The organism is uncultured Roseibium sp. (assembly GCF_947499295.1).
In the GTDB taxonomy this organism is placed as follows: Bacteria; Pseudomonadota; Alphaproteobacteria; order Rhizobiales; family Stappiaceae; genus Roseibium.
On record NZ_CANMNP010000012.1, the window covers coordinates 112,662 to 170,332 of the forward strand.

At 55.8% G+C, this 57,671-nt stretch carries 53 protein-coding genes, 1 tRNA gene and 1 pseudogene (2 of these 55 cut by a window edge); 19 read left to right on the forward strand and 36 right to left on the reverse strand.

Translation table 11 applies throughout. The features are described from left to right. From Q0835_RS18500 to Q0835_RS18515, 4 genes are all read left to right on the forward strand, one after another. Positions 1-1,929 carry the 3' portion of an esterase-like activity of phytase family protein gene (locus Q0835_RS18500; RefSeq protein ID WP_298963669.1) on the forward strand. It extends 285 nt beyond the left edge of the window, so the window shows 1,929 of its 2,214 coding nt (coding positions 286-2,214); its start codon lies off the left edge, out of view; it ends in the stop codon at positions 1,927-1,929. Between the two features lie 198 nt (positions 1,930-2,127). Next, positions 2,128-4,023, forward strand: a complete 1,896-nt coding sequence (locus Q0835_RS18505) for a methyl-accepting chemotaxis protein (RefSeq protein ID WP_298963671.1) — start codon at positions 2,128-2,130, stop codon at positions 4,021-4,023. 486 nt (positions 4,024-4,509) lie between these two features. Further along, positions 4,510-4,956 carry a MarR family transcriptional regulator gene (locus Q0835_RS18510; RefSeq protein WP_298963733.1) on the forward strand — a complete coding sequence of 149 codons (447 nt, stop codon included), beginning with the start codon at positions 4,510-4,512 and terminating at the stop codon, positions 4,954-4,956. After that, entirely contained in the window at positions 4,953-5,387 is a 435-nt protein-coding gene (locus Q0835_RS18515; protein WP_298963673.1) for a YqaA family protein, read from the forward strand. Before Q0835_RS18510 ends, Q0835_RS18515 begins: the two co-directional genes overlap by 4 nt. A gap of 33 nt (positions 5,388-5,420) precedes the next feature. Here the strand turns inward: Q0835_RS18515 and Q0835_RS18520 are convergent, their stop codons facing one another. The 15 genes from Q0835_RS18520 to tsaD all read right to left on the reverse strand — a co-directional run bounded on the left by Q0835_RS18520 (position 5,421) and on the right by tsaD (position 18,059). After that, the gene (locus Q0835_RS18520) at positions 5,421-6,872 is read right to left on the reverse strand and encodes a GntP family permease (protein ID WP_366142359.1); all 1,452 of its coding nucleotides are present in this window, start codon (positions 6,870-6,872) and stop codon (positions 5,421-5,423) included. Further along, entirely contained in the window at positions 6,869-7,945 is a 1,077-nt protein-coding gene (locus tag Q0835_RS18525; protein ID WP_298963674.1) for a patatin-like phospholipase family protein, read from the reverse strand. Before Q0835_RS18525 ends, Q0835_RS18520 begins: the two co-directional genes overlap by 4 nt. A gap of 186 nt (positions 7,946-8,131) precedes the next feature. Then, positions 8,132-8,521 carry a VOC family protein gene (locus Q0835_RS18530; RefSeq protein WP_298817213.1) on the reverse strand — a complete coding sequence of 130 codons (390 nt, stop codon included), beginning with the start codon at positions 8,519-8,521 and terminating at the stop codon, positions 8,132-8,134. Positions 8,522-8,532: 11 nt separating this feature from the next. Beyond that, the gene (locus Q0835_RS18535; RefSeq protein WP_298817211.1) at positions 8,533-8,985 is read right to left on the reverse strand and encodes a hypothetical protein; all 453 of its coding nucleotides are present in this window, start codon (positions 8,983-8,985) and stop codon (positions 8,533-8,535) included. A gap of 43 nt (positions 8,986-9,028) precedes the next feature. Further along, positions 9,029-10,141 (reverse strand): 3-isopropylmalate dehydrogenase, encoded by a 1,113-nt coding sequence (leuB, locus tag Q0835_RS18540; protein ID WP_298963676.1) that lies wholly within the window; start codon positions 10,139-10,141, stop codon positions 9,029-9,031. A 189-nt stretch (positions 10,142-10,330) separates the two neighbouring features. Then, the gene (locus tag Q0835_RS18545; protein ID WP_298963678.1) at positions 10,331-11,107 is read right to left on the reverse strand and encodes a sulfite exporter TauE/SafE family protein; all 777 of its coding nucleotides are present in this window, start codon (positions 11,105-11,107) and stop codon (positions 10,331-10,333) included. A 1-nt stretch (position 11,108) separates the two neighbouring features. Beyond that, positions 11,109-11,903 carry an ATP-binding protein gene (locus Q0835_RS18550; RefSeq protein WP_298817207.1) on the reverse strand — a complete coding sequence of 265 codons (795 nt, stop codon included), beginning with the start codon at positions 11,901-11,903 and terminating at the stop codon, positions 11,109-11,111. 57 nt (positions 11,904-11,960) lie between these two features. Further along, on the reverse strand, positions 11,961-13,133 hold the full coding sequence (locus tag Q0835_RS18555; RefSeq protein ID WP_298817205.1) for a M20 aminoacylase family protein: 1,173 nt from the start codon (positions 13,131-13,133) through the stop codon (positions 11,961-11,963). Between the two features lie 145 nt (positions 13,134-13,278). Continuing rightward, entirely contained in the window at positions 13,279-13,938 is a 660-nt protein-coding gene (locus Q0835_RS18560; RefSeq protein ID WP_298963679.1) for a methyltransferase, read from the reverse strand. 1 nt (position 13,939) lies between these two features. Continuing rightward, positions 13,940-14,365: an EVE domain-containing protein gene (locus Q0835_RS18565; protein ID WP_298963680.1), complete on the reverse strand. Its 426-nt coding sequence runs from the start codon at positions 14,363-14,365 to the stop codon at positions 13,940-13,942. Further along, entirely contained in the window at positions 14,366-14,656 is a 291-nt protein-coding gene (locus Q0835_RS18570) for a YciI family protein (protein WP_152499673.1), read from the reverse strand. A gap of 161 nt (positions 14,657-14,817) precedes the next feature. Next, complete coding sequence (locus tag Q0835_RS18575; protein WP_298817198.1) at positions 14,818-15,825, reverse strand: NAD(P)H-dependent glycerol-3-phosphate dehydrogenase; 1,008 nt, start codon at positions 15,823-15,825, stop codon at positions 14,818-14,820. Then, positions 15,812-16,288, reverse strand: a complete 477-nt coding sequence (locus Q0835_RS18580) for an NUDIX domain-containing protein (RefSeq protein WP_298817196.1) — start codon at positions 16,286-16,288, stop codon at positions 15,812-15,814. The genes Q0835_RS18575 and Q0835_RS18580 overlap by 14 nt, the downstream gene beginning before the upstream one ends. Positions 16,289-16,316: 28 nt before the next feature. Beyond that, positions 16,317-16,820: an NUDIX domain-containing protein gene (locus Q0835_RS18585; protein WP_298963681.1), complete on the reverse strand. Its 504-nt coding sequence runs from the start codon at positions 16,818-16,820 to the stop codon at positions 16,317-16,319. A 132-nt stretch (positions 16,821-16,952) separates the two neighbouring features. Beyond that, the gene (gene tsaD / locus Q0835_RS18590) at positions 16,953-18,059 is read right to left on the reverse strand and encodes a tRNA (adenosine(37)-N6)-threonylcarbamoyltransferase complex transferase subunit TsaD (protein ID WP_298963682.1); all 1,107 of its coding nucleotides are present in this window, start codon (positions 18,057-18,059) and stop codon (positions 16,953-16,955) included. Positions 18,060-18,154: 95 nt separating this feature from the next. Here tsaD and hemC point away from each other — a divergent pair, with 95 nt between their 5' ends. Together hemC and Q0835_RS18600 are read left to right on the forward strand one after the other, a co-directional pair. Continuing rightward, positions 18,155-19,081 carry a hydroxymethylbilane synthase gene (hemC, locus tag Q0835_RS18595; protein WP_298963683.1) on the forward strand — a complete coding sequence of 309 codons (927 nt, stop codon included), beginning with the start codon at positions 18,155-18,157 and terminating at the stop codon, positions 19,079-19,081. Between the two features lie 19 nt (positions 19,082-19,100). Further along, on the forward strand, positions 19,101-19,805 hold the full coding sequence (locus Q0835_RS18600) for a uroporphyrinogen-III synthase (protein ID WP_298963685.1): 705 nt from the start codon (positions 19,101-19,103) through the stop codon (positions 19,803-19,805). Positions 19,806-20,293: 488 nt separating this feature from the next. Here the strand turns inward: Q0835_RS18600 and Q0835_RS18605 are convergent, their stop codons facing one another. Beyond that, positions 20,294-20,542 carry a hypothetical protein gene (locus Q0835_RS18605; protein WP_298963687.1) on the reverse strand — a complete coding sequence of 83 codons (249 nt, stop codon included), beginning with the start codon at positions 20,540-20,542 and terminating at the stop codon, positions 20,294-20,296. A 13-nt stretch (positions 20,543-20,555) separates the two neighbouring features. Here Q0835_RS18605 and Q0835_RS18610 point away from each other — a divergent pair, with 13 nt between their 5' ends. The 6 genes from Q0835_RS18610 to Q0835_RS18635 all read left to right on the forward strand — a co-directional run bounded on the left by Q0835_RS18610 (position 20,556) and on the right by Q0835_RS18635 (position 27,260). Further along, positions 20,556-21,875 (forward strand): hypothetical protein, encoded by a 1,320-nt coding sequence (locus Q0835_RS18610; protein WP_298963688.1) that lies wholly within the window; start codon positions 20,556-20,558, stop codon positions 21,873-21,875. A gap of 72 nt (positions 21,876-21,947) precedes the next feature. After that, complete coding sequence (locus tag Q0835_RS18615) at positions 21,948-23,879, forward strand: heme biosynthesis HemY N-terminal domain-containing protein (RefSeq protein WP_298963690.1); 1,932 nt, start codon at positions 21,948-21,950, stop codon at positions 23,877-23,879. Positions 23,880-24,086: 207 nt separating this feature from the next. Further along, positions 24,087-24,162: transfer RNA gene (locus Q0835_RS18620), tRNA-Thr, on the forward strand. Between the two features lie 177 nt (positions 24,163-24,339). Then, positions 24,340-25,146 (forward strand): transporter substrate-binding domain-containing protein, encoded by an 807-nt coding sequence (locus tag Q0835_RS18625; protein ID WP_298963691.1) that lies wholly within the window; start codon positions 24,340-24,342, stop codon positions 25,144-25,146. 284 nt (positions 25,147-25,430) lie between these two features. Further along, a complete protein-coding gene (locus Q0835_RS18630) occupies positions 25,431-26,240 on the forward strand; it encodes a response regulator (RefSeq protein WP_298817178.1) in 810 nt (269 codons plus the stop codon). 285 nt (positions 26,241-26,525) lie between these two features. Beyond that, on the forward strand, positions 26,526-27,260 hold the full coding sequence (locus tag Q0835_RS18635) for a hypothetical protein (RefSeq protein ID WP_298817176.1): 735 nt from the start codon (positions 26,526-26,528) through the stop codon (positions 27,258-27,260). 10 nt (positions 27,261-27,270) lie between these two features. On the opposite strand, the gene Q0835_RS18640 is transcribed toward Q0835_RS18635, so the two are convergent. The 9 genes and pseudogenes from Q0835_RS18640 to Q0835_RS18680 form a co-directional block, all read right to left on the reverse strand. Then, complete coding sequence (locus Q0835_RS18640) at positions 27,271-28,059, reverse strand: crotonase/enoyl-CoA hydratase family protein (protein WP_298963692.1); 789 nt, start codon at positions 28,057-28,059, stop codon at positions 27,271-27,273. Next, complete coding sequence (locus tag Q0835_RS18645) at positions 28,056-28,916, reverse strand: hydroxymethylglutaryl-CoA lyase (protein WP_298817172.1); 861 nt, start codon at positions 28,914-28,916, stop codon at positions 28,056-28,058. The genes Q0835_RS18640 and Q0835_RS18645 overlap by 4 nt, the downstream gene beginning before the upstream one ends. A 95-nt stretch (positions 28,917-29,011) precedes the next feature. After that, a complete protein-coding gene (locus Q0835_RS18650; RefSeq protein ID WP_298963693.1) occupies positions 29,012-30,643 on the reverse strand; it encodes an acyl-CoA synthetase in 1,632 nt (543 codons plus the stop codon). Next, entirely contained in the window at positions 30,630-32,624 is a 1,995-nt protein-coding gene (locus Q0835_RS18655) for an acetyl/propionyl/methylcrotonyl-CoA carboxylase subunit alpha (RefSeq protein ID WP_298963695.1), read from the reverse strand. Before Q0835_RS18655 ends, Q0835_RS18650 begins: the two co-directional genes overlap by 14 nt. Further along, complete coding sequence (locus tag Q0835_RS18660; RefSeq protein WP_298963734.1) at positions 32,624-33,151, reverse strand: O-acetyl-ADP-ribose deacetylase; 528 nt, start codon at positions 33,149-33,151, stop codon at positions 32,624-32,626. The genes Q0835_RS18655 and Q0835_RS18660 overlap by 1 nt, the downstream gene beginning before the upstream one ends. Before the next feature lie 33 nt (positions 33,152-33,184). Further along, positions 33,185-33,574, reverse strand: a pseudogene (locus tag Q0835_RS18665) (ASCH domain-containing protein); the annotation flags it as partial. Continuing rightward, positions 33,575-34,408, reverse strand: coding sequence for an alpha/beta hydrolase (locus Q0835_RS18670; RefSeq protein ID WP_298963697.1), 834 nt, complete (start codon positions 34,406-34,408; stop codon positions 33,575-33,577). Between the two features lie 9 nt (positions 34,409-34,417). Next, complete coding sequence (locus tag Q0835_RS18675) at positions 34,418-36,025, reverse strand: carboxyl transferase domain-containing protein (protein ID WP_298963699.1); 1,608 nt, start codon at positions 36,023-36,025, stop codon at positions 34,418-34,420. 1 nt (position 36,026) lies between these two features. Then, positions 36,027-36,668: a TetR/AcrR family transcriptional regulator gene (locus Q0835_RS18680; protein ID WP_298817162.1), complete on the reverse strand. Its 642-nt coding sequence runs from the start codon at positions 36,666-36,668 to the stop codon at positions 36,027-36,029. 177 nt (positions 36,669-36,845) lie between these two features. Between Q0835_RS18680 and ppk2 the strand changes: the two genes are divergently transcribed. Further along, a complete protein-coding gene (ppk2, locus tag Q0835_RS18685) occupies positions 36,846-37,754 on the forward strand; it encodes a polyphosphate kinase 2 (RefSeq protein ID WP_298817160.1) in 909 nt (302 codons plus the stop codon). 198 nt (positions 37,755-37,952) lie between these two features. After that, complete coding sequence (locus Q0835_RS18690) at positions 37,953-38,960, forward strand: Gfo/Idh/MocA family oxidoreductase (protein ID WP_298963702.1); 1,008 nt, start codon at positions 37,953-37,955, stop codon at positions 38,958-38,960. A gap of 6 nt (positions 38,961-38,966) precedes the next feature. Here Q0835_RS18690 and Q0835_RS18695 read toward each other — a convergent pair whose 3' ends face one another. Then, positions 38,967-39,803, reverse strand: a complete 837-nt coding sequence (locus Q0835_RS18695) for an MBL fold metallo-hydrolase (protein ID WP_298963704.1) — start codon at positions 39,801-39,803, stop codon at positions 38,967-38,969. Positions 39,804-39,899: 96 nt separating this feature from the next. Between Q0835_RS18695 and Q0835_RS18700 the strand changes: the two genes are divergently transcribed. After that, a complete protein-coding gene (locus Q0835_RS18700) occupies positions 39,900-40,799 on the forward strand; it encodes a helix-turn-helix domain-containing protein (RefSeq protein ID WP_298963706.1) in 900 nt (299 codons plus the stop codon). Between the two features lie 37 nt (positions 40,800-40,836). Here the strand turns inward: Q0835_RS18700 and Q0835_RS18705 are convergent, their stop codons facing one another. Then, a complete protein-coding gene (locus tag Q0835_RS18705) occupies positions 40,837-41,574 on the reverse strand; it encodes a class I SAM-dependent methyltransferase (RefSeq protein WP_298817152.1) in 738 nt (245 codons plus the stop codon). Positions 41,575-41,702: 128 nt separating this feature from the next. Further along, positions 41,703-42,242, reverse strand: a complete 540-nt coding sequence (gene infC, locus Q0835_RS18710) for a translation initiation factor IF-3 (RefSeq protein ID WP_298817623.1) — start codon at positions 42,240-42,242, stop codon at positions 41,703-41,705. A gap of 326 nt (positions 42,243-42,568) precedes the next feature. Between infC and Q0835_RS18715 the strand changes: the two genes are divergently transcribed. Then, a complete protein-coding gene (locus tag Q0835_RS18715; RefSeq protein ID WP_298817150.1) occupies positions 42,569-43,051 on the forward strand; it encodes a translation initiation factor IF-3 in 483 nt (160 codons plus the stop codon). Between the two features lie 39 nt (positions 43,052-43,090). Here the strand turns inward: Q0835_RS18715 and Q0835_RS18720 are convergent, their stop codons facing one another. The 4 genes from Q0835_RS18720 to Q0835_RS18735 form a co-directional block, all read right to left on the reverse strand. Next, positions 43,091-43,465, reverse strand: a complete 375-nt coding sequence (locus Q0835_RS18720) for a YkvA family protein (protein WP_298817147.1) — start codon at positions 43,463-43,465, stop codon at positions 43,091-43,093. A 266-nt stretch (positions 43,466-43,731) separates the two neighbouring features. Next, positions 43,732-44,892 carry a glycerate kinase gene (locus tag Q0835_RS18725; protein ID WP_298963707.1) on the reverse strand — a complete coding sequence of 387 codons (1,161 nt, stop codon included), beginning with the start codon at positions 44,890-44,892 and terminating at the stop codon, positions 43,732-43,734. Between the two features lie 152 nt (positions 44,893-45,044). Then, positions 45,045-46,916, reverse strand: coding sequence for an SLC13 family permease (locus Q0835_RS18730; RefSeq protein ID WP_298963708.1), 1,872 nt, complete (start codon positions 46,914-46,916; stop codon positions 45,045-45,047). 151 nt (positions 46,917-47,067) lie between these two features. Then, positions 47,068-48,756: an acyl-CoA dehydrogenase family protein gene (locus Q0835_RS18735; protein WP_298963710.1), complete on the reverse strand. Its 1,689-nt coding sequence runs from the start codon at positions 48,754-48,756 to the stop codon at positions 47,068-47,070. A 164-nt stretch (positions 48,757-48,920) separates the two neighbouring features. On the opposite strand from Q0835_RS18735, the gene Q0835_RS18740 reads away from it, so the two are divergent. Beyond that, positions 48,921-49,808: a YihY/virulence factor BrkB family protein gene (locus Q0835_RS18740; protein WP_152499701.1), complete on the forward strand. Its 888-nt coding sequence runs from the start codon at positions 48,921-48,923 to the stop codon at positions 49,806-49,808. A gap of 15 nt (positions 49,809-49,823) precedes the next feature. Here the strand turns inward: Q0835_RS18740 and Q0835_RS18745 are convergent, their stop codons facing one another. Continuing rightward, entirely contained in the window at positions 49,824-50,699 is an 876-nt protein-coding gene (locus Q0835_RS18745) for a DMT family transporter (RefSeq protein WP_298817126.1), read from the reverse strand. A 138-nt stretch (positions 50,700-50,837) separates the two neighbouring features. Between Q0835_RS18745 and Q0835_RS18750 the strand changes: the two genes are divergently transcribed. Beyond that, positions 50,838-52,844, forward strand: a complete 2,007-nt coding sequence (locus tag Q0835_RS18750; RefSeq protein ID WP_298963711.1) for a methyl-accepting chemotaxis protein — start codon at positions 50,838-50,840, stop codon at positions 52,842-52,844. A gap of 136 nt (positions 52,845-52,980) precedes the next feature. After that, complete coding sequence (locus tag Q0835_RS18755; protein WP_298963712.1) at positions 52,981-54,165, forward strand: FAD-dependent oxidoreductase; 1,185 nt, start codon at positions 52,981-52,983, stop codon at positions 54,163-54,165. 23 nt (positions 54,166-54,188) lie between these two features. Here the strand turns inward: Q0835_RS18755 and Q0835_RS18760 are convergent, their stop codons facing one another. The 3 genes from Q0835_RS18760 to Q0835_RS18770 form a co-directional block, all read right to left on the reverse strand. Then, positions 54,189-54,983 (reverse strand): alpha/beta fold hydrolase, encoded by a 795-nt coding sequence (locus Q0835_RS18760; RefSeq protein ID WP_298963713.1) that lies wholly within the window; start codon positions 54,981-54,983, stop codon positions 54,189-54,191. Between the two features lie 64 nt (positions 54,984-55,047). After that, a complete protein-coding gene (locus tag Q0835_RS18765; protein WP_298963714.1) occupies positions 55,048-56,229 on the reverse strand; it encodes an adenylate/guanylate cyclase domain-containing protein in 1,182 nt (393 codons plus the stop codon). Positions 56,230-56,296: 67 nt separating this feature from the next. Further along, on the reverse strand, positions 56,297-57,671 hold the 3' portion of the coding sequence (locus tag Q0835_RS18770; protein WP_298963715.1) for a glycosyltransferase family 39 protein. It continues 149 nt past the right edge of the window; 1,375 of the gene's 1,524 nt are visible here — the last part of the coding sequence; its start codon lies beyond the right edge, outside the window — the gene reads right to left on this strand; the stop codon is at positions 56,297-56,299.

Below are 57,671 nucleotides of genomic sequence, written 5' to 3' on the forward strand. Positions count from 1 at the left end.
CTGGAGGGTGAGCCAACGTCCGTCGCCATGGGTGACGGCACTGCCTATGCAGGTGTGAACACAAGTGAAGATTTCATCAATGCGTCAGGGCATCTTGCCGTGATCGCGCTCGACGGCATGGGCATTACCGCAAAATGCGATGCCAAGGGCCAACCGGACAGCGTTGCAATTTCACCGGATGGAAAGTTCGTTGCGGTTGCGATCGAAAACGAACGCGACGAAGACCTGAATGATGGTGTCATCCCTCAAATGCCTGCGGGTCATCTGGCAATCTTCGACCTTGACGAAACCGGTGCGCCAACGAACTGCGATGCGGTTCGGATCGTGGACCTGACGGGCCTTGCTGAAGTTGCTCCGACAGACCCGGAGCCGGAATTCGTGTCGATTAATGCAGACAATCAGGCCGTCGTCACGTTGCAGGAAAACAATCATCTGGCGGTGGTCGATCTGGCATCCGGCAAGGTTCTTGCGCACTTTTCTGCCGGTGCTGCTTCGGCAGAAAACATTCCCGTTGCAAAAGCCCTCATGAGCGATGCTTCCGGTAATAATGAAAATGTCGCCCGCGAACCGGACGCGGTCGCCTGGATTGACACAGAGCGTTTCGTTACTGCCAATGAGGGCGATTACGAAGGCGGTTCCCGCGGCTTCACCATTTGGAACACCAAGGGAGAAGTCCTGTTCGACAGCGGCAATCAGATGGAACATCTGGGCATGGCACATGGCCATTATCCGGCGAAACGTGCCCACAAGAAGGGCACTGAGCCGGAAGGTGTTGCAGTCGGTGTCTTCGGCGGTGAAACCCTGATTTTCGTAAACTCCGAACGCGGCAATTTTGTCGCCGTATATAAAGATACCGGCGGGGAGCCTGAGTTCGTCCAGCTGCTGCCGACGCATGTTGGTCCGGAAGGTCTTCTGGCAATCCCGAACCGTGATTTATTTGCGGTTGCCAACGAAGTTGATGAAGACGGTGTGCGGTCGCACATCTCGCTCTATCAGTTTGGCGCAGATGCGCCATCCTACCCATCCATCGTTTCCGCCAGAGATCCTGAAAAAGGAGCTCCGATCGGCTGGGGCGCACTCTCTGCTCTGGCGGCTGATCCGCAGGATGCCAACACGCTTTACGCGGTTAGCGACAGCTTTTATGACGATGCCCGCATCTACACGCTGGATATCGCAACCCAACCGGCACAGATTGTCTCCTACGTTACGGTGACGGGCTTCGTTCAGTCGCGGCTTGATCTGGAAGGTATTTCGGTTTCGAAAGACGGCGGGTTTTGGCTTGCCTCTGAGGGGCATCCTGAAAAAGACCGCCAGCACCTTTTGTTGAAAGTCAGTGCCAACGGTGCTGTTGAAGAAGAGATCACGTTGCCGCAGTCGCTGGTCGAGCAGGCCAAGCGCTTTTCTTTTGAAGGCGTTGCCGAGTTCGAGATGGACGGTCAAACGCTTGTCGCAGTTGCCGTTCAGCGGGAGTGGAACGACGACCCGGAAGGACATTCCAAGATTGCGATCTACAATCCTTCTGACAAGTCCTGGGGGTTTGTCCACTATCCGCTGGACGCGCCAAGAAGCGCTGCAGGCGGCTGGGTCGGCCTGTCAGAGATTGTCTCCCTGGAGGACGGCAAATTCGCCATTCTGGAACGTGACAACAAGGGCGGGGAGGATGCCGCCATCAAGCAGATCACAACGGTGTCTCTTGAAGGTGTTACGCCTGCCAAACATGGAGAAGAATTGCCGGTCCTGAAGAAGCAGTTCGCGGTTGACCTACTTCCGGCAATGTCGTCAAGCAAGGGGTGGATTTTGGACAAGCCCGAAGGCCTGACGATTACGGCCGATGGCCGCCTCATTCTGGTGACGGACAATGACGGCGTCGATGATGCACCGGGTGAAACACAGCTGATCGACCTGGGTCCGGCGAGCCGACTCAACTGATTGAGCCTTAAGGTCTCCCAAGACCGACCTGAGGACCCGGCGGTATTCTGACCGCCGGGTTCTTGCTTTTTAATGGCCGCCTGATCGGCTCCGCGGCCAGCAAGTCCAAAATGGAAAAATTGAGCCTGTTTCGAATTCATTGGTAATTTCGAGCTAATTTTCTTGTCATCTAGTTCCAGATGATTCGCGAGACTTCCGATGACAATCAGAAAAAGACTTTTTGTGCTGGTAATCGTTTTGACAGTGCCAATCGTCTTTTGTGCAGCCTGGATCATACTTTCCGCCTATTCGGACCTTGAACGGGACAAGGTAAAGCTGGCCAGTTTGCCGGCCCTTGAGACGGTCTGGCAGGCCGGGATCAGGCAAGGAGCCACAGAACTCCCGAGCGATGTTCTTGCCAGCTATCCGGCATGTGCGCCTGAAAAGGTGGCAGGTTCAGCTGCAAAAGCACTTTCCAATGCGCACAAAGTCATAGACTGCGTCGGTGACGAAGCGGATCTTGCCGCAAACACGGTTCAGACCACGAACTTGCTGGCCGAACTCGTGTCAGGACAATTGTCCGATCTGGTTGTGCGCACGGCTGCAGTTGTACGCAACAGCGAGAATGTTGCGAAAAAAACCGAACTCAGCCATCTGGACTCCATGTCCGTTCTGGTCGGGGCCGGTCAATTCAAGGTGCTCGCGGATCAGATCAGTGCCATTTCCAAGACAGGCCCCGGTGCGGTTGAAGAAGGCAAGGAAACTGCCTTCAGCAAGGCGGCGCAAGCCTACCGCCAGGCAAACGGCAAATTCCAGGGAGCGCTTGCAAAAGTCGCATCCAAGGTCGGGCAGGGCGCTGACGGTACGACGCTTGATCTGCAGCCGGTTCGGGACAGATATACAGCCTTCCTGAGTGCGATTGACGGTCTGCACAAGGTGAGCCATAGCCAACTTTCCGCGCAGCTCCAGTCCACGGTGAGCGACCTTTGGATGCGGATGTGGGGGGTTGCCGGTGCGCTTTGCCTGGTGTTTGTGGTTGCGTTCGGAACATCCTGGTACTTCGGCAGATCAATCCTTCAGTGCATCGAGTCTCTCAACAGTTCCATTCGAAACCTGGCCGATTCAGATGGTGTGGAGAGTGAATTGCCGTTCTCCTACGGCCATACGGAGATTTCAGATATCGCCCGCGCAGTAGGCTACTACCGGGACAAGACCATTGAATTGACCAAAGAGCGTCAGCGGCAGGAAGGTCAGGCTGCAGCGGACCGTCAGCAGCGTATCGACGAATTGATAGCTGCCTTCAAGACGCGTATGGCCGCGTTGCTGAAAGATGTCGATGAAGCCCTTGGGGATATGCAGAGCACGTCCGGCGCGCTAAAGGGCGTTGCGCAGAATGCTGATCAAAAGGCGCGGGACACTGCAGCGGCCTCTTCCGGCGCATCTGAAAATGTCGACGCGGTGGCAAGTGCTGCAGAAGAGCTTGCCAACGAAATCACTGCCATCAGTCAAAAAGCGCATGATGTGACGGAAATTGCGCAGACGGCGAACGAAAATGCGTCAGCGGCGAATTCTGAGATTGAGAGCCTTTCGGAAATCTCCAACGCTATTGGCGACATCGTTTCGATCATCAATGCGATTGCCGACCAGACCAACTTGCTTGCGCTCAATGCAACGATCGAAGCCGCGCGGGCGGGAGAGGCTGGAAAAGGGTTTGAAGTTGTCGCGGGCGAAGTCAAAACGCTGGCCGGTCAAACGGCATCCGCGACGGACCAGATCACCGAGCAGGTGTCGCTTGTCCAGCAAAGGACGGTCCGCGTTGTAGATGCGATCCAGAAGATTATCTCCGATATCGGTGACGTTACCAACCATACGACCCAGATCGCAGCGGATCTGGAAACGCGGCGGCAATCCACCGACGACATCAAAGGAAATGTTCTTCAAGCTGCAGAGCAGACACGATCCGTGGTTGAGGACATGGCCGGTGTCGAGGCTATCGCCGAACAATCAAGCGACGCCGCCGCCGATATGGGGCGCCGGACAGGTGATGTCGTCAAGCGAACCGAAGAATTGCGCGAGGAAGTGCATGCTTTCCTGGCGGAGGTTGCTGCTGCTTGATGCAAATCGACTGAGGTCCGATAGCAAGCCGTTGCGGCGGCAGTCAGTCCACGGGTCTTCTATTGCGTCTTGATCAAAAGGCCGCCTAGAGAGGCCGTGACTACTGAGCTTGCCTACCCGCAGTCAGAACGTGCAAGGCCAACAGGCCGGCATTACCGGCAGCGGCGGCGTGATGCAGGTCCTTTGGCTTCAGGTAAATCGATTGGTGGAGCCGCGTTGAAACGTAATTGGGCTGACTCTTCAGAAATTCTTGAGCTTTTTCCCAAAAAGCGATCGCCTGATTGAGCCTTTCGCCTGGAACCTCAAACACATTGATCAGCGTTACAGCAGTTTCAGGATCTGCGTCTGGATTGAAATAAACCCGTCGCGACCGCTAGCATCGTGAGATTGAGCGTTTTGCGTGAAAGGTGAACGGCCATTGGTTTCTCTATTATATAGTAAGCTATGTTTATTTACATAGTGTGCAATGTACCGTATATGCGTGGGATGGGCTTTGAAAAGGAAACGTCTGCGGGATATCTCGCCAATCATATGGCCCGGTTGTTCGCAGCCGGACTCCAACGCCGTATCAAACCTCTTGGATTGGCGCCGGGCCAGTTTCCGGCCTTGCTAGCGCTTTGGTCAAGAGAGGGAAGGACACAGAAGGAACTGGTGAGCCTTCTGGATATCGAACAGGCGACCCTTGCCAACACTCTTGCGCGGATGGAACGGGACGGGCTGATCCAGAGGAGACCGAGCGAAGATGATGGTCGTGTGCAGAAAATTTTTCTGACAGAGGCGGCCAAGGTTCTTGAGGCACCTGCCATAGAGGCCGCGTTGGCGACCAACAAGGCCGCGTTGTCAGGTTTGTCCGGCGAGGAGCAGATCCAGTTTTTGAAACTGATGCGCCGGGCGATTGCTGGATTGCAAAAGGCTGAAGACGCGCCTTCATGAGTGCTAGCCTGCTTGGCCTTTTTGGCGTTTCATTTCTTGCAGCAACCCTGCTGCCCGCACAGTCCGAGCTTGGCCTTGCCGGGTTGATTGCACTTGGTCAGGACCCTGTGCCTCTTCTTGTTTTCGCAGCAAGTCTCGGCAATACGCTGGGGTCCGTCGTCAACTGGTGGCTGGGAAGAGGCATATTGCATTTTTCGAATGCCAAATGGTTTCCTGTGAAGGCAGACAGTCTGAGCCGGGCAACCACGTGGTATCATCGTTATGGGCGATGGAGCCTGCTCCTGAGCTGGGCGCCAATCGTCGGCGACCCGCTGACCCTGGCCGCCGGAGTTCTGAAAGAACCGTTCTGGAGTTTCTTCATCCTGGTCGCGATTGCCAAGACAGCGCGCTACATCATCGTCGCCTTTTTGACCCTGCAAGCACTCTCATAATGCTCGCCCGCGCGAGAACAAAAAAGTGGCGGGTCAAAAGCCGCCGAACAAGCTAGCGAGAACAATAATCGCAACAAGCGCGACAAACGGAACGATGACTGCTGTGACGAAAATATCGAGATAGCTGTCCTTGTGAGTCAGTTTTGCAATTCCGAGCACCGTGATCACAGCACCATTGTGCGGCAAGGCATCCAAGGCGCCGGATGCAACGGAGGTCACCCGGTGCATGGCTTCAAGTGAGGTCCCAGTCGCATTGGCCATGGCGACGAATGTGCTGCCCAGAGCATCCAGGGCAATGCTCATGCCGCCCGACGCCGAACCCGTCAGTGCGGACAGCGCAGTTACAGACATGGCGACCGAAACCAGTGGATTGCCATCGCTCAGCGACATCAGGCCGTCCGTGACCTCGCCAAAGGCAGGCAGAGCGGCAATCACGCCGCCAAATCCAACAAGGCTTGCCGTATTGAAGATCGGCAGAACTGCAGCATCTGCGCCCTTGTTCAAGGTCTCTCGAATGTCTGGAAATCGGCGCAAATTGGAGAGTATCAGGAAGAGTATCGAGGCGGTGAGCGCAACCACGATAGCCCAAACGCCGCGAACCGCCTCGATCGAAGTTGCTCCGAAAAGCGGTTCGGCGAGATATGCGGTTTCCAGTCGGGGGACCACAAATTCAACGAACAGGAAATTGACCAGTACAACGATCACGATTGGGGCTATTGCCAAAAGGAAGGGCGGAAGGGTCTGGGTGTCTTGCGTTGCTTCGATTTCGTTGACGTCAAAGCCTTCATTTTGCGCTTGAGCCCGCATGACCGTGTCGGGTTCGGGCAAGCCGTCATCGTGATTTCCATAACCTTCGCCGGCGGCCAAAGCTGCACCGGCCCTGCGATTGAGCCAAAGCATGCCGAGCCCGAACATGATGACGGCCGCGATGATACCAAGGCCCGGGGCGGCGAAAGCCGTCGTACCAAAATATGGCATCGGGATCGCATTTTGAATGGCAGGCGTTCCGGGCAGGGCCGACATGGTGAACGTGAAGGCACCAAGTGCGATCGCACCGGGAATGAGGCGTTTTGGGACAGCCGCATCGCGGAACAACGCGGATGCGATCGGAAAAATGGCAAAGGCCACCACGAACAAGGAAACGCCGCCATAGGTCAGTACCGCACAGCAGATAACCACCGCGAGCATCGCGTTGCCTATTCCCAGTTTTCCGATGACCCAACGGGCGATCGATTCGGCGGCTCCGCTGTCATCCATGAGTTTGCCGAAAATGGCGCCGAGGAAAAACAAGGGGAAGAACGCCAGGATAAAGTCGGCCGTGTTGATCATAAAAATCTGGGTGAAGGCGGCAAGCGGTGACAGTCCTCCGGACAACACAACCGCAAAGACAGCCATCACCGGAGCCAGCAGCAGAAGCGTGATGCCCCTGAAGGCGAAATACATCAGCAAGCCGAGAGGCAGGAGAATACCGAGCAGCTCAATCATGACTTCTGGAAGTTCCTCTCAGTGCCAGGTTCGAGGTGAGCCGGCTGAAGGCTCTCTTCAAAGAGATCGCGCGGCCGCCAGGTGGTTTCCTTCCCTACCTTTTCGCCGTTCTGGGCGAGCCAGGTGTCTGCCGTCCGATGGCCGAGTTCATGCAGCTTCTCCAGAAAAACCCGTTCAGCATTCAGCTTGCTGGAAGCGCCGTAGTTGCACAGTTCACTTTCCGAGCCGATCATGTGCAGGTGGGCATCACGATATGCCGCCCGGTCCAGGCCTTCATGGTGGATGACCTCCCACAGGAAGCCAACTGAGCGCAATTCCTTGACCAGACTGCCGTTGAACGTGATCTCGTTGAGCCGATTTTCGATTTCAGCGGGTGTTGTTGGGACGCCGGGCCTTTCGAAGGGATTTATCTGCACCAGAATGACATCCCGCGCCTCGGTTTCGTCGATCAGCGGAAAGAGCGGCGGGTTGCCCATGTAACCACCGTCCCAATAAGCTTCGCCGTCAATCTCGACCGCCTTGAACAGGGTCGGCAGGCAAGCCGAGGCCATGACCGCATCGCAGGAAATGTCAGGTTGCCGGAAAATTTTGGGGCGTCCCGTCCGGACATTTGTGGCGCACAAGAACAGTCTTGTAGCTGAGGGCTGATTGATCACGTCAAAATCAAAACACTCAGCAACAACGTCCCGCAATGGATTGATGTCCATCGGATTGAATTGATAGGGCGAAAGCACCCTGCCAAAGATCTGCGATGCGAAATAGGACGGGGAATAGTCCAGCGTCCAACGGCCAAGGAGCTTGTCCATGACGCTTCGGCGGATCGGGCTGTAGCGGGATGTTTCGCTGACAGCGTTCCAGTAGTCCTGGAGTAGTTGTTGCGCGCGTTTCGGACCACCCTCGCACAGTCCCTGGGTCAGCGCGATCGCATTCATTGCACCTGCGCTTGTTCCGGATACGCCCTCAATCTGAAGCCAGTCTTCGTCAAGCAGGCGATCCAGCACCCCCCAGGTGAAAGCACCGTGCGACCCACCACCTTGCAAAGCTACATCGACTTTTACGGGTTTGCGTTTCACGAGAGGCACACGCCTCCTTGTTTGCCTGGTCTAACTATCCGCCAAGTTCGATTAGTAGCAAGTTTGCCCGGTGTCGTCTGCTTCTTAACGCCAATCAAGTTAAACTGCGATTGTGTGACGCATCATCGAGAAGTGAAGCAGGCGAGTGCTGAAACGTTCGCGCCCGCCTGGGTGCGGGCGCCACTATCAAAAACTCTCGATAAGGTCCCATTTGTTGCCGAACAGGTCTTCAAAAACGGCGACCTTTCCGTAAGGTTCCGTTCTGGGCTCTTCCAAAAAGATGACGCCAGCCGCCAGCATCGCCGCGTGGTCCCGGTCAAAGTCGTCGGTGTTCAAAAATAGAAACACCCTGCCGCCTGTCTGATTGCCGATGGCCTTTTGCTGATCTGGACCATCGGGCTCCGCCAGAAGTATCCGGGTTTCAGAACTCCCTTTGGGTGCAACCAGTACCCAGCGCTTTGTCTCCGTAAGTTTGGTGTCCTCTATGAGTTCAAAGCCAAGTTTTTCAGTGTAGTAGGAGATCGCCTGATCATAATTCGGGACCAAAAGCGCGAGCGTTCCGATACGTTGCTTCATTGCGTTCGACCCTATTGCGCTTTCCGGTAGACTGACACGTTCTTGAAACTTGCGACATCAACAAGGTGCACGGTCTGGGTGATGGTCAGCGTGTTGCCGTCGTCGGAGAGCTGCCGCTCGGCCTTCATGATTGTCAGTCCGCCGCGCCTGGCTTCGGAAACGAGAGTGCGGTCACCTTCGAAGACGAGGCGCATTGCGTCGACGAGCCCGCTTTTGCCGAGTTTTACTTCCGGACCGTCGGGCATCGCCTCGAAGGTATCGTTGGTGACCTCGCCTTCGGCTGAAACCTGATTCATGGTGAAACAGGCCATTCCGAAATTGTCGTCGATTTTCAGCGTTGCGCTCTTGGGCGGATCGCCCTGTTCGAAATCGCTTTCCTCGGTATCTAGGATCCAGGAGCCTAGAAAGGGTGCAAGTTTATCTTCGATCATCTGACCAACATGGGTAAAAGGAAAAACCGCCACCGGCATAGCCGCTGGCGGTTCCGCGTGCAAATTGTAAAGCCTATCAGGCGCTCAGCGCAGACAGTTCCGCAACGATGGCATCGCCCATTTCGGAGGTCGAAACCGTTGCCTGACCTTCGCCTGCAATGTCCTTCGTCCGCAAGCCTTTGTCGAGTGCAACAGCGATTGCCTTGTCCAGTTTGTCGGCTGCTTCCACTTCCTCAAAGGAATACCGCAGCGCCATGCCAAAGCTTGCGATCATTGCAATCGGGTTGGCAGCGCCTGTACCGGCGATGTCCGGAGCGGATCCGTGGACGGGTTCATAAAGTGCCTTGCGTTTGCCGGTCGCTTCGTCAGGTGCACCGAGCGAGGCAGATGGCAGCATGCCAAGCGAACCGGTCAACATCGCGGCAACGTCAGACAGCATGTCACCGAAGAGGTTGTCGGTGACGATCACATCGAACTGTTTCGGCCAGCGGACCAGCTGCATGCCACCGGCGTCGGCCAGCATATGCTCCAGTTCAACGTCCTGATAGCCGTTGCCATGGGTCTGCGTGACGACCTCGTTCCACAGAACGCCGGACTTCATGACGTTCCGCTTTTCCATTGAGGTGACTTTATTGTTCCGCGTACGGGCGAGTTCGAAGGCAACCTTCGAAATGCGCTCGATTTCATAGGTGTCGTAAACCTGAGTATCGACACCGCGCTTCTGGCCGTTGCCCAGGTCGGTAATTTCCTTCGGTTCGCCGAAGTAAACGCCGCCCGTCAGTTCCCGAACGATCAGGATATCAAGCCCTTCGATGATGTCTTTCTTCAGGGATGATGCATCGGCAAGGGCCGGGTAGCAGATTGCGGGACGCAGATTGGCAAATAGTTGCATGTCCTTGCGAAGACGCAAGAGGCCCGCTTCAGGACGGACTTCATAGGGAACGTCGTCCCATTTCGGACCGCCAACTGCTCCGAAAATGACTGCGTCGGCGGCCATGGCCTTTGCCATGTCTTCTTCGGAAATCGACTGGCCGTGAGCGTCATAGGCCGAGCCGCCGACGAGACCTTCTTCCGTCTCGAAGGACATGTCGCCGTTTTCGTTGAACCAGCTGATTACCTTTTTCACTTCCGGCATGATTTCCGGGCCAATGCCGTCACCCGGCAGAAGCAGAAGTTTTTGAGAAGCCATGGACGTTCCATCCCGCATTGTTGAAAACCGATTGCGCTGGGTTACCGTGTTGGTTCCGCTCTTTCAAGGCAAAGCCAGTTGCGAAGAACTCAATCAACGGCGTCGGAAAGGTCAATAACACCGTGATGCTGAGGGATGTGGTGCGTCCCTGACCTGCTGTCATGGCACAAATTGACTTTGTTCAAACGGCTACAAGCCGATCATCCATTCCCTGCCAGCCTGAAAGAACAGGTTCACCGCCAGTGCGGTCATCACCCATTTGAAACCGGTCTTGAACGTTTTCTCGTTCATCTTGCCGAGCAAACGAGAGCCGGCCAGCGTGCCGAGAAATCCACTGGCGATCATCAGCACTATCAGCCCGAGCCAGGGTGCAAACGCAAAGCCAAGTGCACCGAATGCCAGAACTTTGAACACATGCATCATCATCGCGGTGATCGCCTGGTTGGCGACAAACTGGTGGCGGGTCAGTTCGAGCGTCGACAGAACCGCACCGCCAATTGGTCCGGATGCTCCAAAGAACATCGACAGAAACGTGGACGCAAATCCTGCTCCTGCCATGGCGCGCTTGCGTGCCTTGCCGAATTTCGGTGCCTTGCCCCAGACAATCCAGATGACGAAACAACCAATGCCGGCTCTGAGGACCGCCGCGGGCAATTCAACAGCTATTGTGCCCCCCAGCGCTGCGCCAAGAATGGCGCCACAGGCGAACCAAATTGCGATCAGCCAGTCGACATGTTTGATCTGAACGATGGCTCGCCCGGCGTTTGAACCAAGCTGCACCATACCGTGGACCGGTACCAATGCACTTGCCGGCATGATCATCGCCATGATCGCGATGAGAGCAATGCCGCCGCCAAGACCCACGGCGGCTGTCATTGCAGATGTGAAGAAACTCACCCCGATCAGCGTGATCGTTGCAGCCAGGTGCAATTGGTCAGTCAAAATCGCGGCAAAAAAATCAGACAACTCAGGACCATCTCGTATTGGCGTAATTGACGGCTTCCCGGACGTCGAGCTTCCGCGTTGAATTGCCGCTGCGCAGGTAGAAGACCGAGGCCTTGTTTTCTTCCATATAAACCGCGCGCGGCGCCGGCCGAACGATGATCATGGCCACATCCTTTCCGCCGACGGTTGCAAAGACGGTGTGAATGTAGGGGCAGAGGTCGCCCCCCAGGTTTTTGGAAACGACGTCGTTGACCGTTCGCTCAAAAGCGTCGAGATCAGGGCTCTTGAGTGTTGCAAGGTCCTTATCAAGGCCAAGGGGTTCGCCCGCATCATTGACCCCGATCAGAAGATGCCCACCTTCAGCGTTGTAGAAACCGGCCAGCGTCTTGGCGATGACTTTCTCCAGGCCACGGTTGACGTGGTTTTCCTGCATGTCCCAGCGCAGCGAAGATTTGAACTCGACCCGGCTCGTTTCCCCTCTTTTCATCAGGTCGGGGATCAATGTGGTCTGCTCCTCTCGCAAGGACTTATAGGCCTCAGAGGTCTGCATGTAGTTCCGGCTGAATACGCCGAAGGCCAATCCGACGATTGCGCCGACAAACGTATAGGCGACGGCAACATCCAAATGCCTGGGAAGTAAAACGAGCCAGAGGCGCGCGGAGAGAAACTCCATCAGGTTGGGCGCGGTTTCAGAAAAGCGCGACAACTCCCACCAAACCACGATCAGGTTCAATGGATGGATAACCAGAACGCCAACAAAGGCGCCGAGGATCACGTAGTTTGCAATGAAAGAAAGTCTGAACGGAGAGAATGACATAGAAGGGCCTGAGAGAAAACGCCGGTCGCAACCGGCGCTTTCATATCACACTTTTTCTCAGGCCGCCGCAGGCATGGCGGTTTCCACCAACTTCACCCAGTAGGAGCAACCGACCGGAATCAGATCGTCGTTGAAGTCATATTCGGGATGGTGAAGGCCGGCACTGTCGCCGTTGCCGGCAAAAATAAATGCGCCCGGGCGTTCTTCCAGCATATAGGAAAAATCCTCGCCGCCCATCATCGGCTCGATCCGGCGGTCGACCTTGCCTTCACCGGCGATGCCTTCGGCGATGTTTGCGGCAAAGTCTGTTTGATCGTCGTGATTGGCCGTCACCGGATATCCGCGAAGGAATTCCAGCCTGGCCGTCGCGCCGAATGTTTCAGCCGTACCTTTGACAATGGCCTCCATCCGCTCTTGAGCAAGGTCACGCATTTCAGGTGTGAGTGTGCGTACGGTGCCGCGCAGGAAAACCTCCTGCGGGATCACGTTGAAGGCGTTGCCTGCCTGGAACACGGTGACGGAGACAACCACAGAATCAAGCGGATTGGCATTTCGGCTGGCAATAGTCTGCAGCACCGACACCATTTTTGAACCGACGACAATCGGGTCGATGGTCATATGAGGCTTTGCGGCATGGCCACCCTTGCCGATGATCGTGATGCGGAACTCGTCGGTAGCAGCCATGATCGGGCCCTTGCGGATCGCAAATTCTCCGACAGGCAAGCCTGGATAATTGTGCATTCCATAGACTTCGTCGATGGGCCAACGGGTCATCAGGCCATCGTCGATCATGGCTTTTGCGCCCGCGCCGCCTTCTTCCGCCGGTTGGAATATTACGACAACCGTTCCGTCAAAATTGCGGGTTTCGGCAAGGTATTTTGCGGCTCCGAGCAACATGGCCGTGTGACCGTCATGACCGCAGGCATGCATTTTGCCGGGCACCTTGGACGCGTAGTCTTTGCCGGTCGCTTCTTCAATCGGCAACGCGTCCATGTCGGCACGAAGGCCAATTGTCTTGCCTTGCCCTCCGTTGCGGCCCTTGATGACGCCAACAACGCCCGTTTTGCCCAGCCCGGTGGCCACTTCGTCGACGCCGAAACTTTCCAGAAGTTCGGCTACTTTGCCTGCGGTCCGGACGGTTTCATAAAGAATTTCCGGGTTCTCATGGATATCGCGGCGCCAGGCCGTGATTTCATCTGACAGATCCGCAAGACGATTTATGACTGGCATTTAGAACTCCTGATACGGCAGGCCGAAGGTGTTTGACACTCAAGCGGCTAACCTATCGCAAGCCGTCAAAAGGGGAAGTGGCAAAGGTGAAAATCTTTGTGTTGCCAACCGATCCGCGCAAAAGGAGCGCGCAAAGGTCCTGGGCTCAAGCTGCCTGAAACCGGAAGACCTGTGTTCGTTTTATCTCATTGTCTTCCAGCGCGCCCGTTACCGGAACAACATATGTTGCCAGTTCTTCAAGGCGTTCCTCCGGCAGATAGGATCTTCCGGGGTCGCCAATGAACACCAGCATTTCTTCTTGTGCCGCACGTTCAAGCATTGCCAGCACTTTTGTCGCCATGCGCTGGTCGTAAAAGACATCGCCACAAAAGAGTACGTCCGCATCGGGCAAGCTGGAAGCTGTGATGTCTGTGGTTTCGTGTGTCAGGGAGACACTGTTCAACGCGGCATTGAGTTTGGTCGCGGCAAGGGCAAACGGGTCGATATCCACCGAGTGGCAGCATGCGGCGCCTGCCATCATGGCGGCGATCCCGACAAGTCCGGACCCGCAGGCAAAATCGAGCACTTTCTTGCCGCGGACCAGCTCTGGCGTGTCAAGAATGTAGCGGGCAAGGCCTTGCCCCCCAGCCCATGCAAAGGCCCAGAATGGCGGGGCAAGACCAATTTCGCCAAGCTGCTCTTCCGTCTTTTGCCACAAAGCCATGGCTTCGTCGGCCAAATGAAGCCGGATCTCCTCAGCATGAGGAACCGGCTTGATCTTCGTTTCCCGCAGGATGAACGCGGCCGGATCCTCGATTGCAGCCATATCAGGCCGGCCCTTTCAATCCACCCATTTCGCAGACGAGTTTCCATTCGGCTTCCGTGACCGGCTGAACCGACAGGCGCATGGAGGTTACCAGCGACATTTTTTCGAGCCTTGGCTCGGCTTTAACCTGAGCCAGGGTCACGGGCTGGGGAATGTCGCAGACGGCTTTGAAGTCAACACATTCCCAGCGTGGATCATCTGTCGTGCTGTCTGGGTGAATTTCGCTGCAGACTTCCACGACACCGACAACTTCCTTGCCGATATTGGAATGATAGAAAAAGGCCTTGTCGCCTATCTCCATGGTTCGCATGTTGTTGCGCGCCTGGTAATTCCGAATGCCGTCCCATTCCTCACCGGCCTCACCCTTGGCTTTTTGCTGGTCCCAGGACCACTTGTCCGGCTCGGACTTGATCAGCCAGTACTGCACTTACGAAGCCTCCGGGTTTTTGATCACCCAGTTCCAGGGGCGGATTTCCACGCTCTCGAACAATCCGGCCCGGGCGTAGGGATCCTCTTCCGAAATCGCCAGCGCTTCATCGCGGTTGGCGGCTTCAATAACCACCAGCGAACCGGTCATGTTGCCTTCATCATCGGTGAACGGACCAGCGGCTTTGAGCCCATTGCCGAGAGCCTTCAGGAAACCGATATGGGCTTCTCTGTTGTCAAGGCGGGTTTGAAGTGCACCCGGTTTGTCGGTGCAGATCAGTGCATAGAGCATGTAAGGGAACCTCGAGTTGCCAATTCTTGCCAGAACCTAGGCTCGACGCTATGCAAACTCAATGCTGATATGCCGTGTGAGAGTACGGAAAACTGTTTTTCCCGTCCGATTACCCGCCGGACCTGCGGTTCGCCAATGAAGCCAGGAACGAGACTGGCAGTTCAGACAACTTCCGATTCAGGTTTCAGCGGCCTTGCCATTAGTGTGTTGAGGGCATCGTCAATGGACAAATCTTCATCGATCATTCTTGCCACTGTGTCACAGATCGGAACGTCAATGTCGTGTTTCTGACCGAGTTTGACTGCAACACGCGCCGAATAGGCGCCCTCGGCCAGTTTGCCGCCAGCGGAGATCAACTCAGAGGCCATAAAGCCTTCGCCGAGGCGCAGCCCAAAGGAGAAATTGCGCGACTGGCTGGACGAGCAGGTGAGTACCAGGTCGCCAAGACCGGAGAGACCGGTCAGTGTTTCAGATTGTGCACCCATTGCGGTCCCGAGACGGCTGAGTTCGGCAAATCCGCGCGCGGTCAGGGCAGCTTGAGCACTTGCGCCAAGTTTCCGACCGACAACCGCGCCGCAGGCAATGGCCAGGACATTTTTCAGGGCACCCCCGATCTGGGCACCGAGAATGTCGATCGACGCATAGGGACGGAAACAGGGCGATTGCATTGATTCGCAAAGGTTCAGAGCCGTTTTGGTCGAGCTTGCGGCGACGGTGACCGCCGTTGGCAGGCCGCGCGCGACATCGTCAGCAAAACTCGGACCCGACAGCACTGCAGCTTCGGCACCCGGCAATTCTTCGCTCAGGACTTTTGACAGAAGCTTGCCGGAAGTCTGCTCAATACCCTTTGCACAGAGAACGACGGGCCCCTGCGTCCTGCCGGTTTCCTTGAGCGCTGCCAACATCGCACGGGTCGTCTGTGCCGGTGTGACCAGCAGTAAAGCGTCTGCACCGGCAACCTCTTCCAGTGAAGTGGTCGCGTTCAGGTCTTCGTCGAAGGTAATGCCGGGCAAATATCGGCTGTTTTGCCTGCGTGACCGGATATCGGAAACTATGCCCGGATCGCGCGCCCACAAGCGCACATCGCTGCCGGAGCGGGCTGCCGTGAGGGCCAGGGCGGTTCCCCATGCGCCACCGCCGATGACACCAATGGTCTTAATGGCGCCCATTGCTCTGCCTTTCCATGCGCGTCCGTAGTGTTTCAAGCTGCGCTCCAAAACCTTGAAAGAACCGGGTTTCGGCGGGCGCATCTTCGGCAAACAAATCGAGCCAGAACAAGCGAAACCGGATCGGCGGTCCGCCTGTGCTCGGGCTCATTTCATAGTGTTCCCACTCCACCGCCGGCTTTTGCAGAATACGGCCGTGGAAATGTCGCCGCCGATGCAGTCCGTCGAGACAATTGGGAACACCTTCGAAGATATGGTCCTGGTCGGCGAACGATTCGAACGCGATATCCAATGAAAGTCCTGTCTCTTCAACGAATTCGCGTCTCGCGCCCTGCAAATAGCTTTCGCCTGGATCGAGTGTGCCTCCTGGTACTTGCAGGTCCGGGTTGGGGTGGTCTGGTTCGATAAACACCAGAAGCTCCGGCCCACAGGTCAGATAGACATAAGCCTTGTGGTAGATCTGCATGACCAGGTTCTCCGGATCCAAAAAAGGCTCAGGCTGCGTCTTGTAGCGGTGCTAAACGCTTGCGAAGCAACGCGAGCGGAGTGCCGAATGCTGCAAAAAAGGCCTCTTCGTTCATTGCTTCGGGACCAAAGAGATCAATCCAGAAAAAACGGTAACAAATCGGATCTCCTCCGCTGCTTGGAAACATCTCGTAATGTTCCCAATTCTCCTTGGGCCGCTTTGGAATCGTGACATGATAGTTGCGGCGAATGTGGCGGCCCTTCAACGGGCGGTCCGGCGGTGCAAGATATTGGCCGACCTTTGGCAAGGTTTCAAAAGGCAGGTCCTGATCAGAAAAATGATCAAAGGCTACGTCAAGCGTCAGGCCGGTTTCCTCGGCAAATTCGCGCATGGCTCCCTTTAAGAAGCTCTCACCGGGATCCACGGTGCCACCTGGAACCTGCAGGCCGAGATACGGCGTGTCAGGTTCGTTGAAGACCAAAAGGTCCGTGCCGCAGGTCAGGTAAACATAGGCCTTGTGGTAGACGCGCATTCAAATGGGATCCATATTGCAGAGCTGAAGTTTCCTATCAGGCTCGGGCGACATTCCAAAGAATTAGTTTCAGCAGAAACTCATCAATTCCCGTTCCGGCAAAAGCTCAGGGTAGCCCCCGCCGCCAAGGCTTCAGACCTTGGCGCCTTTTTTGCCCGCACCAAGAACGCCGGCGTTGGCGCTGTCCAAGGGCCAGCGCGGACGGGGTGAAAGCGCCATGTCGTCAACGGGACCGAGTTGCAGGCGTTCAAGGCCTGCCCAGGCAATCATCGCCGCATTGTCCGTGCAAAGCGACATGGGTGGAGCCACGAAACGGGCATTTGAAGCTTGGGCTGCCGAAAGCAGACTTTCGCGAATTTCCTGATTTGCGGCGACTCCGCCGGCAACCACAATGACCGGTTCGGCATCCGGGTGTTTCTCGCCGAAAAGCTCCAGAGCCGACTTGGTTCGGGCCGCAAGAACGTCGGAAACGGAACGCTGAAATGCCGCACAAAGGTCGGCGACTGTCTGGTCATCGACCGGCTCCAGTTTCTTGGCCTGTGTGCGAAGCGCGGTTTTTAATCCCGCAAAAGACATATCGAGCCCTGGTCGGTCGAGCAGGGGGCGCGGCAATCTGAAACGGGTGACGTCGCCTTTTTCAGCCATTTTTTCAACGTGAGGCCCTCCCGGGTATGGAAGGCCGAGCAGCTTGGCGGTCTTGTCGAAAGCTTCGCCAATTGCATCGTCGATGGTGGTGCCAAGCCGTTCATAGTCGCCAACACCGCGAACCAGCAGAAACTGGCTATGGCCGCCTGACACCAGGAGCAGCAGGAATGGAAAATCCAGATTGTCGGTCAAACGGGCGGTGAGTGCGTGCCCTTCCAGATGGTTGACGCCAACCAGAGGTTTGCCGGCCGCCATGGCAATCGCCTTTGCGGTCATGAAACCGACAATGACACCGCCGATCAGACCAGGGCCAGCTGTTGCCGCAACTGCGTCGATGTCATCCCAGTCACATCCGGCCTGTTGCATTGCCTCATCGATGATCCGGTCAAGTATGTCGATATGCGCGCGTGCTGCAATTTCGGGCACGACGCCACCGAAAGCGGTGTGTTCGTCAATCTGCGAGCGGATCGTGTTGGAGAGGATTTTTCTGTCTTCGGGGCCTGTCACGACCGCCGCGGCTGTTTCGTCGCAGCTGGTTTCGATTCCCAGAACGGTTAGAGTGGTCCTATTGTTGTTTTTCTTGACTGAAGTCATTGGTTTTTCAGCTGTGGCCTGTGATAGGTCATTCGATCAGACAAAATAGCGTGCCCGGCGACAGACTGCCGGGCGTAACATCTGGACGGTAAATCTTGCAAACAAATCCTTTGCGCATTGGAACCCGGGGAAGCGCGTTGGCGTTGGCGCAGGCACATGAGACCCGTGAAAGGCTCATGGTGGCACATGGCCTTGGTGAAGATGCTTTCGAGATCGTTGTGATCAAGACTTCGGGCGACAAGATACAACACAGACCGCTTTCGGAAGTGGGCGGCAAGGGCCTCTTTACCAAGGAGATCGAAGAAGCCCTGCTTGACGGACGGATCGATATTGCCGTGCACTCTTCCAAGGATATGCCGACGGTGCTGCCTGATGGTCTCGCCTTGACGGCATTCCTGCCGCGCGAAGATGTGCGCGATGCGTTTTTGTCGCCAAAGGCCAAGACACTCACCGAACTTCCACATGGAGCCGTGGTCGGATCAAGTTCCTTGCGCCGTCAGGCCATGATCAAGCGGTTGCGGCCGGACCTGGAAGTGGTGATGTATCGCGGCAATCTGCAGACGCGTTTGCGCAAACTGGCCGAAGGCGAAGTTGATGCGACACTGCTTGCAGCGGCCGGTTTGAGACGGCTTGGGCTTGAGAACGAGATCACCAGTTTGCTTGGAACGGACGAATTTCTGCCTGCTGTCGGACAGGGGGCGATCTGCATCGAAAGCCGCGAGAAAGATGAGGCAACGCTTGCCATGCTGGCAGCGATCCATGACCAGGAAACGCAATATCGTCTGGATGCTGAACGTGCCTTCCTGGCCGTTCTTGACGGGTCCTGCCGGACACCGATTGGCGGCCTTGCCTCGATTGCCGACGGTGTCATGAATTTCAAAGGGGTTGTGCTGAAACCGGATGGTTCTGAAATGCATGAGGCCACCAACGAAGGCAATGTGTCCGATGCCGTTGAAATCGGCCGCACAGCCGGGGAGGCACTGAAAGCCAAGATGGGTCCCGGTTTTCTGGCGGATCACTAACAGGGCAATGCGGTTTCTGGTGACACGCCCTCAACCGGATTGCAGGCGAACCGCAGACAAATTGCAGGCTGCAGGACATGTTGCCGACGAAGCGCCGCTTCTGGAGTTTCGGTCATGTCCACCTGCTTCGTTTGGTTTGCAGGCGACCTCTGCTCTTGCAGTAACAAGCCGGCGTGCGGTTACGGTTCTTGCCAGACACACAGAAATTGAACTGCTGCGCAAGCTGCCTGTGTTTGCTGTGGGGGAGGCAACCGCCGGAGCTTGCCGTTCTGCCGGTTTTGAACACGTCTTCACCGCTGGTGGAAATCTCAAAGGACTGTCGCAACTGATTTGCGATCACAAGGCGGAAATTTCCGGTGGGCAACTGCTCTACCCGGCTGCCGCCGACCGGTCGGGTGATCTCGTCGGATTGCTGGCAAAGGTCGATATCCAGTGCCGTCTTTCAGTTGTCTATTCCATGGAACCGGCGAAGAATTTCCCGGCCGAAGCGCTCAGTGCCGTCCAGCAGGGGATCACGGATCGCGTTCTCATATTTTCGAGGCGAACTGCAGAAGTGCTGCGGGACCTGATCGGATCAGGAGAACTTGAACACATTTTTTCCAGTTTGCCGGTTTACGCCATTTCGCAACAGGCTGCGGAGCCGATATCAAGGATCATGAGGGTGCATGTCGCAGACGCACCAAATGAAAAAGCCCTGCTGGATCTGGCGTTAGCGGAGTGTTAACCAGATCCGGGAGAGTCGTTCTTTTGCAGCGCGCAAAAGACTTTGGCGCAGCGGTACCGCTTCGCAAAGAGGTGTGTATAGTGAAGATCTTGGAACCGATTGGGTTCAGGAGGAAACGAGATGGCGACGGACAAGAAATCTTCTGACGGGACATCCTCTTCTGGCGGAAGTGGGTCCAAAGGTGAAGGCGCTTCCGGGGATAAGGGCGCTGCCAAATCCTCGTCAGGGAGCGCAAGTGCATCCTCCGCAAGTTCGAAGCGTCCGGTGACCATTGATTTGAAGGCCGAAAAGGTGGATGCCAAATCCGCTGGAAGCACGGCTACACCGCCGAAAACCGGCGCTGCGAGTAGCACACCGACAACGGGCTCCAAGACAGGTGGCAGCGGACCGTCTGGCGCGGCGCCTTCTGCGGCTAAATACGCATCCTCAGCATCATCTGGTGCTGGATCCAAGGGAACGAAACAAGGCAGTTCCGCGACAGGATCTCCTTACAGCTCGCCCAAAAGCAGCGCGGCGTCCGCGAGCACGTCTTCGTCAAGCTCGTCTTCCAAGTCTTCGACGAGTTCAACAGCTTCGAAACCGTCCGCGCCTGCCAGCGGTACGTCCACCGGATCGAGCCGCACCGGCGCTTCGGCCAGTTCATCACCGGCAACCGGTTCCACCACATTTTCAAATCCACCAGCGGCAGAAGACCGCGGTGGTGTCGGCGCCTTCGGTGTTCTGATTGCTGCCGTCATCGGCGGCATCATCGTGCTCGGCGGTGGATTTGGTCTTCATCAGGCCGGCATCTTGAAGTTAACACCCGAGCAGGATCAGCAGGTTGCCGGCGCACTTTCGGCAGCGGAAAGCAAGATCGCGGATCTGGAAGAGAAGCTCGGCGAGATAACGTCGAGCGCCGCCAATTCCGATGCAGGCGGAGCCCTGTCAGCTCTTGAGGGCAAGGTTGCCGCGCTTGAAAGCAAACTTGAGGATGCAGTGTCCGCAACATCCAGTGACGCCGGGTCAGCAGTCGAAGCGCTCAAGCAGGAGCTTGAGAGCCTGAAAAGCGATGTTGCATCTGTAAGTGCAGCTGGCGGAGGTGGAGCGGCGGTTGATCTGACGCCGTTGCAGGATCGTGTGTCTGCATTGGAAAATTCCCCCAGTGGTTCGTCTTCCGTTGACGTAAAGCCACTTGAAGACCGTCTTGAGAAACTGGAAGCAGCAACAACCTCTTCATCGTCCGAAGCTGAGAAGCTCTCCGGATCGGTGTCCGGTCTGGACAAGCAATTGGGTGAATTGAAGACGACGCTTGGTGAATTGCAGACCCAGCTGGACAACACTGCGGCGACAGCCAAGGCTGCTCAAACCGCCGTCTCCACATCCGACGTCTCCCTGAAGACCCTTGCCGACAGCCAGGCGCGCGCGACGGAAACGCTTTCGAGCCTTTCGGAGGACATCAAGTCGGTCGGCAGTGCAAACAATTCGGCAGTGGAAACCATCCGTTCCGAACTGGAATCAATGTCCAAACGCCTTGCCGCGGTTGAAGCCACTATGGGAGATGCCACGGCTCGCGAAGTTGCCGCGCGTGCGCTTTCCGTTTCGGCGTTGAAATCAGCCGTGGATTCCGGTCGCCCATATGAAACCGAACTGGCAGCAGTAAAGGCTGGCCTGCCGTCGGATATCGATCTGAATGCACTTGAGGCGCATGCGTCCGCTGGTGTTGAACCAGTGGCAGTTCTCATAGCTCAGTTTCCACCTGTTTCTCAAAAGATTTACCAGACTTTTGCCGAGCCGGATCGTTCGGGCGATGTGATTGACAATCTCTTGTCCAGCGCCAGATCGATCGTCAGTGTTCGCGGTCTTGGCGATGGAGATGGGAGTGGGCCAGAGGCTGCGTTGCACAGGATGGATACTGCGGTTAGCCAAGGCGATCTGAAAGCGGCAATCGCTGCATATCAAGAGCTTCCTGCCGATGCTCAGTCCTTGGCTGCAACGTGGGTAGCGCGGGCACAAGCCCGTGTTGAAGTCGACGACCTGACCAACAAAGCCTCAGAGGAAGTGCTCAATGCGCTTGCCAATAAAGAAAGCTGATCGGCAGCTGCGGCTCGCCGGGAAAAACGATACACGACCGGTTTCGACCGATAATCCTCGGGAGCGACTTTCATGATCCGGGTCCTCGGCTTTTTCATCATTGTGTTTCTCGTCGCATTGGGCTTTGCGTGGCTCGCGGATGTGCCGGGAATGGTTTCCATCCAGTGGACAAGCCCGGACCCTCAAAGGGTTCCGATCGTTTGGCAACAAACACCGGCAGTTGCCGCCGTCGTGGTGGGTGTGCTTCTGGCAATCTTCCTTCTTGCAGTCTGGATCATTCGCGTGATCCTGAAGTCGCCTGTCATTGCGAGCCGCTTTTTTCAGCGCAGGCGCAAGGACAAGGGCTATAGCGCATTGTCGCAAGGCTTGATTGCGCTTGGCACCGGCAACGCGAAACAGGCACGCCGTTTCGGCGTCGATGCCGACAAATTGCTTTCCGAGGAACCGGCCACAAAGCTCTTGCTCGCCCAAACCGCACAATTGGCCGGCAAGGACGACGAGGCGCGGCAGCGGTTCGAAGCCATGTTGGACGATCCGTCAACAAAAGCTCTTGGGCTGCACGGGCTCTTCGTGGAAGCCGAGCGCCACAGGGAGCCGATAGCAGCACGCCACTATGCCGAGGAAGCCGCGAAGACCTCACCCGGCCTGGAGTGGGCCGGCAAGGCGGTGCTCGGATATCAGGCCGTTGCCCACCATTGGGATGAAGCTCTGAAGACTCTGGAGCGTAATTACGCTGCGAAGTTGATGGACAAGAAGACCTATCGGCGTCAGCGTGCCGTTATCCTGACGGCGCTTGCCCAGAAACTCGAGGACGGCGAACCAGAACGGGCATTTTCGTTGGCCAAGGAAGCGCATGGACTGGCGCTGGATCTCGTGCCGGCCTCGGTTCTGACATCACGTCTTGCGACGCGCCGGGGGGATATCCGCAAGGCCTCCAAGGTTCTGGAGGCGACCTGGCGCCTGTTCCCGCACCCTGATCTTGCCGAGACCTATGCCCATGTGCGCACGGGGGACTCAGCCGTAGATCGGCTCAAACGTGTGAAGGCGCTTTCAGCACAACGTGCCAACACGCCCGAGGGCGCCATGGCAATTGCCAGGGCTGCGATGGAAGCACGCGAGTTCGACGAAGCCCGCAAACAGCTGAAGAAAGCTCTCCAGAGCGAACCGACCCGCAAGGCCTTTCTGGCCATGGCGGAACTTGAAGAGACCGAAAGCGGCGACAAAGGGCGCATGCGCGACTGGCTGGCGCGCGCCGTGAATGCGCCGATGGACAAAGCCTGGGTCGCCGACGGCATTGTTTCCGCCGACTGGCAGGCCGTCTCGCCGGTTACCGGACGGCTGGACGCATTCGAATGGAGCACGACCGGAAGCCTGGCTGAAGCAGCAGCCGATGTTCTAGAGGACAGCCTGTTCGAGGCGCTGGCATTGGCACCGGCGGCGTCGATGGCAGACCCTGAACCTGCCTCGCCTATAAAGCCAGTTGAAATGGTTTCAGAACCGGCCGCGGTGGACCTTGAAGCTGAGCCTGTTTCGAAAGACAGTCAGGTTTCTGCTGCACCCGTGCAGGCAGAGAATAGTGCGGCAACTCCGGCAGATGTTTCATCCATTGAAGAAGCAAAAACCGGAAAACAGGGCTACGAAGGCACGACAGACGATGTCAAATACAGCCCCTCATTGAAGGACCTCCCTGAGGCGTCTGCCTCTGCGGCAGCACCCGTACCTCCTGCAGCCAAACCTGATGCTCCCAAGGCCTCGGAAAAGCCCGAAGACAAAGTGGTTGTTGGTGCGGCAGACGACAACAAGAAGGATGTCGAGGCCAAAGCCGATGCCGCTGAGGAGACTGAAAAGCCCAAAGCTGATGCCGCTGAGCCAGAACCGGACAAGGAAGACCTCAATCGGCCAATCGAGTTTCCGTTGTCCAGAATGCCGGATGATCCCGGTCCCGATGATGATGACGACGACAAAAAGGCGGCCAAGACCACGCGACCCCGGTTTTTCAACTAAATTCCGGGCTCGCTGATCAATCGCCTGATATGTCTGTTGGCCTCAGTTTTCTTTCGGCAGACGTCGCTTGTCGGGAAGATGTGATGATCCGGAAAAGAGCTGGTTTTAGGCTCTTGCATATGACGCCAAGCTCCGGTAATTAGCGGCCCACCCGAGGCAATCGGGTGTGATCGCGCAATGCGCGCAGCTTGTTGGTTGCAAGCAAGTGCTGCTGTAGCTCAGTTGGTAGAGCACGTCATTCGTAATGATGGGGTCGGGGGTTCGAGTCCCTTCAGCAGCACCAGATTTCCACATGTCCTGTCCGAAGAAATCGGTGACGGTCTGTGCCGGAGACACGAGCCCTGAGCTCGAGCTGAACAATATGTCGATAATTGTCAAAGAGATGCGCCTGCAAAGGTCAAGAAACTGTGCGCCGAGGAGCGTGTCTTGCATGTTGCCGGTGCGACGGGCAGTATCGAGTATGATTTATTGCCGGGAAAGACGCTGGTACCGACTGTTGTTGTTCGCCCTTGGTCTTGTTTGCTTGCTTGGCAAGGCCCCGGCAAGTGCTTCCGATGACCTCACACTTTATATGTACTACCTCCCGCATCGTCTGACGGAAGACAGCGGAAGACAATACGATCGTTTCCTGGAGGTTCTGTTCGAGCGAACGGGATTGATGACCGAACGGAAGTCGGCTCCTTTGCTGCGTGCCAGCAACCTGTTCAGACAGGACAAACTGTCCTGCATCTTTCCGTCAAACATTCGGGCACTCAAATTGGGTGCGGCAGCGTCAAAGTTCGGAACGTCCGACACGGTCGATGTCGTCTCGCTGCGGCTCTATACGGCAAAGCGACAAGAAGCTGGAGCAGCGCTTACCGACTTTCGGCCTGAACGTGTTGGCTATATTCGTGGTTCAGGTGCGGTGCATTTTCTGGGAGAGAATGCCGATCAATATGTCCCGATCGCCTCTGAAGAACAGTTGATCAGGATGCTGGAACTGGATCGCATCGACGCTTTTCTGGGCCACCATCCCGATACAGCCCTCGCTTTGGAAGACCTTGACAGGCCGGATGCGTTGCATGTCAGTCCTGTCGCGCCGGACACGTTGAGATTTCCCATTACGTTCGTTTGCCACGACAGCGCGGCCAGCAGAACTTTTTTGAAGACAGTCAATTCGGAGATTGCGCGAATGCACGCGTCCGGGGTGACGCGCGACATTTTTGGAAAACACGCAGAATTTGAACAGCCTGACGAACACACGGAAGATGTTCCGCTAACTGAGTGAACAGTGCGTGCGGCAACCAAGGGTATGTTCAGCCTTTGTAATAATTGAGTTTTTGTAGGGCAAATTGAAGAAGTTTTCTCGGTAAGCAGGAAAAGTTCTATATTTATCAATCCGCTCCTCTAGTGACGTCGTGTATTCATTTAGTATATCTTAGGTTGTAATTAATGCTTAGGATTGAGTAACTGAAAATATACAATTGTTCAGCTATTTTAATTGTCAAATTCGACAAGTCCGCAGGGTGCGGATTACTGATCATGCAAAGGTAATAGACATTGCTTCACAAAATGATCCGCATTTTGGTCGCTGATGCCAGCTCTATTGCCCGTGATGTGGTTAATGATGGCATCAACGTTCACCGATCAAAGCGGTATATCGAGATCGACATCGTCAACAACGGGCGGGCTGCACTTGACGTTCTCAGACAAAAGCAGATCGACCTTGCTTTCATCGATGTCAATCTGCCTGGTCTGCGCGGACCGGAGGTGGTTGCTTCGATAAAGGGTACGAAGTCCGACAAATGTCTCGTTGTCGCCATGTCCAGCAGCCTGGACGAGCAGGACGAAGTCAGCTTAAGGCAAAACGGTGCTTATCACTTTCTGAAAAAGCCATTTCATCAGGACGACGTGTCCAGCATTGTTGCGACACAAATCAAGATGGGGACCGCCTGTCCGATCCTTATCGTCGATGATTCGGCGACGATGCGGAAAATGACGCGCAAGATCCTGGAAGGTAGCCGTTTCAGCTTCGACATTTCAGAAGCAGACGGTGCTCAGTCCGCGATCAAAGCGATGAGATCCGGCAAATTTAAATTGGTGCTGACGGATTTTCATATGCCGGGCGCCGACGGACTTGAGCTTGCCGGATCAATTCGCGATCTGTCCAGCAAAGTCGGCGTCTATATGATGTCGACCAACGAAACGTCTTATCTGCAAAGATCTGCGGCCTTCGTCGGCATTTCCGGCTTCTTGAAGAAGCCGTTCACAGCTGAAGATATTGACAGTGTCATGCATCGTTTCTTGCAAATCGACATACCAAAATTTGGAAAGTCGCGTGGAATGTTCAGTTTCGACGAACCTGAGATGAAGGCGTCCTGACGCCTTCTCTTGTAAGCAATCTGCTGAAATCAAAAGACATTTATTGAATTTGGAATGGCGGTGTTTACCTGTTCCTGCGATTGGTTTTGGATAGCTTTTCCTGATTGTTGATTTGGAAACCAACTATTGATTCAATAGAAGAATCAGTAAGTCTTCCAGTTCATATCAGTTTCACTGTCTGGCAACGTGGAGAACGGGTTGGGCAAAGCAGCAAAACTTGAATTCGTTCGACGCATCGTACCCTTGGCGCTATGCCTGTTGGGTGTGATCGGTGGATATTTTTTCATGTCCATCCTTAGCAGCCTGCTCTGTATTGTTGCCGGAGCCGGCATTTATGCTGCCTTGCCACGTCCAACAATGCCTTCCGGTGCCGTCAAGCCGATTTCCAGACCGTCTATTCCGGTGCTGGATGCGATCGGGTTCGGATTTGGCGTTGTGTTTTTTCCACTCGCATTCATCGGTATGAGCATCTGGAGCGGAGCTGCAGCGCTGTTAGCACTGATGTGTTTGTTACCCGCCTGCCTGTCGATGGTGTTTTTCACAGTTGCCGTGCGGCAGGACACTTCCTGGGTCCGCTTCTTTGGCAACGGGTTTGAATTCACGCAATTCGGTTTGCGTGTTCGCGTCCCTTATGAAGATGTGAAAACGATAGAGATCAAGCTTTGGCAGGCTTCCGGCTGGGTCGCTTGGTTTCAGTCGACAATCGGGTCGGCAGGGCCGCGTAAGGCCGTGTTGCTCAACGGTGCTGAAAGCACAAAAACGCTTGTTTTCAAACGCAACGACAGCGCGACTTTCACAATCTCTTCGGAGCTTATTCCAGACCTGCAGCGTGTGCTTATCAGTATTGACCGAGCCGGTATGGAACTTCCTGATGGCATAAGCGACCTTCAGCGCAAGAAAATTCGACGCAAGCGAGAGCGCATGTATGGCGGAGCGCCGGAAGACGAGCCTGTGATTGAAGAAAAACAGGTTGCCCGGATCGCGGCGTTGATTGAGCACGCAAGACGCGGCGGCAGTTGAGGCTGGATTTTCAGGTGACCGTCCATGATGGTTTCCGCTTTTCAAAAAACGCAGAAATGCCTTCCCGGGCTTCCTTTGTTTCCCAGGTGTCTGCCAACCTTCGCACCGTATCTTCGATCACGGTTTGCGAAATGTCAGGACCCAAGGACCGGGCAAGTGCCTTTGAGGCCGCGATGGCTGACGGGGCCGCTGAAAGATAGGGTTTCACTTCCCGCTCTACGGCGGCATCCAGGTCTTCTTCGCTGACGGCGATCCTCGCAAGGTCGAGGGCAACAGCTTCCTTTGCACCAAAGATGCGAGCCGACATAAAGACCCTGCGTGCCTTGCCCTCTCCCATACGCGCCAAAACATAGGGGCTGATGGTCGCCGGGATGAGGCCAAGACGCACTTCGGTCAGCCCGAACTTTGCGCTCTCGACAACGACAACCGTGTCGCAGACACTCATCATACCGATGCCGCCGCCAAAGGCCTGACCCTGCACGCGGCCGATCAATGGTTTCGGCATTTCATTGAGACTTTTGAGCATCATGGCAAGTTTGCGCGCCTCGGCCATCCGCTTTTCACGGTCCGCTTCGAATTGCTCGCGCATCCAGCCGAGATCGCCCCCGGCACAAAAACTGCCGCCAGCGCCTGTGAGGACAACAACACGGACATTGTCATCGGATCCCAAGTGCTTTGCAGCATTGCTCAGGTCTTCGATCATGGCAGCCGACAGCGCGTTGTGCTTGTCGGGGCGGTTCAATTTGAGTGTCGCCACACCGCGTTCGTCAACTGACAGCGACAGGGTTTCATAGCTCATGTGTCCGCGCTCCGCAGGTTCTGTGCAAATTCTGAAACCTCCGCCAGCAAGTCGCGGCGAATGCCGGTTTCAAAGCCGTTGCCGTCCATCAGGTCGACAACGGCTTCCGTCGCGACGTTTCCCTTGGCTCCCGGCGCATAAGGGCAGCCACCGAGGCCGCCAATCGCGCTGTCGAAAGTCCGAAGACCTTTTTCCAGACTTACGCTGATGTTCTGAAGAGCTCGAGCTTTGGTGTCATGATAGTGCCCGGCGAGTTTGTCAGCCGGTACATGGACCAAGACAGCATCGAGCATTTGTCCGATTGTCTCGGGTGTCCCTGCACCAATTGTGTCGCCAAGCGAGACTTCATAACAGCCAAGCTCAAAGAGCGCGCTGGCAACTTCAGCAACCTTTTCAGGTGGTGTCGGCCCGTCATAGGGGCAGTCGGTCACGCAGGAAACATAGCCGCGAACGGGCATCTCGTCATGATGAGCTTTCTCGAGCAGAGGCTTGAACCGTTCGATACTCTCGGCGACGGAGCAGTTGATGTTCTTTTTCGAAAACCCTTCGGACGCGGAGCCGAATATGGCCACTTCATCCGCCGAAGCTTTCCGGGCAGCCGTGTAGCCCTTCACATTCGGTGTCAGTGCCGAATAGACCACGGCGGGATGCCGATAGATCCCATCCATGACGTCTTGTGCATCGGCCATTTGGGGAACCCATTTGGGACTGACGAAGCTGGTCACCTCGATCTTGCGAAACCCGCAGGCGGAAAGCCGATCAACCAATTCGATTTTCTGATCAGTCGGCACAAACGCTTTTTCATTCTGAAGGCCGTCACGCGGGCCCATTTCAAAAATGGTGACGAATTCGGACATATCTGGGCTCGAAGTACCTTTTGGGAGTGGGGCTGCTTATTTCGGTGAAAAGTCATCTGAACGGGAGAAGCACCTGCCAGGCGCTGTAACGTGCCTTACGTCTCCTCCTCTGCCCGCGCACGCAATGCGCGGCGGATAACTTTGCCAGTCGTCGTCAGCGGCAACGAATCGACAAATGCAATTTCGCGCGGATATTCGTGAGCCGCCAGACGTGTTTTGACGAAGTTGGTAATGTCTCTCGCGAGTGCTTCCGAAGGGTCGATACCGTTTTTCAGAACTACATAGGCCTTGACGATTTCAGTGCGTTGCGTATCGGGTTTGCCGACGACACCTGCCATTGCAACGGTAGGATGCTTGATCAGGCAGTCTTCGATCTCACCTGGTCCGATACGGTAACCGGAGGACGTGATGACGTCGTCGTCCCGTCCGACAAAACGCAACCACCCGTCGGCATCGCAAAGACCCGTATCACCGGTCAAAAGCCAGTCTCCGGCAAACTTCTTTTCTGTCGCTTCCGGATTGTTCCAATAACCGAGAAACATGACGGGATCCGGTCTTTTGATGGCAATATTGCCGAGTGTCCCGGCAGACAGCTCAATACCCTCATCGTCCACAATGCCGACCTGATGGCCGGGCACCGCTCGGCCCATGATGCCGGGCCGGGAGTCCATGAGCTGTTTGCAGCTTGAAACGACCATGTTGCATTCGGTTTGACCATAGAATTCATTGATTGTCAGACCGAAGGTCTTCTTGCCCCAGTCGATCAGTTCAGCGCCCAATGTTTCGCCCCCAGATGCGACGGAACGCAGATCAAGTTTCCATTGTGCCAGCGGGTTCTCGAGTTGACGCATCATTTTGAGCGCCGTAGGCGGCAGGAAGGCATTGCGGATTTTCTGGTCCTGCAGGAGCTGAAAAGCGGCATCCGCGGTAAATTTTCTAAATCTGCATGCAACAACCGGCACACCAAGATAGAGCGCCGGCATCAGAACATCCAGAAGGCCGCCGATCCAGGCCCAGTCTGCAGGCGTCCAGATCCGGTCTCCAGGTTGCCCGAGAAAGTCATGACTCATTTCAACGCCCGGCAAATGTCCAAGCAGAACCCGATGACCGTGCAGTGCACCCTTGGGCTGGCCCGTCGTGCCGGAGGTATAGATGATGATTGCCGGGTCGTCCGGCGAGGTGTTAAACGCTTCGAATGTGTCTTCATGGCCAGCCATGTGGCTTGCCAGATCCTGCGCGTCACCGGTTTCACCGTCGACGCAAAAAACAGTGGTCAGTTCGGGCAACCGGTCCCGCAAGTCTGCCAGTTTTGCGGCACCATCCCGATCTGTTACGACGACTTTCGCACCGGAATCGCGTAGCCGGTATTCCAGAGCCTCTTCGCCGAACAGCGTGAACAGCGGTATGGATATGGCGCCAAGTTTCAAAGCGGCGATGTGGGCGTAGGCTGTTGCGGGGCGTTGCGGCAGCAGGACCCCTATCCTGTCGCCCGGTTGCATGCCCTGGCTTTTCAGAAGATTGGCGAGCTGGTTGGACAGCCTTTGCAGATCCGCATAGGTGTAACTCGCGATATCGCCGTCTTCGTTGACAAAGACCAGGGCTTCGCGGTTCGGTTCTTTTTCGGCCCACACATCGCAAATCGCGACACCGATGTTGAAGCGCTCTGGAATGTCCCAGTCGAACTTCTCAGTCAGGTCATCGTAGCTTCTGGCATCATGCGGCAGCATCGGCTTCCTCCGCGAGTGCAAGCAGAACGGTTCCGTCGGTTACCTGTTCGCCTTCCGCAACCAGAACCTCACCTACGATGCCGTCGCGAGGGGCCTTCAGTGTGTGTTCCATCTTCATGGCCTCAAGAATGAGCAATGGCTGATCCTTGGTCACTGTGTCGCCTGCGCTTGCACTGAGCACTTTCACCAGTCCGGGCATGGGGGCAACCAGCTTGTCATCTGTGCTGCCTGCATCTTCGTCCGTGCTGAGGGCATCGGGCAGGCCGACCGGAAACGCGAAACCATTCAGGAAGACCGTCAGGCCCTTGCTGTCTTCAACGACAACCGCGCGGGCACGATGGCCTTCACAGTCATAGGTGATGGAATTGCCGCTGACCTCAATCAGGGAATAGTTGCGGCTGCCGTCGGCCAAGTGCACGGCAAACCGGTTTTGTCCGCGTGCGTGAACTTCCACATCGCAGCGGTCTCCGCCGATTTCCAGAAGAGCGAATTGCCGGGACGCACTCCATATTCGCCATCCTGCCAAAGTTTCAAAAGGGTCGTTGCCAACGACAGGGCGTGTCAAACCAAGGGATGTCAGCGCGGCCAGGGCAACGGCATCCTCAGGCACTGCCGGTTCGTCGATGAGCTGGTCCAGATCGCGATCTATGAGACCCGTGTCAACGTCTCCTGCGGCGAACCCCTTGTGCCTGCAGAGCGCGGCCAGGAAAGCAGCATTGGTTACGCAGCCTGCAACTTCGGTTGCCTCTAGGCTCGCCAGCAGTTTGCCAAGCGCAGCTTCCCGGGTTGGTCCGTGCACGATGATCTTGGCAATCATCGGATCATAGAAGGGGCTGATTTCGTCCCCGGCACGCACTCCGGCATCGACGCGTGCGCTGTCTTCGGGAAGCGAAAGATGCTCGAGCGTTCCGATGGCCGGCAGAAAGCCCTTGGGCGCGTCTTCTGCATAGAGTCTCGCTTCGAAGGCCCAGCCATTGAAGGAGAGATCTTCCTGCGCCTTCGGCAGGTGCTCACCCGAGGCAACACGAAGCTGCCATTCCACGAGATCCACGCCGGTGATGAGTTCGGTCACCGGGTGCTCAACCTGAAGGCGTGTGTTCATTTCCATGAAATAGAACCGGTCGGACCGGAGACCTTCAGACACGTCTGCAATGAATTCGATCGTGCCCGCGCCGGAATAGTCAATTGCCTTTGCCGCCTTGACGGCAGCTGCACCCATGGCCGAACGCATGTCGCCGGGCATGTCGGGTGCGGGCGCTTCTTCAATGACTTTCTGGTGCCGGCGCTGCAGGGAGCAATCACGTTCGAACAGGTGCACCGCGTTGCCGTAACTGTCGCCGAAAACCTGGAGTTCGATGTGTCGCGGCTTGGTAAGATATTTTTCGATCAGCACTCTGGCATCACCGAAACTGGCTTCGCCCTCACGTTGCGCGCCTTCGAGAGCAGCAGCAAAGTCATCAGGGGCATCCACGCGGCGCATGCCTTTTCCACCTCCACCTGCGCGGGCCTTGATCAGAACCGGGTATCCGATTTCATCCGCTCGGTCTTTCAGGAACATCAGGTCCTGATTGTCCCCGTGATAGCCGGGCACAACCGGTACGCCGGCCTTTTCCATCAATGCCTTGGCAGCATCCTTCAAGCCCATGGCGCGTATGGAGTGTGCACTTGGTCCTATGAAGACAATTCCTGCCTTGTCCAGTTCTTCGACAAAGCCCGGATTTTCGGAGAGGAAACCGTAGCCCGGATGTACTGCTTCAGCACCGCTTTGGCGGCACACATCGACAATTCGATCGATCCTCAGATAGCTGTCCGCAACAGGTGCCGGCCCGATCCAATAGGCCTCATCGGCCATGGCAACGTGCTTGGAACCTGCATCGGCATCCGAATAGATTGCGACCGTCTTGATGCCGAGCGTTTTGGCTGTTTCCATGACCCGGCACGCAATTTCACCGCGATTGGCAATGAGAATTTTCTTGAACATCAGTCTTCCGCCCTCCCAAGCGCGGCCAAGAGATGACGATGATTTTCTTCGCTGAAGGCGACGAGGATGACGGACCTGATATTCAGATGGTCGACCAACGATCTCGTTATCGCAGCGGTTGCAATCTCCGCGGCACGATCCGCAGGATAGCCATAAACGCCGGTTGAGATCGACGGGAAGGCAATGCTTTCGCAAGCGTTCTCTGCAGCAAGTCGCAAACTCGTTTCATAGCAGCTGGCCAAGAGTTCAGCTTCGCCGTTTTTGCCGCCTTGCCAGATAGGACCGACGGTGTGGATCACGTGCCTGGCGGAGAGCTCATATCCTCCGGTAATCTTTGCCTGACCGGATTCGCAGCCATTGAGTTTGCGGCATTCTTCAAGCAATCGTGGGCCTGCAGCGCGATGGATCGCTCCATCGACGCCGCCGCCCCCGAGGAGACTTGTATTGGCGGCGTTGACGATTGCATCGACGGAAAGACGGGTTATGTCGCCGATACGTGTTTCGATGCGGCTTAGAGAGCGGGACACGTCATCGCGATTTTGCAAATCTTCAACAAGCTTGAACCGTTCGCAGACGAGTTCCATCTCCCGGGCAAAGCCGCCATTGCGTTCAAAATAGGTCTGATGATCTCTCTGCCATCCGGCAAGATCGTCATTTTCGCCCTCGGCAAGGGCAAAGTCTTCGCCAACGTCACAAAAGCGGGTGATCGTCACATCGACGGTTTCAATGACAAATGCCGGCGTACCATCCCAATTGAGCGCAATGTCGCGGCGACCAACTGCAGGAAGGGCTTCATCTCCGTTCTGAAAGTCTCGCAAGGCGCCGCAGGTAGCTGTTTTCTTTCCTTCGCGAACCAGCGCGATGAGCTGGTCACTCAGGTTTTTGCTGTCGCCGAACTTGAAGGTTTCAGCGCCGGGATACTTCTGTTTCAGATCATCAATGAACATCATTCAGCTCCCGGCACTTTTCTGTGCCTGCAAAAATCTCTGCACATGAAAGGCGATAGCTTCAGGAGCGTCTTCCTGCATCAGATGTCCCGCATTGGGGATTGAGACGAAACTGGATCCAGGGATCATTGCTTGCAATTCGTGCCCTCGGTCTATCGGGATCCATTCGTCTTTCTCGCCCCAGAGGATCTGTACCGGGCAACGGATCTCCGGGTATCGGTCCTGGACCTCATCCGTGTAGCACTGGTCCATCTGGGCGATCTGGCGATAAAAGGCGGCCTGCCTTTCTGCGCCGATCCACTGATCAGCATAAGGGGTCAAAACCTCGGGGCCTGCCTTGTGATGCATTGCCGATTGCAGATAGGCGGGCAGAATTGCCTCGTGCATGTAGCTGGGCATGTCGGCAAAGGCGGTCTCATGGTGTTTCACATGTTGCACCAGAGGTGAGCCCCACGGCCTCAGGGCGACCGGATCAATCAGTGTCAGGCTGTTGTAGTCGACGGCATCGATCAGGTGCGCGCGCAGTGCGGTCGCTCCGCCGAAGTCGTGTGCGACGACATCGGGCCGGTCCAGCTTCCAATGTTCTGTCAGTGCGGCAAACAGGCGATTTTGAATGCCAAGCGATACGTCACCATCTGGCCGGTCTGAATTGCCGTAACCCAGCATGTCATAAAAAAAGACCTTGTGGTTGTGTGCCAGCAAGGGAGCCAGTCTTGACCATTCATGAGACCAGAACGGCGTGCCGTGCATCATCACAAGAGGTGCGCCCACACCTAGGCTGCCCCAGCGGATTGCATGGCCTTCAAAGTCAAATGTCTGCGGTGTCTGCCAGGTCATGATCCATCCTCACATTCTGAACAGGCCGAACCGGGTATCTTCAATAGGGGCGTTCAGCGCCGCAGACAGTGACAAGCCGAGAACGTCGCGGGTTTTTCGAGGGTCAACGATGCCGTCATCCCAAAGGCGTGCCGTCGCATAAAGCGGGTGTCCCTGTTCTTCGAACTGGTCGACGATGGGTTGTTTGAACGCCCGCTCTTCTTCCTGGGTCCAGCTGCCACCTTTGCGCTCGATGCCGTCGCGGCGAACGGTGGCCAACACGCCTGCGGCCTGTTCTCCCCCCATCACCGAAATTCGTGAATTGGGCCAGGTCCACAAGAAGCGGGGCGAATAAGCTCTGCCGCACATGCCGTAGTTGCCTGCGCCGAAGGAACCACCGACCAGCATCGTGATTTTTGGAACCGAAGTCGTTGCGACGGCAGTGACAAGCTTCGCGCCATCTTTCGCAATCCCGCCGCTCTCATATTTCTGACCGACCATGAAGCCAGTAATGTTCTGCAAAAACACAAGTGGAACCTTGCGCTGAGAGCAGAGTTCAACGAAGTGCGCACCCTTAACGGCACTTTCTGAAAACAACACGCCGTTGTTGGCGATGATGCCGACCGGCATTCCGTGAATGTGGGCAAAACCGCAGACCAGCGTGGTGCCATAACGGGCCTTGAACTCGTCAAAGCGCGAGCCGTCGACGACGCGCGCAATGACTTCACGGATGTCGTAGGGCGTTTTCAGATCGGCCGGGACAACACCAAGGATTTCGTCGGGGTCGTAGAGCGGATCTTCCGGCGTTTGCATGGCAACGGTGGAGGACTTCGTCCGGTTCAGGCTGGCAATAGACCGACGGGCAAGAGCGAGGGCATGGGCATCGTCGCGCGCCAGATGATCCGCCACACCGGACAGACGGGTGTGCACGTCTCCACCGCCAAGGTCTTCTGCCGTGACTTCTTCGCCCGTCGCGGCTTTGACCAGAGGAGGGCCGGCCAGAAAGATTGTGCCCTGGTTTTTAACAATGATGGTCTCGTCAGACATGGCCGGTACATAAGCACCACCTGCGGTGCACGAGCCCATCACGACTGCTATCTGGGCAATGCCTTTCGATGACATCTGGGCCTGATTGTAGAAAATTCTGCCGAAATGGTCCCGGTCGGGAAAGACCTCATCCTGATTGGGCAGGTTGGCACCGCCGCTGTCCACCAGATAGATGCACGGCAAATTGTTCTCAGCGGCAATTTCCTGAGCGCGTAGGTGCTTTTTCACGGACATCGGATAATAGGTGCCGCCTTTGACCGTCGCGTCATTGGCAAGGATCATCACTTCCTGACCTTCGACACGACCGATCCCGGCGATCATCCCTGCAGCTGGTGCTGCGCTGTCATACATTTCGTGCGCGGCAAGCATGCCCACTTCCAGGAAGGGAGACCCCGGATCGAGCAAACGCGAGACACGTTCACGCGGCAAGATCTTGCCTCTTGAAAGATGACGTTGCCGTGCATTCTCACCGCCGCCGTCGAGTGCGGTCTGCGCAGCGAGCTTGACCGAGTCCATGGCTTTTTCATGGGCTTCACGGTTCTGCGCAAACTGTGCACTCTTTGGCGAGAGGCTCGATTTGAGGATGCTCATGTCACCCGGTCTCCCTTTGGGATGTGTCCTGATCTGGCGCGACTGCCTTGCGCACCAGTTTGAGATAGAGATCTTCAATGTCCTTTTCGGACAAATGGCCGCCTTCGCGGTACCAGGCTGGAATGCCGGTCAGCATCGCGATGATCGCTCTCGTCGCAACCTTCGCATCGTCCACCGCATAGCGTCCCAGTTCGCCGCCACGCTCCAGGATCTGCGTCAGGATTGCTTCATAGCGGCGGCGCTCGACTTCAACGAGTTTGAAATTCTGAGGTTCGAGATTGCGCAGCTCCATATAGGAGATGAACACTTCGTCCGCGCGTTCCAGGTGGTAGCGGATATGGAAGCGGACAAACCTTTCCAGCGGGTCCATCTTCTCCTCAACGGATGCGTTGTCCCAGGCAGCCAGCAGTTCGGCCATGTGGGTCAGCATCAGGTCTTTGAGAATGTCCTGCTTGGTCGGAAAGTGATTGTAGAGCGCGCCTGGCCTGACGCCGACATCGGAAGCGATTTCACGCATGGAGACAGCTGCATAGCCTGACGCGGCAAACCTTCGAAGCGCGGCATTGCGCACACGCGCGGCGGTTTCCTGGCCTTTGGCCCTTGATTGAGGCCGGACAGTCGTCTCTGCAGCAGTGTGTGCCATTTGTCCTCCAACACTGTAAATAAATGAACGATCATTCATTTTCAAGAGAATTCTGACGAGAAGTCGCCGCCGGCTGAGATAAATCATTGCGAAGCCGGGGGTCTGTCAAAAAACTTACATGGATAAACTGTTCACAGACACTGAGCGTTTTGCCGTGATTGCCAAAGGGACCGATTGATGACCGATACCGACGCAAAAACCTGGGTTGAGGCCGAATGGGCCGACAGCCTCGATGAAGAAATCGAAATGGAGATTGACGATAACCTGATCGCAAAAGATCTCGCGTTCATCTCCGACAAGAAGCACAAGTCGTCGATTAGCCGGAATACCTATTTTCACGAATTGCTTCGAATGCAAGCCGAGCTGGTCAAGCTTCAAGACTGGGTCCAGCATACCGGCAAGAAGATCGTCATTGTGTTTGAAGGGCGGGATGCCGCCGGCAAGGGCGGCGTGATCAAAAGGATTACACAGCGCCTCAATCCGCGGGTTTGCCGTGTCGTTGCCTTGCCGGCGCCGACGGAGCGCGAAAAGAGCCAGTGGTACTTCCAGCGGTATGTCCCGCACCTTCCGGCCGCCGGTGAAATCGTGCTCTTCGATCGCTCGTGGTACAACCGGTCGGGCGTGGAGCGTGTCATGGGATTTGCCGACGAAAACCAGGTCGAGGAGTTTTTCAATGATGTGCCTGAATTCGAACGCATGCTCGTGCGGTCCGGAATAACGCTGATCAAATACTGGTTCTCCATCACGGATGAAGAACAGCAGCTGCGCTTTTTGATGCGTGTCCATGATCCACTGAAACAGTGGAAGCTGTCACCGATGGATCTGGAATCGCGTGTGCGCTGGGAAGACTACACCAAGGCCAAGGAAGACACGTTTGAACGCACCAACATTCCAGAAGCCCCCTGGTTTATCGTCGAAGGCAACGACAAGAAGCAAGCGCGCCTGAACTGCATCAACCACCTTTTGTCGATGCTGCCTTATGAAGAGGTGCCACATGATCCGGTTGTGCTGCCAGAGCGGCGTTACAATCAAGACTATGAGCGCAAGGTTTTGCCTGAACATCTCTATGTCCCGGAGAAATTCTGATCAGGCCTGCCTCCTTTCAGTGAAGCGCTCCAACATGCAAGTGTGCCGATGGTGCGGTTGGCATTCCTGCGGGGACCTCTTCACGCAACCGCGCATTGTCAGCAAGGCCGGCAGACGGCATACAGGAGTCGATAAGCGAAAAGAGCGGGCGAACCGGATTTTCGCCCAACGACCGATGCCGTGACAGGAGAATTGAATTTGGCAGACAAGATCAGATGGGGAATTGTTTCGACGGCTAAGATCGGCGTCGAGAAGGTCATTCCGGGTATCCAACGGTCTCAAACCGGAATTGCCGCCGCGATCGCTTCGAGGACGCTGGACAAGGCACAGGAAACGGCCAAGGCGCTTGGAATTGAAAAAGCTTACGGTAGCTATCAGGATCTTCTGGCCGATCCTGACATTGATGCGATCTATAATCCGCTACCCAACCATATGCACGTGCCCGTCACGATCCAGGCGGTGAATGCCGGCAAACATGTTTTGTGCGAAAAGCCGATCGCGCTGAATGCCGACGAAGCGCAGCAGTTGCTTGAACTTCCAAAAGACAAACTGGTCGCCGAAGGCTTCATGGTGCGTGCTCACCCTCAATGGATCAGAGCACGGGAGATTGTGCGGTCCGGTGCCTTGGGTGAACTCAAGGCCATCCAGGCCTTTTTCAGCTATTTCAATGCCGACCCGGGCAATATCCGAAACAACGCTGACATCGGCGGTGGTGCGCTCCTCGATATCGGCTGTTATACAATGCTGGCAGGCCGCTATTTCTTTGATGCGGAACCAACCCGAGTTGTCTCATTGATCGACCGCGACCCTGAATTCGGCACGGATCGAATGACCAGTGCCCTGTTGGACTTTGGACAGAACAGGCATCTCAATTTTGTCGTATCGACCCAGCTGACGCCTTATCAGCGTTTTCAGCTGGTTGGCACAAAGAAGCGTCTTGAGATCGTGATCCCGGTAAATGCGCCTCAAGGCGAACCGGTTGAGTTACGTCTCGATGACGGGTCTGCATCGGGGGATCGATCGAGTGTATCAGAGACCATCGCGGCCAGTGACCAGTATGCTGAGCTTGTCGATGTGTTTGACCGTGCCATAACGGGCGAAACACCTTTGACGTTTGGAATTGACGACGCGATTCAGAACATGAAGATCCTGGATGCTCTTTTCGCGTCGGCAGATCGTGGAAGCTGGGTAGACCTTGAAAGGTAAGTTCCCTCAACAAGGTTCGAACGCATAGCCATTTTCCTGGCGCGTCAACATGGCAAACGCTGTCGTGTTCATGTGGGTTGCGCTAAAGGCAATGCGTTCCGATGCGATCCTGTCAAACAATGCTCGGCGTGTTCGAACTGCGTCAGCAGGATCGCTGTCGAGGGCATAGGTGATGTCCGGATTTGAGAACTGAAGCTTGTCCGAAACCATGGCGTCGGCCAGGAGGAAGCATTCCTCATGGCCGGACGTCAGGTGTACAACCTGGTGGCCGGGCGTGTGACCCTGGGCTAGCAACAATCCGATCCCGCTGCCGAGATCCACGTCGCCAGGGTGCTGAGTGAGTTGTTTCTTCAAGGGTTCAGCAAGTGTCTGTATCAGGCCAATCATCGGCTTTTGCCCGTTATCGGCGGAAGCCAGCAATTTCGGATCTGTCCAGAACGCCCATTCCTGAGCCTGAATGTGAATTTCAGCATTCGCAAAGAGGCTCGTGCCGTTGGCGCTCAATCCTCCAATGTGATCTGCATGCATATGCGTGATCACGACATCGGTAATGGATGACCTTTTGAGCTCCAGGCCCGGGTCTTGCCAGTTTAACCGCCCGGTATCCGGAAAGCGTTCCTTGAGACAGTTTCCGGATCCTGCATCTACCAGAATTTTCCTGTTTTTCGTTTCGATCAGCCAGGAGTTTGCGCCGAAGCGCGTGGACGGCGTTACCTTTTCGCTCTCATGTGGCTGTGTGTTTGAAAAATAGTCTGCCGGGATGAGAAGTTCACCATCAGAAAGACTGGTGATCGTCAGGTCGCCAAGGGTAAGGGTCGAGGAAGTCTCGTTAAAATCTCGCATGTTTTGCTCCCAAAATCTTCAACTGGGGCGAGATTAGATTCAGGATTTGGTCGCGACGATTGGCGTAATAGTCAATTCATGTGCTAAATCGGTCATATGACCAAGGGCTTTCGTTTTGCCATCCTGGCTTACCCTGGAGCAATGCAATCGGCTGTGCTCGGACTGCAGGACATTCTGGCATTCGCATCTGAGACCAGTACGGAGAAGCTCCAAATCAGCGTCTTGACGGACTTTGAGATCCTGTCCGGTGGGTATGATGCGGTGATCCTTCCCCCGTCGATTGACGAAGTGAAGGTTGAACAAGTTCCGCAACTGCCACCATTTTTGAAGCGGATGCACGAAAAAGGGGCTGTTGTGTGTTCCGCCTGTACCGGCCTCAGTTTCGTTCTGGCTGCCGACCTGGACGGTGGAAGGACCGTCACAACGCATTGGGGGCTGGAACAAAGGCTCAAATCAAGCCACCCGGAGCTCCGCCTGGATACAGGAGCCATTCTTGTTGAATACACCGATTTGATCACCGCCGGTGGATTGATGGCCTGGATTGATCTCGCGCTTGCCCTGATCGAACGTTTTCTCGGCTATTCAGTTGCAGCCCAGACTGCACGGCATTTCATTGTCGAGTTTCGTCGGCGTGATCAGCGCCGTTTCCGCCGCTTTGTTCCTGAACTGCGCCATGGTGATGGCGCCATTCTGAAAGCGCAGCACCTTCTGGACCGCCTTGCATGTGAAGACGTTACAGTCGCGATTGCAGCAAGGTCTTCGGGATTATCAGATAGAACTTTCTTGCGGCGCTTCAAATCGGCCACCGGGTATTCACCAAAGGCCTATCTGCAGGAACTGCGTATCGAGCGAGCGCGGGATCTGCTGATCGAGACCGACAAAAGCATTGCGGAAATCTGCTATGCGGTCGGTTACAACGATCCCCCCTCTTTCGTACGTTTGTTTGCCCGTCTTTGCGGCCTTCCGCCGGGTGGTTTTCGCGAGCACTTCAAATAGACGCTCCCAACCCGATCGCGCGGGACCGGATCTGTCGTTACTTCCTCGGAAATGGCCTTGCCTTTAGCCAAAGAAACAGCGGAAGCCTTTGCCAATTCTTCAAGCGCTCGGGCGTGGACTTCGGATCTGGTACCGGTTCCTTGATTGACGTGATGGCGAAACCGGCTTGTTCCAGTGCCGCCGCATAGTTCTGCAGCGGCTGCGACCAGCCGAAAAAGGACATTTCCAATCCGTCCTGCACCATCGTCTCTTCGAAATGCGTTCGCTCCAAATAGGGTTCGGTTATGACGAACGGCGCATTGGGACCTGCACCCCGAAAGCTGCCAATATCGGCAAATGGGTGCACGATCGAAATCGTCAGAGCCCCATCAGATTTCAGCACACGGCCGACTTCAGAAAGTGTAGCCGGTACATCCTCGACATCCATCAAGACGTTGTAGGCGGTCACCTGATCAAAGAGGTCATCGGGGAACGGAAGGGTATCAGCGCCACAGACTGCATAGGCGTTTGCAGACGTTGCGTCTTTAGCTGCGTTTATGAAAGCCTCTACAGGGTCGGTTGCCGTTACGCGAAAACCACATTCCGTCAATAGCCGCGACACCCGGCCTTCGCCGCAACCGACTTCGAGCGCTTCACCGGGGCCGTTGCCGATGAACCCGGAAAGCTGATCGCGATAAGCCCAGAATGCATCGTGACCAGGAGTGCGGGCCCATTTGATCCAGTCACCGGCGATCCTGGTCCAATGGGCTCTGTCCTTGCCTTTGCCATCCATCATATTCAGCTCCAAAGTCAGCGGTTGAACCCAGATTTCGACATGCGGCGGGGCAGGACTTTTACGAGGTTTCGACCGAATAAAAAACCCCGCCGAAGCGGGGTTTCATAAATTCAGATTGGCCTGCCGTCCTATTTGATCGGGGCAAGAACCATGACCATCTGCCGGCCTTCAAGCTTCGGCGACGATTCAACCTTGGCGATTTCAGACGTTTCCTCGCGGACTTTGTGCAAAAGTTTCATGCCAAGATCCTGGTGAGCCATTTCCCGGCCGCGGAATCGAAGCGTAACTTTCACCTTGTCACCGTCATTGAAGAAACGCAGCATGTTTTTCATCTTCACTTCATAATCGTGAGTGTCGATGTTCGGACGCATCTTGATCTCTTTGATCTCGACGGTCTTTTGCTTCTTGCGAGCTTCTGCAGCTTTCTTCTGGGCCTGATACTTGTAACGGCCGTAGTCCAGGATCTTGCAGACAGGCGGGTTGGCGTTTGGCTGGATTTCTACCAGATCCAGACCGGCATCCATCGCGATATCCATCGCTTCTTCGGTCGGCACGACGCCGCGGTTGGCGCCTTCATGATCAATCAACTGGACTTCGCGAACGCGAATTTCATTGTTAGTGCGCGGGCCTTCCTTCGTAGGAGGCGGGGCGCGGAACGGACGGCGAATGGTCGCAATCTCCTCTATCGTTTCACTTGAGCGTCAGGAACTGGCTCGGTTCCTACACGAAAAACCCTGGAACACAAGTACCAAGGCCACTGTCGCGTGTCTCCTGACGCCGACCTAAAGCTCCTGCGAAACCAGTGAAAAGTCAACCGAAAACAGCGGTTTTCAGTAATTCAGAAGGTGTTTTCAGATCCGCATGTCGTTGTTTCGCGGGCAAATGCATGCAATTGGCGTGTTGGAACCGAAAGCGACGGGTAAGGGCTGTTGCATTCCAGCTGCCTGATGGGCAAGTAAGTACCGTGGCGCTTTGACACAAGGAAGAACCGGAATTGGACGGCGGAAAATTCTTATATCAGCTGCTTAAGGTCATACTGGGCTTTGTTCTAGCTGTCATTGCATGCGGTTTGTTTCTTGCCTGGGGGTTCTTCCGCGCATCTCATCCCAACGAAGATCCTGTCGCGTTTGCGGCCATGATCGGGACCGGTCTGGTCGGCGGCAGCGTTGTTGGAGCAACGGCAATTCTGCCTGCTTCGGTACTCATTGCGATTGCCGAGGCGGCACGCCTGCGCAGCCTTGTCTTTCATGTTGGGGCTGCAGGTGCGATCGCCTTTGGTGTCTGGACACTCAGTGATCCGGCAACGGCGGACGGATTTCGACCCGGCAGCACTGTTGCTCTTGCCGCCGGGTTTTTAGCTGGAGCCATCTATTGGTTGATCGCCGGCCGCTCTTCCGGCGCCTGGCACTCCAATTCAAGGCCATCACCCGTGAAGAACAAAGACCAGTCGAGCGGTTCCCAAGACGGCTCCGCTTGAGGTTTCATCGGTTTTCTAAACGCGTGAGACAACGTAGCGTTAAAGTTCGCCGTCCTTCAGGGCCTCGCGAGCGGCCTGATAGTGATCTTCCCGCATATGGCTGCGGATCATTGCGATGGCCGCCATCAGCACTGTTGCGTCGTCGCCAAATCCGACGCCAATCAGGAAGTCTGGAATGGTGTCGATCGGAAGTACGAAGTAAGCAAGTGCGGCAAACACCGTCGCCCGGACCTTGGTTGGTGTGCTCGGGTCCAATGCGCAGAAATATCCCGCTATCACATCTTCCATAAACGGAACTTGCCGCGCCGCCTTGCGGGCGGTCGACATCAATTTCTGCCGGATGGTTCGCTTCTGCTCATCTTCCGGCCCGAGAATTTCCGGGTCAAACCCGAGATCTTCGAAGGTCGTGTTCATAGATTGTCCCGTCTGCTTCATTTAAAAACATAAGGGCAGACAAGCAGATCTTCAACTTTGTTTGCTTAGAGGAATAGCGCCGCGGTGAGTGCGGTTGCTCAAATAATATTTTAATTCCAATAGTTTAGTACGCTGAATGAGGCTGCGTCAGCGGGGTTTGCCTGTTGCCATTTGATGCTCAACCGGTCCTGGTTTTCGCAGGTGAAGCAAACGGCAACAGAACTCCTTGCAACCTAACTTTCGTTCCCTTGGAGCTATTTGACCCGTCAGGCGGCTTTCAACCTTGCTCCGACCAAGACCATGCGAAGTGCGTCCTCACTGGCATTCCGGAGCAGCTTTCCGGCATCGGAGATTGCATCTTCCAGCGTACACGGACGTTTCAGTATCGAGGCAAATGCATCGATGCCGGTTTCAAAGGTTTCGCAAACCCCGCTGCCTATTGTGCCGGCCAAAGCGATCGTTGGAATGTTTCGTCTGCGCGCCCGCTGAGCGACCTCGCAAGGCACCTTGCCAAACGGGCTTTGGCCGTCCAGTGCGCCCTCCGCAGTGATGACAAGATCGGCGGATTCCAACAATCTGTCGAATTCCAGGTACTGCATAACGATGTTGAAACGTGGGTGCAGCTTCGCTCCAGCAAATGCGATCAGTCCTGCTCCCAGTCCGCCGGACGCGCTCGAACCGTTTATGTGTCCAATATCGAGATCTAGGTCACGATTGAGGAGCAGGGCGTAGATTTCAAGGGCTTCTTCCAGCGATTGGACCTGGCGCGGTGTTGCACCCTTTTGCGGTCCGAAAATGCGCGCGACGCCGCGTTCACCCAGTAAGACATTGTGCCAGTTCACTGCAGCATCGATCTGTGTTTCGCGCAGGCGCGGATCAAGTCCGGAGATATCGATTCTCGACAATTTTGCGAGCTCGGATCCTCCTTGTCCTATGCAGTTGTTGTTCGCATCAAGCAGGCGGGCACCCAAAGCTTGAGCCATGCCAGCGCCACCATCGTTGATGCCGCTGTCGCCGCAACCGATCAGAATACGCTCCGCGCCCGCATCAAGGGCAGCCAGGATTAATTCGCCCACACCATAACTTGTTGTTTGAGTTGGATCCCGCTGATCACGGGGAACCAGACTCAACCCCGCAGCGGCAGCCATTTCGATGACTGCCGTTCGACCATCCTTGCCCCCAAGCATGCCGAAGAAGCTCGAAACGGTTTGTCCTACCGGTCCCGTGACCATGATTTCATGAAGTGCGCCGCCGGTGGCGTTGACAAGGGCTTTTGTAAAGCCCTCGCCCCCGTCAACCATTGGAGCTTTCAAGATGGTGCAATCAGGTAGTGCGCGTCTGCAACCTTCCGAAATGGCTGCGACAACGTCGTTCACGTCCAGAGACTCCTTAAAACCCGACGGTGCGACAAGAATATTTAGAGTCATTTTGTTCTCCTATGCTTGGGGGGTGATAGGAGTAAGACGAAGTTAGATAGTATTTATTCCAATTTTTTCAAAAATTTGAACTTAGAAAGAAATTCACCTGATGCCTAATTGGCATCAGGTGAATAAATATTCAATTTCAGTTTCTTGGTATGTCAAGGTTTCTTGCGAGGCGTCGGCGCCGCGTCGGTTTTTGAAATCTGTCTTCCACTGCAGGATATTTTGGCGCTGGTGATAGATTCAGCGTCTTGATTGACCTCCGCAAACTGGAGGGAATGGGAGCGAAGTCTCACCATGTCCTGCGATTTGTAGATGTTCCTGACGGCCGATTTTTCAATTGGGAAGCCGTCTCTTCGCAGCCTGTCCCAGACATGCCACCAGCCAGCAGCCCACATACGTCGTTCGTAAATGGTTGCCAGCATCAACGTTTCCAGTTCGGTCCTGGTGCAAAGCGCGCCCTTCATCGGTTCTTGATGTTCTGTTTGATGCGAGGTCAGGCGAATTGGATCCGGATTGGACAGTCTGAGAGCGCTTGCTGTTGGGCCAACGTCAGCACTGTTCGCGGGTTGAGGGGGCACCTGAAGCGGCCAGATGAAGATGGCAAAGGCTGCTATCAGACCAACTTTCAGAGGCAGCAAGGGCATTGCAAGCCTGAACAGGTCCTTCTGGCCAAACAGATCATCACCCGCGGACTTGAAAATTGCTATGGGTTTAGCGCTCGCAACCATGGTCTGGCAGAAGCCGGTTCCCAGAACAGTGGCCATCACAAGGGTCATCGTGTCATGACCGAATTCAGCGAGCGGCAGGGCGAGAGAGGGGATGAGTACGGCTGCACGCGCGCTTCTGGAATTAATGACCAGATGTGTTGCAGTCGCGATGATGATCGTCACCAGGATCACAAATTCACGGTGCTGCAACAGATCCAGAGGCAAGACAAACAGAAGTTTGTCTGCAAGCCACTTGGCTTTGCCGCTTGAAACCACAGCCTGTGCGATCACCCAGGTCGATGCCAGGAAAACCAGTAACTCGGTCTCTACGTTTTTGAACAGTGCCTTCGGTTTTTCGTCGGTGAAAAGAGGTGTGACCACAACCGCGGCTCCCATACAGCCGATGATCGCAATCCCGATGCCGTGCATGCCGGATGTTACCCACGCTGCGATCAGCAAGCCCAATAGACACATCAGTCTCTTGTGTTTGGCGGTGTAGTTCGCCTCAGGCACGTGTCCTTTGGTGTTAAGAGGCCTGCGGCGGTCCTTGGCAGGCACGAATAACAGCAAAATCAGAACCGTCGCGCCGTGTGCCGCCAGAAGAGCGACCGGAAGGGCAAGCAGAATCCAATCGACAAAGGAGACTGTAAGCCCTGTCGAGGTTTGGATGGTTTCAACCGCGATGAAATGGGCCCCGGCACCAATGAGCGATCCTCCCGCTGATAAAAGAATTGCACTCGGGAATAAGAGTGCAAGCGCGCGGCGCAAGCTGGGTGTGGGCATTACTGGCGCAAGACTAACAAAGACCGGCAGAAGCAAGGCCGCGCGTCCAGATGTTGAAGGGATCAAAAAGACCGTGGCGGATACGACGAGTGTCAGTGCATGGAAGAAGCCGTTGACCGTCGAAAATGGCTTGACCACGCTCTGGGCGAAACGTTCGGTCAAGCCGGAGGATTTGATCGCCGCTGCAATGACAAATGCCGAGATGAGCAGCCAGACAAGTTCGGTTCCAAGAGCGGCATAAAAACGCTCTTCGGGTAAAGCGCCCGTCAGAACCAGGCCAAGAGCCGCCGTGATCGCCACCACTGAGTCGGGTATGGGCGTCAGTGTCCAGCCGACAATTGCAAGACCGGTCAGAAGAAAGGTGATCGCGGCTGCGCGGGACAGCTCGTGCGGGGCCAAAAAGACGAATGCGAAAAGTCCGATCGTGATCAGCGTCGCCGCTACAACGTCGAGACCAGGTAGCGAAGCCTTTGCGTGAGAGCGTTCAGGCTTGGCGAGTTGCGGTATTGTGGCGGGTGTCGCGGCAAGGGGGTCCATCATCATCTTCCAGTGTCGTGCGTTTGGAAGATTACGAAGCTGGCTCAGGAATTATTCCCTGCCGGCGCGACGGATTTCAAGGTGCCGCTCGTTCAGACTGGTGACGTGAAATTGCAAGTGGAGCGTTGCCAAGGGCGTTCCATTGCCGCGCCTAGGCATTCCCGCGCGTTTCCAATAGTCTTCTCGCGATCACCTGAGCCTGGATTTCCGCAGCACCTTCAAAAATGTTCAGGATACGGGCATCGCACAAAACACGAGAAATCGCATATTCGAGCGCAAAGCCATTGCCGCCATGGATTTGCAATGCATTGTCTGCTGCCGCCCAGGCAACACGGGCTCCCAACAATTTGGCCATTCCAGCTTCCAGGTCGCAGCGTTTACCGGAGTCCTTCTGCCAGGATGAAAAATAGGTCAGCTGCCGTGCGATCATCAGTTCGACGGTCATCAGGGCCAACTTGTCGGAAACCCGAGGAAAGTTGACTAGCGCCTTGCCGAACTGAATGCGCTCCTCGGCATATTTCAAACCGAGATCAAGGGCCGACTGTGCGACGCCGAGCGCACGCGCGGCGGTCTGAATGCGCGCGCCCTCAAAGGTTTGCATAAGCTGCTTGAAGCCTTCGCCTTCCACCTGCCCCAGAAGGTTCTCAGCCTTTACTTCAAACCCGTCGAAGGCAATCTCGTATTCTTTCATGCCGCGATAACCGAGCACTTCGATCTCGCCGCCGCTCATGCCTTCAGCTGGAAAGGGGTCTTCGTCTGTTCCTCGGGGTTTTTCCGCAATGAACATGGACAAACCCTTGTAGCCGGGTTCATCCGGGTTGGTTCGCGCCAGCAGGGTCATTATGTCGGCGCGCACAGGGTGCGTGATCCAGGTCTTGTTGCCTGATACTTTCCAGATTTCTCCGTCCAGGACAGCCCGAGTTTTCAAGGACGCGAGGTCAGAGCCCGTATTGGGCTCGGTAAAGACCGCCGTCGGCAAGATTTCCCCGGATGCAATCTTGGGCAGCCAGTGCTGTTTCTGCTCCTCGGTTCCCCCGCACAGGATCAGCTCTGCCGCGATTTCAGAACGTGTCCCCAGAGAACCGACGCCGATATAGGCGCGCGAAAGTTCCTCAGAAACAACGCACATCGCCTCCTTGCCCAGCCCAAGGCCACCGAATTCCTCCGGGATGGTCAGTCCGAATACACCGAGTTCAGACATCTGATTGATGACGTCCAACGGAATGTAATCATTCTTCAGGTGCCATTCGTGGGCATTCGGAACAACGGTTCCTTCCGCGAAGCGACGCATTTCGTTGCGGATCTGCTCCATTGTTTCGTCGAGGCCGGAATCACCAAAGGTCGAGTGACCTGCCTGGTCCCGGATCAGTTGTGTAATCTCGGCACGGATTGCTGGCGAATTTCCGTTTTCGATCAAGGTTTCAATTTCTGCAGTTCGGAATTCCGCGGTTTCCTTTGCTGAAATGCCGAGATCGACCAACCGGACAATTTCCCCCTGGTTCATGGCGATGCCGCCGAAGATCTGGGCGAGATATTCTGCGAACCCGAGTTGAACGATCTTGTCTTCAAGTTGGCCGTATCGGCCTTCTCCGGAAAGGCGCTGGGCATAGGCATCCAGTTGGCGCAAGGCTTCCACGTATGTTGCCAACCAGGCCAGTCCATGCGTTGCCCGTTGCTCTGCTTCCATACGGCGCGAGGAAATCCGACCGTCTTCCAACACCAGATCCCGCACACGATGTGCTGCCAGATCCAACAGGCGGTCCAAAGACGCGACAGCCGCTTCCGTCAATTGGCTTTGGCTTTCCGGCAATTCCGTCGCGGTCATGGCGGCAGGTGACATTGGCGATCTCCGTTTTCATTTGTTGCGCAGCAGCGCATTTTGTTGAAGCTATGTTGCGTTGCACACACTCATTTGTCGAGCTGGAATTTCTTCATCTTTTGGAGGGGGCGGTTTTCGCGGTGGCCACTTGACGAAATGCGGCGTCAAAGGCCACATCAGAAAACATGAGAGCACAGCAAACGATTCTGGTGACCTATGCTGTCCTGAAGGATGCAGTCGGCCACTTTACCAGCGATGACGGGTTCGCAATGGCCAGTCATGTCGCTCTGTCGGGTTTGCTGGCAGTGTTTCCACTGCTGATCTTCATTGCATCTCTGGCCGGTTTCTTCGGATTTGCCGGTGCGGCCGACACCGCTTCTGATCTTGTGTTCGACGCCTGGCCCGAGAGCGTTGCAGCTCCTGTTGTGCGTGAAATTCACAATGTGCTGACAGTTCCGCGCGGAGATCTTTTGACTTTTGGCGCTGTGGCAGCGCTATGGTTTTCGTCCAATGGCGTGGAAGCGCTCAGAACAGCTCTGAACAGGGCCTACCGTCAGCAGGAAAAGCGAAATTTTGTGCTGTTACGCCTGCAGAGCCTTGGCCTTGTGCTGCTGGGGGCCGCCATTCTGATAGCCTACACTTTCCTCGTGGTACTGGCGCCTCTGGCGCTCGAAACTCTAAAGATCTACGTGCCGCAGGTGGAGAGCTTTCTCCTGTCCATCAATGTAGCCCGTTTCACGCTTGCCGGTTCGCTGCTAATCATCGGCCTTTTTATTACCCACTGGCTGCTGCCGAGCGGCAAACGCAGTTTTATGGATCTTTGGCCCGGCATCCTGGCAACATTGGTGCTTTGGATCATTTCGGGCAGTGTTTTCGGTGCCTATCTGGCAAAATTCGCCAACTACGTTTCGACCTATGGCGGTCTTGCGGGGATTATGACCGCCCTGATTTTCCTTTATATCTGTGCCCTGGTTTTCATTCTCGGTGGAGAATTGAATGCCGCAATCTCCCGACAAAGGCGGTTTTGGCAAAGGAAAAAGCAGCAACAGGACATGCTTGTTGCCGCGAAGTAGGTTTGCCGGCGGTTGTCACGGCTTACGCGGCACGGTCCGAATGGTCAGAACCGCGCCTATGACCAGCGCCATGCCGGCAATCTGGACAAGGGACAGCGTCTCGTTGAAGAGGAAGTAACTCTCGACTGCAGTTGCCACGGGAACCAGGTAGAAAAGGCTCGCGACCTGCGAGACCGCACCCTCCCGGATCAAAAGCATCAAAAGAAGTATGGCGCCGACAGACAGAACCAGTACAAGCCAGACCATCGCAAAGATGAGATCGCCGGACCAGGTTATCTGCCAACTTTCAAAGGCGGAGAGTGGGACGGTAATCAACAAGGCTCCGACATATTGCCAGATGGTAGCTGCGAGCAGGTCCGTCTTCTGAACAAATCGCTTCTGGTAGACCGTGCCGAGACTGATGCCGGCCACAGCTGCAAAGACCACGGCAATCGTCACCGGCGTTATGCCAGACCCTCCAGGATCGAACTTAGGCCCAAGGACCAAAGCGAGGCCCGCTGCTCCGATCGCCATCGAGAGCCAGTGTTTTCTTGAAATTGATTCGTTCAGCAAAACCACGGCCATGAGAGCCGTAAGGACCGGTTGCAGGCCAACAATGATCGATGAGAGGCCGGCCGGCATGCCCTGTTTGATGGCCCAAAAAACGCCGCCAAGATAAATCCCATGCACCAACATACCGGTGATGATGCAATGGCCGATCACCGTTGGAGCCGAAGGCCAGGATTTTACCAATGGCAAGGCGAGTACGAACAGGACCGGTATAACTGCCAGAAAACGCAGCGTCAAAAATGCCATGGGTTCAATGTACGGCGCGCCAAGTTTTGAGCCGACAAAGCCCGTGGACCACAACAAAACGAAAATAGCCGGCGCGGCTTTGGCGAGAAACTTCAATTCGGCCTCAATGGGAAGGCCCTGCGCGGCTGATCGAAACGAAGCGGAGGGCAGTCATGGTAACCATCACGTTAATAGTAAATCAGCTTTTATGGCCAACCATTTGCTCATCGCGTGACATTCAAAGGAAATATACCGGTGACCCTCGGTTCGCAATCACCAATTCAGATCTTGTCCCGTCTGTCGGTCAAGGTTCGCATCATGGCGTTGAGCCTTTTCACAATTGTCGGTTTGTTGGCGATCGGGGCCGTTTTTTTCTGGAACCAAAGCGAACTCGATACGGCCTTCTCGCGGATGAGCGACAGCTCACTGCTCGCAGAGGAAGTCGCGGAGCTGTCTGAATCCGGGACAGCGTTGCGTGTCATCGAAGAGCGTTACATCGGTCTACCGTCTTCCGAAAAGTTTCAGGCTTTCAATGACGAATTGGGTAGAGCCAAGCAGATCATTGCCAAAGTTTCGGCAAATCCGACGGCCGCCCCTTATGCGGCCCAGGTTGCGGACGTAAAGGACACGCTTGAAGGCACGATGGGCGCGTTCGAAATGCTGGACGCAGTACAGCAAAAGATCGGTTACGACAGCACGCAGGGTTATCTTGCCGTCTTGAACGAAACCACTGGAGCCGTCAAAGACCGCCTCGCGGAAGAAATGAAGTTTGGTGGTGGGCCTGACTTTGAGAAGCTTGCGCGCGCCATTCTCGCAGTTCAGCTAGCTGAGAAAGCATTTACGCTGGACAACACTCCGGAGGCTGTTGAAGCGTTCGGCGTTCAGTTCGCAGCGTTCGAGAAATTGCTCAAAAAGGTCTACATCTCCGACGCGATCAAAAAAGAACTCTCCGACAACATGGTAAAATACAAGGCCACGTTCGACGAATACACGGCTGCAAAAACCGACATGGCCGGGCATCTAGATCTGCTTCAGAACCTTTTTGAACTCGTGCCACCGCACATCGCCTCGTTGAACAAGGCTGCCATGGACATTCAGCGTGAAGCAGCTGCGCAGCTGACAACCGCCCGCTCAATTGCGACATTCGGAATTGGCGGTACGATCCTGGCACTTCTTATCCTGTTGCCGGCCATCGCGCTGGTGATCGGTCAGTCCATTTCGCAACCATTGGTGCGCCTTCAAACGGCGATGGAAGCCCTTGCCGGTGGTCAGACAGAGCTTGACCTTCCCGAACTGGCAGGCAAGACAGAGCTTGCATCCATGAGCCGCACAGTAACGGTGTTCCGGGACAACGCCGTTGAGAGGGCGCAACTTGCCTCCGCGCAAGCTGTAGACAACCAACGCCGTGAAGAGCGCGTCACGCATCTTGATGCTCTCATTGGCGGTTTTGAAGGCACTGTCTCTGACGCACTCAACAGCCTGGACAGGGCAAATGGAGAGCTGAAACAAACATCGCTGTCGATGGAGCAATCGGCAGACGATGTTGCCGACCAGTCGAACGAAGCTGCAGTTGCTGTGCGCACCGCTGCTGAGAATGTAACGTCTGCGGCGCATTCGGCTGAGGAACTTGCGGCATCAATTGCGGAAATTGCCGGTCAAGCAAATAAATCCACGGAGGTGGCACAACTGGCCGTGGACAGTGCCTCATCAACGGTTGCGACAATGCGGGAACTTTCCGGTGCGGCGGATCACATCGGCGAGGTAATGGGGTTGATCCGTGACATTGCAAACCAGACCAACCTTTTGGCGCTCAATGCCACCATCGAGGCGGCCAGGGCCGGGGAAGCCGGCAAGGGGTTTGCGGTTGTGGCTGCCGAGGTAAAACAGCTTGCCGATCAGACCAGCAAGGCAACCGAAGACATTGCGGTCCAGATTGAGGCGATCCAGGGATCGTCCGGACAGGCGGCGCGGGCGATTGAGGACGTGAACAAGATCATAACCGACATGGAAGGCCTGGCTTCCGCCGTTGCCGCAGCCGTTGGGCAGCAGGATGAAGCCGTCCAGATTATTTCCCAGAATGTGTCCAGCGCTTCAGATCGATCCGACGAAGGTGCCAACCGCATGGAAGCGGTCGGCTCCGCAGCCGAACTTGCCCGCTCAAATGGTGCGGAAGTGGAGCAGCTTGCAGAGACGCTGGGGCGTCAGGGTGACCTGATCCGTCAGGAAGTTGCCGAATTTCTGCAAAGTGTCCGCAACGCCTGACGCTGATCTTGCTCACAAAAATCTTTTGAACGTCGCGACCGTCCCGTCGCGGCGTTTCGCCCGTCTGGCGAGCAAGCGTTCTTCATGCTAGGGCAAGGCAAGGTCAAACGACCAAGCTTGAGGAGCGTGGAGCGGAATGCAGGATCAAATCGTCATCATTGGTGCCGGACAAGCCGGCGCCCAGGTCGCACAATCTCTGCGCCAGGGCGGGTTTGAAGGACCCTTGCGCCTGATAGGCGACGAACCGCATCCGCCTTACCAGCGTCCGCCGCTTTCAAAGAAATTTCTGGCCGGAGAAATTGGCGCAGAAGGGCTGTGGCTCAGGCCTCCAGCATTTTTTGAAACCAATAAGATCGATCACATTCCCAACACCAAAGTCGTCGCGATTGACCGCACTGGTAAGCGGCTGACCCTGGAGAATGGTGACACACTGCCATACGGAAAGCTGGTGCTTGCCACCGGCACCAACGCTCGCAAATTGACCCTGGACGGTGCGGACAAGAAGGGGGTCGTAACCCTTCGTTCCATTACGGATGTCGACGATATTCGCGATCGGATGAGCACCAGCAAACACATAGCCATTATCGGCGCGGGTTATATCGGTCTTGAAGTGGCTGCTGTCGCCAAGTCGCTCGGCAAGAGCGTCTCCGTCATCGAGGCGCAGGACCGACCGATGAAGCGTGTCGTCAGTCAAGCCGTTTCGGATTATTTCACAGCGCTGCATCGGGCTCGGGGCATTGATTTGAAGCTGAATACCGGCGTTGCAGAGCTGGAAGGGGACGATGCTGTGACCGGGCTCAAGCTGTCTTCCGGTGAAGTCGTTCCTGCCGAGCTTGTGCTCGTGGCCGTTGGTGCCGAACCGAATGACGGGCTCGCCGAACAGGCCGGATTGGAGACTGACAACGGCATTCTGGTGGATGGCACAGGACAGACCAGCGACCCTGATATTTTCGCTGTGGGGGACTGCACACGTTTCTATTCCAACCGGTATCAACGCTCCGTGCGCATGGAAAGCGTTCAAAACGCAATCGACCAGGCCAAGGCGGCGGCGCAGGCATTGCTTGGGCACGAGGTCGATTATGACCCGTTGCCCTGGTTCTGGTCCGATCAATATGACATCAAGCTGCAGATTGCCGGACTGTCAGACGGCTATGACGATACGGTCCTTACCGGATCTCCGGAAAGCAACAAATTTTATGTTGCCTATCTCAAGGAGGGGCAGCTCATTGCTGTCGACAGCATCAACTCGCCGCGCTCGCACATGATGGCACGCCGCGTGATCGGCGACGTATGGCGTGACGACCTGCTACCTGACGCTTGAGATGCACGGAGATCAGCCAAGCGTCATGCTCCGGCGTTTTGAAGGATAAGCCGGGTCACGTCTTTGGGGATTTCCAGGTGCACCATATGACCGACACGCTCGAATATGTGGGTCGCTACGATGCCTGGCAGCTTGTGAGCCTGCCGGGTTGGAAGCACCCGGTCCTGGGTGCCCCAAAGAACCTTGATCGGCATTTTTAAGGCTGCCAGATCGTCTCTGGGTAGCGTTCTTTGCACACGGCCATCGATGATTTCGTCTGCGATTGCCTCGAGCGTCGCGACCGCTCCAGGTCGTGCGCGGCTTTCAGCCGCTGTTGAGGCGAGAAACTTCGGCAGTTTGAATTCCCAGCCGAAAAACTGCTCGAGGAGGACTTCCATTTCCGAAGCGTCTGTCGCGGTCGCATAGCGGCGCAGCAGCCGGTGATTGATTTCGGGGCCAAAGCCTCCCGGTGCCAGCAATGTCATGCTGGCAACCAGTTCGGGATTTCGCAGCGCCACCAGGGCGGCGACTGCACCGCCCATGGAGTGGCCGACCATATGAACCTCGGCAATGCCCAGTGCCTCAAGTGACTGTGTCACGGCCTTGGCAGCCACGCCCGCATTGCCGATCCGTGGCCAGTCGAGGGCTTCGCCATGTCCCGGCAGGTCGAAGGCGATCGAACGTTTCTTGGAACTGAGAGCCACTTGAATATTCTGCCAGCCCAGGCGGTCACCACCGAACCCGTGCAGGAGAACGATCGGGGCACCGTCGTCCGGAGAAGTTGTTTCCTGTTCGCGGAACGGTAAATGCGGCCGGGCAGCAGGACTTATGTCTGTCATGAAATCAATTTCTTTGTCTGTCCGGGAAACGCAACACGCGGCCGGGTCTGTTACATGGAGTGTGTCAGGTCAACGAGAAGAGTGGTTGATGTGCGGAAAAGCCATTGAGCTCAAAAGCGCCGACCGGCTGAGACCTGGATTCGGCGAAGCGCGCAATGTCTTGAGTCATCAAAACATCGACGCCAACCTGTTTTGTCAGGCTCTCCACGCGTGCGGCAGCGTGAACGGTCTGACCGATCACTGAAAATGTCAGCCGGTGCGGGACACCGATATTGCCAAACATGACAGATCCGACCGAAAGAGCGATCCCGGTTTTCATCGGCCGATCCTGAGAAGCGCTCAGATTGATCGACTGCAGACGTTTTCTGGTCTCGTCGGCAGCGTCAATTGCGCGGTTGACGCATTCTTCCAGATTTTGATCGCCTATCGGAAAGGCCCCGAGGACCGCATCGCCAATGAAGTCAAGAACCTCTCCGCCATGCTGGAGAACTGCGCCCGCGGTCGCCTCGAAATAAGTGTTCAGCCAGCCAAGATAAGCGTCAGGCCCGAGGGTTTCCGCAATGGCAGTGGATTCACGCATGTCGGAGTAATAGATAACCGCGTCGATCGTTTCACCGTCGCCGTGGCGGATTTGTCCGCTCAGGACCTTGTCACCGGCAATCTTGCCCAGATAGGTCTCGGCAATGGTTTGGCTGATCTGTCCTTCCAGGGTTGCCCGGGCTGCCAACGCAAGCCGTCTCTGGATATATTGAATCGCCTTCAAGGCATCGTCGGAGAAGCCGCCGTCCTGCCGTGTCGCCCAACTGACAACGATGCCTGTTGTTGGAAATTCGCTCGGGATGGAGGGAATATTGAACTGGGTCGGCATCGCCATGTAGTCGGTATAGCCCGCCTCGGAAAGCGCCTTGAGCAACGGAAACTCCAGCGGAGCGTTCTGGTTCGTCAACCGGCGCCGGAGCATTGGCTCACCGCTCAGAAGAACAGCTCGGATCGGGCTTGTCAGCCAGTCATCCGTTTCCTCGGCGGAGTGCTGGATTCGCTCGTGTTGTACCGTGCCACCGTTTTCCCAGAATGCGAGCTCGGCCTCGATGAGCGGGTGCAGCGCTGACCACACCAGCATCGACCTGTCGATAGGAACATTGCACTGGCGCAATCGCTCGCACATTTCGGCAAACATGGAGGCCATGTCCGGAGACCCGAGTGCCTGGTCAATCAACCAGTCTTCGATGCCGTCTATTTCAGCCATACTTATCATGGCGTCAGGTTAGTGACCTTTTCTTCCGGTTTCCAGACGGGCACGCATACTCGCAACACTATTTTGGCAATGCCTCGGAAACAGCTCCAGGCGGAATGATTATCCAGTTGATACGTGCATCGGGCATTGGCCCGGATGTCTGGTACGCAAAGGATCTTTGGCCTTGTCTAACGGCGTTCGGGTAGTGGTGCAGGATCTCGTTCAGGGGCGTGTCACGCTCGCCGCGCCAGACGATCATCAGTCCTTTCTTCTGGATATCGTCAATATCGATCCATGGACTCAGGACCTGATCGTGCAAATAGAACATTGACGGCCGCCCCGGTGCGAACAAAGTGACATTTGCCGCGGACCACATGTCACCGGCGACATAGGCAAGATCGCGTCCGGTTTCTTCCTGCCATATCGAGGCAAGTTCAAGCGCAACATCTTTTGCCGGATAGTGCATCCTGGATTGTTTGGTCTTCCAGTGAGGTTCCAGAACTGCCTGGCCAAAGAGAATTGCCAGAAAGACAAATTGGATCAAACCAGCTGACCAAAGGGCTCTCTGCGGGTGTGGCCATGCTGCCGGTAGCGCCAAATACCGCACGGCCAGCACACCGGAGAGCACAAACATCGGTGTACCCCACATGTGCTCAAACTCGTTTCCACTCACAGCTGATGTCAGTAGCACTACGAGAAGCGGGACAAAGGCAAACCAGAGCAGAAATCGATTGTTTCTCCTTTCGCGCTCGTCTGAAACCCTCTTCACCGTGGACCGAAAGTGCGTCAGGCCCTGCATTCCGAGACCGGCAAGAACAACCAGGAAAAGCCCGGCATGATTTCCGATCTGGGCTCCCAAAAAATTGAGCGGATTGAAAATGTGATCCCAGAAAAGCATCGCAGGATTGCTGCGGCTGGCAGCATATTGAAGCGTCAGAAAGTCCGTTTTCAGAAGCCAAAGACCATGTGGGACAAGCAGGACCAGGCAGGTGATGGCACACAGCCATGGTCCAGGGCTCAGCAGGTGGCGCCGGGCGTCTTTGAACACAAGCGAATAGAGGCCGACGGTCCCGACCAGCAGCAGCACGAAGTATTTTACGTAGAAACCGAAGGCTGCCAGAGCGCCCAGAAGTATCCAGTCAAGCAAATACCCTTTTTGCAAAGCCCGATGAAACAGCAAGATCATTCCGGCCCAGACCGGGATCTGCAGAATATTCGGATTGAATTCAGGCATCGGGAGCGTGAAGTAGAAGGTAACGCTTGTCAGAACGACAGCCCAGAACGCCTGCCAATCGGTGAACCCGAGCCGTTTGCCGATGTGCCAGACGAAGACATATCCGAGCCCCGCGCAAAGTGCGCTAAGCCAGTAGCCCCCGGTATATCCTCCCGTCAACCGGTAGGTCGCTTCAAGAAACCAGGCTTGCATGGGCGGGTGTTTGGTGTACCCAAGCTGA

What these genes read in the sequence shown, in the direction of transcription:
- Q0835_RS18505 (WP_298963671.1), top strand. Translation starts at nt 2,128, where the DNA reads ATGACAATCAGAAAAAGACTTTTTGTGCTGGTAATCGTTTTGACAGTG.
- Q0835_RS18510 (WP_298963733.1), top strand. Translation starts at nt 4,510, where the DNA reads ATGGGCTTTGAAAAGGAAACGTCTGCGGGATATCTCGCCAATCATATG.
- Q0835_RS18515 (WP_298963673.1), top strand. Translation starts at nt 4,953, where the DNA reads ATGAGTGCTAGCCTGCTTGGCCTTTTTGGCGTTTCATTTCTTGCAGCA.
- Q0835_RS18520 (WP_366142359.1), bottom strand. Translation starts at nt 6,872, where the DNA reads ATGATTGAGCTGCTCGGTATTCTCCTGCCTCTCGGCTTGCTGATGTAT.
- Q0835_RS18530 (WP_298817213.1), bottom strand. Translation starts at nt 8,521, where the DNA reads ATGAAGCAACGTATCGGAACGCTCGCGCTTTTGGTCCCGAATTATGAT.
- leuB (WP_298963676.1), bottom strand. Translation starts at nt 10,141, where the DNA reads ATGGCTTCTCAAAAACTTCTGCTTCTGCCGGGTGACGGCATTGGCCCG.
- Q0835_RS18550 (WP_298817207.1), bottom strand. Translation starts at nt 11,903, where the DNA reads ATGTCATTCTCTCCGTTCAGACTTTCTTTCATTGCAAACTACGTGATC.
- Q0835_RS18555 (WP_298817205.1), bottom strand. Translation starts at nt 13,133, where the DNA reads ATGCCAGTCATAAATCGTCTTGCGGATCTGTCAGATGAAATCACGGCC.
- Q0835_RS18560 (WP_298963679.1), bottom strand. Translation starts at nt 13,938, where the DNA reads ATGGCTGCAATCGAGGATCCGGCCGCGTTCATCCTGCGGGAAACGAAG.
- Q0835_RS18570 (WP_152499673.1), bottom strand. Translation starts at nt 14,656, where the DNA reads ATGCTCTATGCACTGATCTGCACCGACAAACCGGGTGCACTTCAAACC.
- Q0835_RS18575 (WP_298817198.1), bottom strand. Translation starts at nt 15,825, where the DNA reads ATGGGCGCCATTAAGACCATTGGTGTCATCGGCGGTGGCGCATGGGGA.
- Q0835_RS18580 (WP_298817196.1), bottom strand. Translation starts at nt 16,288, where the DNA reads ATGCAGATCTACCACAAGGCTTATGTCTATCTGACCTGTGGGCCGGAG.
- Q0835_RS18585 (WP_298963681.1), bottom strand. Translation starts at nt 16,820, where the DNA reads ATGCGCGTCTACCACAAGGCCTATGTTTACCTGACCTGCGGCACGGAC.
- tsaD (WP_298963682.1), bottom strand. Translation starts at nt 18,059, where the DNA reads ATGACTTCAGTCAAGAAAAACAACAATAGGACCACTCTAACCGTTCTG.
- Q0835_RS18605 (WP_298963687.1), bottom strand. Translation starts at nt 20,542, where the DNA reads ATGACGGCAGCAATCAGAACACCGAAGGCGCCGACACCACCGCGGTCT.
- Q0835_RS18615 (WP_298963690.1), top strand. Translation starts at nt 21,948, where the DNA reads ATGATCCGGGTCCTCGGCTTTTTCATCATTGTGTTTCTCGTCGCATTG.
- Q0835_RS18625 (WP_298963691.1), top strand. Translation starts at nt 24,340, where the DNA reads ATGATTTATTGCCGGGAAAGACGCTGGTACCGACTGTTGTTGTTCGCC.
- Q0835_RS18630 (WP_298817178.1), top strand. Translation starts at nt 25,431, where the DNA reads ATGATCCGCATTTTGGTCGCTGATGCCAGCTCTATTGCCCGTGATGTG.
- Q0835_RS18635 (WP_298817176.1), top strand. Translation starts at nt 26,526, where the DNA reads ATGTCCATCCTTAGCAGCCTGCTCTGTATTGTTGCCGGAGCCGGCATT.
- Q0835_RS18640 (WP_298963692.1), bottom strand. Translation starts at nt 28,059, where the DNA reads ATGAGCTATGAAACCCTGTCGCTGTCAGTTGACGAACGCGGTGTGGCG.
- Q0835_RS18645 (WP_298817172.1), bottom strand. Translation starts at nt 28,916, where the DNA reads ATGTCCGAATTCGTCACCATTTTTGAAATGGGCCCGCGTGACGGCCTT.
- Q0835_RS18650 (WP_298963693.1), bottom strand. Translation starts at nt 30,643, where the DNA reads ATGCTGCCGCATGATGCCAGAAGCTACGATGACCTGACTGAGAAGTTC.
- Q0835_RS18655 (WP_298963695.1), bottom strand. Translation starts at nt 32,624, where the DNA reads ATGTTCAAGAAAATTCTCATTGCCAATCGCGGTGAAATTGCGTGCCGG.
- Q0835_RS18670 (WP_298963697.1), bottom strand. Translation starts at nt 34,408, where the DNA reads ATGACCTGGCAGACACCGCAGACATTTGACTTTGAAGGCCATGCAATC.
- Q0835_RS18675 (WP_298963699.1), bottom strand. Translation starts at nt 36,025, where the DNA reads ATGAGCATCCTCAAATCGAGCCTCTCGCCAAAGAGTGCACAGTTTGCG.
- Q0835_RS18680 (WP_298817162.1), bottom strand. Translation starts at nt 36,668, where the DNA reads ATGGCACACACTGCTGCAGAGACGACTGTCCGGCCTCAATCAAGGGCC.
- ppk2 (WP_298817160.1), top strand. Translation starts at nt 36,846, where the DNA reads ATGACCGATACCGACGCAAAAACCTGGGTTGAGGCCGAATGGGCCGAC.
- Q0835_RS18695 (WP_298963704.1), bottom strand. Translation starts at nt 39,803, where the DNA reads ATGCGAGATTTTAACGAGACTTCCTCGACCCTTACCCTTGGCGACCTG.
- Q0835_RS18700 (WP_298963706.1), top strand. Translation starts at nt 39,900, where the DNA reads ATGACCAAGGGCTTTCGTTTTGCCATCCTGGCTTACCCTGGAGCAATG.
- Q0835_RS18705 (WP_298817152.1), bottom strand. Translation starts at nt 41,574, where the DNA reads ATGATGGATGGCAAAGGCAAGGACAGAGCCCATTGGACCAGGATCGCC.
- Q0835_RS18720 (WP_298817147.1), bottom strand. Translation starts at nt 43,465, where the DNA reads ATGAACACGACCTTCGAAGATCTCGGGTTTGACCCGGAAATTCTCGGG.
- Q0835_RS18725 (WP_298963707.1), bottom strand. Translation starts at nt 44,892, where the DNA reads ATGACTCTAAATATTCTTGTCGCACCGTCGGGTTTTAAGGAGTCTCTG.
- Q0835_RS18730 (WP_298963708.1), bottom strand. Translation starts at nt 46,916, where the DNA reads ATGGACCCCCTTGCCGCGACACCCGCCACAATACCGCAACTCGCCAAG.
- Q0835_RS18735 (WP_298963710.1), bottom strand. Translation starts at nt 48,756, where the DNA reads ATGTCACCTGCCGCCATGACCGCGACGGAATTGCCGGAAAGCCAAAGC.
- Q0835_RS18740 (WP_152499701.1), top strand. Translation starts at nt 48,921, where the DNA reads ATGAGAGCACAGCAAACGATTCTGGTGACCTATGCTGTCCTGAAGGAT.
- Q0835_RS18755 (WP_298963712.1), top strand. Translation starts at nt 52,981, where the DNA reads ATGCAGGATCAAATCGTCATCATTGGTGCCGGACAAGCCGGCGCCCAG.
- Q0835_RS18760 (WP_298963713.1), bottom strand. Translation starts at nt 54,983, where the DNA reads ATGACAGACATAAGTCCTGCTGCCCGGCCGCATTTACCGTTCCGCGAA.
- Q0835_RS18765 (WP_298963714.1), bottom strand. Translation starts at nt 56,229, where the DNA reads ATGGCTGAAATAGACGGCATCGAAGACTGGTTGATTGACCAGGCACTC.